The organism is Micromonospora sp. NPDC047548, from assembly GCF_040642975.1.
Taxonomy (GTDB): domain Bacteria; phylum Actinomycetota; class Actinomycetes; order Mycobacteriales; family Micromonosporaceae; genus Micromonospora.
The window spans coordinates 226,057-283,727 of sequence record NZ_JBEYTI010000002.1 but is presented as its reverse complement, the minus strand read 5'-3'; the positions used below and the strand labels follow the sequence as shown (position 1 = coordinate 283,727).

Annotated in this window: 48 protein-coding genes (2 of these 48 only partly in view); 22 read left to right on the top strand and 26 right to left on the bottom strand. The window is 71.6% G+C overall.

Translation table 11 applies throughout. The annotated features are described in order from the left end of the window. Window positions 1–518 carry the start of a glycogen synthase gene (glgA, locus tag ABZ807_RS03135; RefSeq protein ID WP_357152036.1) on the bottom strand. 685 nt of this gene lie to the left of the window's left edge, so 518 of the gene's 1,203 nt are visible here — the first part of the coding sequence; its start codon is at window positions 516–518; its stop codon lies beyond the left edge, outside the window. A 72-nt stretch (window positions 519–590) separates the two neighbouring features. Between glgA and glgC the strand changes: the two genes are divergently transcribed. Beyond that, window positions 591–1,823 (top strand): glucose-1-phosphate adenylyltransferase, encoded by a 1,233-nt coding sequence (gene glgC / locus ABZ807_RS03130; RefSeq protein ID WP_357152034.1) that lies wholly within the window; start codon window positions 591–593, stop codon window positions 1,821–1,823. 67 nt (window positions 1,824–1,890) lie between these two features. Next, entirely contained in the window at window positions 1,891–3,552 is a 1,662-nt protein-coding gene (gene pgm / locus ABZ807_RS03125) for a phosphoglucomutase (alpha-D-glucose-1,6-bisphosphate-dependent) (protein WP_357152031.1), read from the top strand. On the opposite strand, the gene ABZ807_RS03120 is transcribed toward pgm, so the two are convergent. Then, window positions 3,521–4,450: an NAD(+)/NADH kinase gene (locus tag ABZ807_RS03120; RefSeq protein ID WP_357152028.1), complete on the bottom strand. Its 930-nt coding sequence runs from the start codon at window positions 4,448–4,450 to the stop codon at window positions 3,521–3,523. The genes pgm and ABZ807_RS03120 overlap by 32 nt on opposite strands. 112 nt (window positions 4,451–4,562) lie before the next feature. Further along, window positions 4,563–6,074 carry a hypothetical protein gene (locus ABZ807_RS03115; protein WP_357152026.1) on the bottom strand — a complete coding sequence of 504 codons (1,512 nt, stop codon included), beginning with the start codon at window positions 6,072–6,074 and terminating at the stop codon, window positions 4,563–4,565. Window positions 6,075–6,266: 192 nt separating this feature from the next. Between ABZ807_RS03115 and ABZ807_RS03110 the strand changes: the two genes are divergently transcribed. Continuing rightward, complete coding sequence (locus ABZ807_RS03110) at window positions 6,267–7,661, top strand: oligosaccharide flippase family protein (protein ID WP_357152247.1); 1,395 nt, start codon at window positions 6,267–6,269, stop codon at window positions 7,659–7,661. Window positions 7,662–7,887: 226 nt separating this feature from the next. After that, complete coding sequence (locus ABZ807_RS03105) at window positions 7,888–8,904, top strand: NAD-dependent epimerase/dehydratase family protein (RefSeq protein WP_357152024.1); 1,017 nt, start codon at window positions 7,888–7,890, stop codon at window positions 8,902–8,904. An 84-nt stretch (window positions 8,905–8,988) separates the two neighbouring features. On the opposite strand, the gene ABZ807_RS03100 is transcribed toward ABZ807_RS03105, so the two are convergent. The 7 genes from ABZ807_RS03100 to ABZ807_RS03070 form a co-directional block, all read right to left on the bottom strand. Further along, on the bottom strand, window positions 8,989–10,191 hold the full coding sequence (locus ABZ807_RS03100; protein WP_357152022.1) for a glycosyltransferase: 1,203 nt from the start codon (window positions 10,189–10,191) through the stop codon (window positions 8,989–8,991). After that, the gene (locus tag ABZ807_RS03095) at window positions 10,188–11,567 is read right to left on the bottom strand and encodes a glycosyltransferase family 4 protein (protein ID WP_357152019.1); all 1,380 of its coding nucleotides are present in this window, start codon (window positions 11,565–11,567) and stop codon (window positions 10,188–10,190) included. Before ABZ807_RS03095 ends, ABZ807_RS03100 begins: the two co-directional genes overlap by 4 nt. A 14-nt stretch (window positions 11,568–11,581) precedes the next feature. Beyond that, entirely contained in the window at window positions 11,582–13,423 is a 1,842-nt protein-coding gene (locus tag ABZ807_RS03090) for a polysaccharide biosynthesis protein (RefSeq protein WP_357152017.1), read from the bottom strand. A gap of 343 nt (window positions 13,424–13,766) precedes the next feature. Further along, on the bottom strand, window positions 13,767–14,435 hold the full coding sequence (locus ABZ807_RS03085; RefSeq protein WP_357152014.1) for a sugar transferase: 669 nt from the start codon (window positions 14,433–14,435) through the stop codon (window positions 13,767–13,769). A gap of 179 nt (window positions 14,436–14,614) precedes the next feature. Beyond that, a complete protein-coding gene (locus ABZ807_RS03080) occupies window positions 14,615–15,877 on the bottom strand; it encodes a nucleotide sugar dehydrogenase (RefSeq protein WP_357152011.1) in 1,263 nt (420 codons plus the stop codon). A gap of 263 nt (window positions 15,878–16,140) precedes the next feature. Then, window positions 16,141–17,238, bottom strand: a complete 1,098-nt coding sequence (locus ABZ807_RS03075; protein WP_357152008.1) for a GNAT family N-acetyltransferase — start codon at window positions 17,236–17,238, stop codon at window positions 16,141–16,143. Window positions 17,239–17,260: 22 nt separating this feature from the next. After that, the gene (locus ABZ807_RS03070; RefSeq protein ID WP_357152005.1) at window positions 17,261–18,391 is read right to left on the bottom strand and encodes an aminotransferase class I/II-fold pyridoxal phosphate-dependent enzyme; all 1,131 of its coding nucleotides are present in this window, start codon (window positions 18,389–18,391) and stop codon (window positions 17,261–17,263) included. A 490-nt stretch (window positions 18,392–18,881) separates the two neighbouring features. Here ABZ807_RS03070 and ABZ807_RS03065 point away from each other — a divergent pair, with 490 nt between their 5' ends. Both ABZ807_RS03065 and ABZ807_RS03060 read left to right on the top strand, forming a co-directional pair. After that, entirely contained in the window at window positions 18,882–19,745 is an 864-nt protein-coding gene (locus ABZ807_RS03065) for an LCP family protein (protein WP_357152002.1), read from the top strand. Between the two features lie 107 nt (window positions 19,746–19,852). Continuing rightward, the gene (locus ABZ807_RS03060) at window positions 19,853–20,818 is read left to right on the top strand and encodes a DUF389 domain-containing protein (protein WP_357151999.1); all 966 of its coding nucleotides are present in this window, start codon (window positions 19,853–19,855) and stop codon (window positions 20,816–20,818) included. A 79-nt stretch (window positions 20,819–20,897) separates the two neighbouring features. Here the strand turns inward: ABZ807_RS03060 and ABZ807_RS03055 are convergent, their stop codons facing one another. Continuing rightward, complete coding sequence (locus ABZ807_RS03055) at window positions 20,898–23,276, bottom strand: Tex family protein (protein WP_357151997.1); 2,379 nt, start codon at window positions 23,274–23,276, stop codon at window positions 20,898–20,900. Window positions 23,277–23,379: 103 nt separating this feature from the next. Here ABZ807_RS03055 and dgt point away from each other — a divergent pair, with 103 nt between their 5' ends. Further along, entirely contained in the window at window positions 23,380–24,891 is a 1,512-nt protein-coding gene (gene dgt / locus ABZ807_RS03050; protein WP_357151994.1) for a dGTP triphosphohydrolase, read from the top strand. Between the two features lie 66 nt (window positions 24,892–24,957). Here the strand turns inward: dgt and ABZ807_RS03045 are convergent, their stop codons facing one another. The 4 genes from ABZ807_RS03045 to ABZ807_RS03030 form a co-directional block, all read right to left on the bottom strand. Next, window positions 24,958–26,118 (bottom strand): MBL fold metallo-hydrolase, encoded by a 1,161-nt coding sequence (locus ABZ807_RS03045; protein WP_357151991.1) that lies wholly within the window; start codon window positions 26,116–26,118, stop codon window positions 24,958–24,960. A gap of 150 nt (window positions 26,119–26,268) precedes the next feature. Further along, on the bottom strand, window positions 26,269–27,030 hold the full coding sequence (locus tag ABZ807_RS03040) for a succinate dehydrogenase/fumarate reductase iron-sulfur subunit (RefSeq protein WP_357151988.1): 762 nt from the start codon (window positions 27,028–27,030) through the stop codon (window positions 26,269–26,271). Beyond that, window positions 27,027–28,964 carry a fumarate reductase/succinate dehydrogenase flavoprotein subunit gene (locus ABZ807_RS03035; RefSeq protein ID WP_357151986.1) on the bottom strand — a complete coding sequence of 646 codons (1,938 nt, stop codon included), beginning with the start codon at window positions 28,962–28,964 and terminating at the stop codon, window positions 27,027–27,029. The genes ABZ807_RS03040 and ABZ807_RS03035 overlap by 4 nt, the downstream gene beginning before the upstream one ends. Window positions 28,965–28,966: 2 nt before the next feature. Continuing rightward, a complete protein-coding gene (locus tag ABZ807_RS03030) occupies window positions 28,967–29,698 on the bottom strand; it encodes a succinate dehydrogenase cytochrome b subunit (RefSeq protein ID WP_357151983.1) in 732 nt (243 codons plus the stop codon). A gap of 29 nt (window positions 29,699–29,727) precedes the next feature. On the opposite strand from ABZ807_RS03030, the gene ABZ807_RS03025 reads away from it, so the two are divergent. Continuing rightward, window positions 29,728–30,663, top strand: a complete 936-nt coding sequence (locus ABZ807_RS03025) for a LysR family transcriptional regulator (protein WP_357151981.1) — start codon at window positions 29,728–29,730, stop codon at window positions 30,661–30,663. Window positions 30,664–30,811: 148 nt separating this feature from the next. Continuing rightward, window positions 30,812–32,065 (top strand): MFS transporter, encoded by a 1,254-nt coding sequence (locus tag ABZ807_RS03020; protein WP_357152244.1) that lies wholly within the window; start codon window positions 30,812–30,814, stop codon window positions 32,063–32,065. On the opposite strand, the gene hrpA is transcribed toward ABZ807_RS03020, so the two are convergent. After that, window positions 32,032–36,093: an ATP-dependent RNA helicase HrpA gene (gene hrpA, locus ABZ807_RS03015; RefSeq protein WP_357151978.1), complete on the bottom strand. Its 4,062-nt coding sequence runs from the start codon at window positions 36,091–36,093 to the stop codon at window positions 32,032–32,034. The genes ABZ807_RS03020 and hrpA overlap by 34 nt on opposite strands. A gap of 173 nt (window positions 36,094–36,266) precedes the next feature. Between hrpA and ABZ807_RS03010 the strand changes: the two genes are divergently transcribed. Together ABZ807_RS03010 and ABZ807_RS03005 are read left to right on the top strand one after the other, a co-directional pair. Continuing rightward, window positions 36,267–37,685, top strand: a complete 1,419-nt coding sequence (locus ABZ807_RS03010; protein WP_357151975.1) for a transposase — start codon at window positions 36,267–36,269, stop codon at window positions 37,683–37,685. Window positions 37,686–37,741: 56 nt separating this feature from the next. Then, window positions 37,742–38,215, top strand: coding sequence for a cytidine deaminase (locus ABZ807_RS03005; protein ID WP_357151972.1), 474 nt, complete (start codon window positions 37,742–37,744; stop codon window positions 38,213–38,215). Between the two features lie 18 nt (window positions 38,216–38,233). On the opposite strand, the gene ABZ807_RS03000 is transcribed toward ABZ807_RS03005, so the two are convergent. Next, complete coding sequence (locus tag ABZ807_RS03000; RefSeq protein WP_357151969.1) at window positions 38,234–38,593, bottom strand: YciI family protein; 360 nt, start codon at window positions 38,591–38,593, stop codon at window positions 38,234–38,236. A 146-nt stretch (window positions 38,594–38,739) separates the two neighbouring features. Here ABZ807_RS03000 and ABZ807_RS02995 point away from each other — a divergent pair, with 146 nt between their 5' ends. From ABZ807_RS02995 to ABZ807_RS02980, 4 genes are read left to right on the top strand one after another with little or no spacing between them, the layout of a single operon-like run. Further along, complete coding sequence (locus ABZ807_RS02995) at window positions 38,740–39,786, top strand: iron ABC transporter permease (protein WP_357151965.1); 1,047 nt, start codon at window positions 38,740–38,742, stop codon at window positions 39,784–39,786. After that, complete coding sequence (locus ABZ807_RS02990) at window positions 39,783–40,889, top strand: iron ABC transporter permease (RefSeq protein ID WP_357151962.1); 1,107 nt, start codon at window positions 39,783–39,785, stop codon at window positions 40,887–40,889. Before ABZ807_RS02995 ends, ABZ807_RS02990 begins: the two co-directional genes overlap by 4 nt. Before the next feature lie 26 nt (window positions 40,890–40,915). Next, window positions 40,916–41,809: an ABC transporter ATP-binding protein gene (locus tag ABZ807_RS02985; RefSeq protein WP_357151960.1), complete on the top strand. Its 894-nt coding sequence runs from the start codon at window positions 40,916–40,918 to the stop codon at window positions 41,807–41,809. Further along, entirely contained in the window at window positions 41,809–42,753 is a 945-nt protein-coding gene (locus ABZ807_RS02980; RefSeq protein ID WP_357151957.1) for an iron-siderophore ABC transporter substrate-binding protein, read from the top strand. The genes ABZ807_RS02985 and ABZ807_RS02980 overlap by 1 nt, the downstream gene beginning before the upstream one ends. Before the next feature lie 153 nt (window positions 42,754–42,906). Here ABZ807_RS02980 and ABZ807_RS02975 read toward each other — a convergent pair whose 3' ends face one another. From ABZ807_RS02975 to ABZ807_RS02965, 3 genes are all read right to left on the bottom strand, one after another. Continuing rightward, window positions 42,907–43,800, bottom strand: coding sequence for a hypothetical protein (locus ABZ807_RS02975; protein ID WP_357151954.1), 894 nt, complete (start codon window positions 43,798–43,800; stop codon window positions 42,907–42,909). A 176-nt stretch (window positions 43,801–43,976) separates the two neighbouring features. Then, a complete protein-coding gene (locus tag ABZ807_RS02970) occupies window positions 43,977–44,624 on the bottom strand; it encodes a hypothetical protein (RefSeq protein WP_357151951.1) in 648 nt (215 codons plus the stop codon). Between the two features lie 120 nt (window positions 44,625–44,744). After that, on the bottom strand, window positions 44,745–47,249 hold the full coding sequence (locus ABZ807_RS02965; RefSeq protein WP_357151948.1) for a DUF3516 domain-containing protein: 2,505 nt from the start codon (window positions 47,247–47,249) through the stop codon (window positions 44,745–44,747). Window positions 47,250–47,542: 293 nt separating this feature from the next. Here ABZ807_RS02965 and ABZ807_RS02960 point away from each other — a divergent pair, with 293 nt between their 5' ends. Continuing rightward, complete coding sequence (locus ABZ807_RS02960) at window positions 47,543–48,115, top strand: IS607 family transposase (protein WP_357151945.1); 573 nt, start codon at window positions 47,543–47,545, stop codon at window positions 48,113–48,115. Continuing rightward, window positions 48,112–49,614, top strand: a complete 1,503-nt coding sequence (tnpB, locus tag ABZ807_RS02955; protein WP_357151942.1) for an IS607 family element RNA-guided endonuclease TnpB — start codon at window positions 48,112–48,114, stop codon at window positions 49,612–49,614. Before ABZ807_RS02960 ends, tnpB begins: the two co-directional genes overlap by 4 nt. Window positions 49,615–49,628: 14 nt before the next feature. On the opposite strand, the gene trmB is transcribed toward tnpB, so the two are convergent. After that, the gene (gene trmB, locus ABZ807_RS02950) at window positions 49,629–50,258 is read right to left on the bottom strand and encodes a tRNA (guanosine(46)-N7)-methyltransferase TrmB (RefSeq protein ID WP_357152241.1); all 630 of its coding nucleotides are present in this window, start codon (window positions 50,256–50,258) and stop codon (window positions 49,629–49,631) included. 319 nt (window positions 50,259–50,577) lie between these two features. On the opposite strand from trmB, the gene ABZ807_RS02945 reads away from it, so the two are divergent. Next, the gene (locus tag ABZ807_RS02945) at window positions 50,578–51,063 is read left to right on the top strand and encodes a hypothetical protein (RefSeq protein ID WP_357152238.1); all 486 of its coding nucleotides are present in this window, start codon (window positions 50,578–50,580) and stop codon (window positions 51,061–51,063) included. Between the two features lie 8 nt (window positions 51,064–51,071). Further along, window positions 51,072–51,755: a class F sortase gene (locus ABZ807_RS02940; RefSeq protein ID WP_357151940.1), complete on the top strand. Its 684-nt coding sequence runs from the start codon at window positions 51,072–51,074 to the stop codon at window positions 51,753–51,755. Window positions 51,756–51,777: 22 nt separating this feature from the next. Here ABZ807_RS02940 and ABZ807_RS02935 read toward each other — a convergent pair whose 3' ends face one another. The 3 genes from ABZ807_RS02935 to ABZ807_RS02925 all read right to left on the bottom strand — a co-directional run bounded on the left by ABZ807_RS02935 (window position 51,778) and on the right by ABZ807_RS02925 (window position 54,162). After that, a complete protein-coding gene (locus ABZ807_RS02935; protein ID WP_357151938.1) occupies window positions 51,778–52,098 on the bottom strand; it encodes an antibiotic biosynthesis monooxygenase in 321 nt (106 codons plus the stop codon). A gap of 104 nt (window positions 52,099–52,202) precedes the next feature. Beyond that, window positions 52,203–53,000: an exodeoxyribonuclease III gene (locus ABZ807_RS02930; RefSeq protein ID WP_357151934.1), complete on the bottom strand. Its 798-nt coding sequence runs from the start codon at window positions 52,998–53,000 to the stop codon at window positions 52,203–52,205. A 241-nt stretch (window positions 53,001–53,241) separates the two neighbouring features. Next, a complete protein-coding gene (locus tag ABZ807_RS02925; RefSeq protein ID WP_357151931.1) occupies window positions 53,242–54,162 on the bottom strand; it encodes a PAC2 family protein in 921 nt (306 codons plus the stop codon). Window positions 54,163–54,581: 419 nt separating this feature from the next. On the opposite strand from ABZ807_RS02925, the gene ABZ807_RS02920 reads away from it, so the two are divergent. The 3 genes from ABZ807_RS02920 to ABZ807_RS02910 all read left to right on the top strand — a co-directional run bounded on the left by ABZ807_RS02920 (window position 54,582) and on the right by ABZ807_RS02910 (window position 56,492). After that, a complete protein-coding gene (locus ABZ807_RS02920) occupies window positions 54,582–55,457 on the top strand; it encodes a peptidase M23 (protein ID WP_357151928.1) in 876 nt (291 codons plus the stop codon). 73 nt (window positions 55,458–55,530) lie between these two features. Next, entirely contained in the window at window positions 55,531–55,677 is a 147-nt protein-coding gene (locus ABZ807_RS02915) for a hypothetical protein (protein WP_357151926.1), read from the top strand. A gap of 35 nt (window positions 55,678–55,712) precedes the next feature. Beyond that, window positions 55,713–56,492: an EcsC family protein gene (locus tag ABZ807_RS02910; RefSeq protein WP_357151924.1), complete on the top strand. Its 780-nt coding sequence runs from the start codon at window positions 55,713–55,715 to the stop codon at window positions 56,490–56,492. A 149-nt stretch (window positions 56,493–56,641) separates the two neighbouring features. Here the strand turns inward: ABZ807_RS02910 and ABZ807_RS02905 are convergent, their stop codons facing one another. Both ABZ807_RS02905 and ABZ807_RS02900 read right to left on the bottom strand, forming a co-directional pair. Then, a complete protein-coding gene (locus ABZ807_RS02905) occupies window positions 56,642–57,493 on the bottom strand; it encodes a GDSL-type esterase/lipase family protein (protein ID WP_357151921.1) in 852 nt (283 codons plus the stop codon). A 130-nt stretch (window positions 57,494–57,623) separates the two neighbouring features. Next, on the bottom strand, window positions 57,624–57,671 hold the 3' portion of the coding sequence (locus tag ABZ807_RS02900; protein WP_357151919.1) for an antibiotic biosynthesis monooxygenase. Its footprint extends 564 nt past the window's final position; the window shows 48 of its 612 coding nt (coding positions 565–612); its start codon lies beyond the right edge, outside the window; it ends in the stop codon at window positions 57,624–57,626.

Here is a 57,671-nt window from a genome sequence, read left to right as displayed (position 1 = left end):
CGGTCCGGGTCGACCGCCGGGTAGGCGGTCAGCACGTCCCGCCGCATCCCCTCGCTGACCGCGACGACCGCGTCGGCCGCCTCCACAGCTGTCCGCTCACACCAGGAGGAGAGGGCGTATCCGCCGCCGAGCTGCTCGGCCTTCCACGGCCGCAACGGCTCCAGGCTGTGCGCGGTCACCACGTGCGGCACGCCGTGCAGCAGCTTCGCGGTGTGCCCGGCGAGGTTGGCGTACCAGGTGTGGCTGTGCACCACGTCGGTGCCGGCGCAGCCCGCGGCCATCTCCAGGTCGACGCCCATGGTGCGCAGCGCGGCGTTCGCGCCGGCCAGGCCGGCCGGTTCGGCGTACGCGGTGACGCCCGGCTCGGTGCGCGGCGCGCCGAAGCAGTGCACCCGCACGTCGGCGAGTCGGCGCAGCTCCCGGGCGAGGTACTCGACGTGCACCCCGGCGCCGCCGTACACCTCCGGCGGATACTCCCGGGTCAGCAGATCCACGCGCAGCCGTGCCGATTCCGTCATGCCCCCGCACCCTAGTGCAGAACTGTGCCCGTACGAGTGGTGAAGTCGCAGCGGGATGGATAGCGTCGGTACATGGCTGCCAAGGTGCTCGCGATCGTCCTGGCCGGCGGAGAGGGCAAGCGCCTGATGCCGCTCACCACGGACCGGGCCAAGCCGGGCGTTCCGTTCGGCGGGATGTACCGCATGGTCGACTTCGTCCTGTCCAACCTGGCGAATGCCGGCTTTCTCAAGATCGTCGTGCTGACCCAGTACAAGTCCCACTCGCTGGACCGGCACATCACCCAGACCTGGCGGATGTCGACGATGCTCGGCAACTACGTCACGCCGGTGCCGGCGCAGCAGCGCCGTGGCCCGTGGTGGTTCGCCGGTTCCGCCGACGCGATTTACCAGAGCTTCAACCTGATCAACGACGAGCAGCCGGACCACGTGATCGTCTTCGGCGCCGACCACATCTACCGGATGGACCCCCGGCAGATGGTGGACGACCACATCGCCTCCGGCGCCGGGGTGACCGTGGCCGGCATCCGGCAGCCGCTGTCGATGGCCGACCAGTTCGGGGTGATCGAGGTCGGCGAGGACGGCCGGCGGATCCGGGCGTTCCGCGAGAAGCCCACCGACGCGATCGGCCTCCCCGACGCCCCCGACCAGATCTACGCCTCGATGGGCAACTACGTCTTCAACACCGGGGCGCTCTGCGAGGCGGTCGAGCGGGACGCGGAGGACAAGACCAGCAAGCACGACATGGGTGGCAGCATCATCCCGATGCTGGTCGAGCGGGGCGAGGCCAACGTCTACGACTTCAAGGACAACGAGGTGCCGGGCAGCACCGACCGGGACCGCGGCTACTGGCGGGACGTGGGGACCCTGGACTCGTTCTACGACGCCCACATGGATCTGATCAACGTGCACCCGGTGTTCAACCTCTACAACTTCGACTGGCCGATCTACAGCAACCAGCCGCCGTACCCGCCGGCGAAGTTCGTCCACCAGTGGGGCGAGCGGGTCGGCCGGGCGGTCGGCTCGATGGTCTCACCCGGCGCGGTGGTCTCCGGCTCGCTGGTGGAGAACTCGGTCGTCTCGCCGAAGGTGAAGGTCCACTCCTGGGCGCACGTCGACGGCGCGGTGCTGATGGAGGGCGTCGAGATCGGCCGGCACGCGGTCGTGCGCAGGGCCATCCTGGACAAGAACGTCTTCGTGCCCGAGGGTGCGGAGATCGGCGTCGACCTGGAGAAGGACCGGCAGCGCTACACCGTCTCCGACAACGGCATCGTGGTGGTCGGCAAGGGGCAGCGCGTCGAGCCGTGAACCAGGTGTGATCCCGGCCGCGGCCGGGAAGCAATGAGCGTCCGTACCGCCCTTGGAGGTTGCAGCCGTGGCCCATCCCCGTGCCGGACAGCCCGCCGAGCCCGCCGACCTGGTGGACGTGCCGCGGCTGGTGACCGCCTACTACGCCGAGCACCCGGATCCCGACGACCCGGCGCAGCAGGTCTCCTTCGGCACGTCCGGGCACCGCGGCTCCAGCCTGCGCAACGCCTTCAACTCCGACCACATCCTCGCGGTCACCCAGGCGCTCTGCGACCACCGCCGGGAGCAGGGCCTGGACGGGCCGCTCTTCCTCGCCCGGGACACCCACGCGCTGTCCGCCCCCGCCGCGGTGGACGCGCTGGAGGTGCTCGCCGCCAACGGCGTCACCGTGCTGCTGGACAGCCGCGACGGCTACACCCCCACGCCGGCGCTCTCGCACGCCGTGCTCACCCACAACCGGGGGCGCACCAGCGGCCTGGCCGACGGCATCGTCATCACCCCGTCGCACAACCCGCCCGACGACGGCGGGTTCAAGTACAACCCCACCCACGGCGGGCCCGCCGACGCCGACGTCACGAAGTGGATCCAGGACCGGGCCAACGCGATCCTCGCCGCCGGCCTCAAGGAGGTCCGGCGGATCCCGTACGCCCGGGCCCGCGCCGCCGACACCACCGGGGAGTACGACTTCCTCGCCGGCTACGTCGACGACCTGCCCGCCGCGATCGACGTCGACGCCATCCGCGCCGCGGGGGTGCGCATCGGCGCCGACCCGCTCGGCGGGGCCAGCGTCGCGTACTGGGGGGAGATCGCCGAGCGGCACCGCCTGGACCTGACCGTGATCAACCCGACGGTCGACCCGACCTGGCGCTTCATGACCCTGGACGGCGACGGCAAGATCCGGATGGACTGCTCCTCGCCGAACGCGATGGCCTCGCTGATCGCCGCCCGCGCCGACTACCAGGTCTCCACCGGCAACGACGCCGACGCCGACCGGCACGGCATCGTCACCCCCGACGGCGGCCTGATGAACCCCAACCACTACCTGGCGGTGGCGATCGGCCACCTGTTCCGCACCCGGTCGCAGTGGGGCCCGGCGGCGGCGGTCGGCAAGACGCTGGTCTCCTCCTCGATGATCGACCGGATCGCGGCCGACCTGGGGCGTCCGTTGCTGGAGGTGCCGGTGGGCTTCAAGTGGTTCGTGCCCGGGCTGCTCGACGGCGCGGTCGGCTTCGGCGGCGAGGAGAGCGCCGGCGCATCCTTCCTGCGCCGCGACGGGAGCACCTGGACCACCGACAAGGACGGCATCCTGCTCTGCCTGCTCGCCTCGGAGATCATCGCCACCACCGGGCGGACGCCCAGCCAGCACTACACCGAGCTCACCGAGCGCTTCGGCGCCCCCGCCTACGCCCGGATCGACGCCCCGGCCACCCGGGAGCAGAAGGCCGTGCTGGGCAAGCTCTCCCCGGATCAGGTGGGCGCCACCGAACTGGCCGGCGAGCCGATCACCGCGACGCTCACCACCGCGCCCGGCAACGGCGCCGCCATCGGCGGGCTGAAGGTGACCACGGAGTCGGGCTGGTTCGCCGCGCGGCCGTCGGGCACCGAGGACGTCTACAAGATCTACGCCGAGTCGTTCAGGGGCCCGGAGCACCTGGCCCGGATCCAGCAGGAGGCCAAGGCGCTGGTCGACGGGGTGCTCAACGGGGTGGGGGTAGCTCGTGGCGACTGACCTTCTCGCGCAGGCCGTCGGGGAGCAGTTCGCGGAGCTGCTCGGGGAGCAGCGGCAGGTCCAGCAGGGTCAGCTTGAGCTGGTTGCGCTCCTGGTAGCGGTGCGGGTCCAGGCGGACGACCAGGCCGGCGTCGCGGCGGTAGCGCACCTGCACCGCGCCCTCGGTCGCGGCGTTCCGGATGATCAGGCCGTCCATCTCCACGGCGACCGGCGCGGACCCCGGGCTGAGTTCCAGCCGGATCGTCTCGTCGGGGGAGAGCACCACCGCGCGGGAGATGCCGGCCATCGGCGCGGAGGGGGTCACCACCACCGCGTCGGTGGCGGGGGAGACCAGCGGCCCGCCGGCCGCATAGCTGTACGCGGTCGATCCGGTCGGGGTGCTGACCACCAGCGCGTCGCAGCGGTAGTAGCCGTACCGCTGGCCGTCCACGGCGAGGGTGGCGGAGACGAAGCCGGACCCGGGCTGCCGGACCAGGGCCATGTCGTTGAACGCCACCACGTCGTCCCCGCAGACGTCGCAGGCCAGGCAGGCGTGCGACTCGACGGTGAACTCGTGGGCGGCGAGCCGGTCCAGCGCGGCCGGCAGGTCGGGGGGTTCCACCTCGATCAGGAAGCCGAACCGGCCCAGGTGCACCCCCAGCACCGGCTTCGGGGTGCGCACGGCCGAGCGCAGCGCGCCCAGCATGGTGCCGTCCCCGCCGATGCTGATCAGGGCATCGGAGCGGGTGACAAGATCGTCCGCCGGCACCGGCTCGACGGCGGTCGGCACCCGGTGCCGGTCCTCGGCGCGCACCGCCAAGGCGCTGGGGTGCCAGGTGGCCCAGTCGACGATGGTGTCCACCACCGGAGACACGTCCCGGGTGGGATGCAGCACCAGCCCGAGCCGGATCGGGTCCATGCCTACAGCTCACCACATCGGGGGCGGCCGCACGGCCGTACCCGAAGGGTGCGCCGGCGGTCCGGAACCGCCGACCTACGCTCGCTCCCGACTATCGGTGCGGCCACCGCCGTTACCGGTTCTCGCCAGGCCACCTGTACGGGTCGAACCGGGCGGGTGGTCTGCCGCGTTGTCGCCCCGCGAGGACCACCACGGTCGTCAGCGGCAGGGCCGTCTTCACCAGGAACCAGGCGATGTTGCCCAGGTCGCTGCCAACGGCGAGGATCAGACAGACACCGGTGATGCCGCACAGCACCGCCGCGCCGGGGTCGCTTTCGGTCAGGGCGCGGGCGTACCGGCGCCGGGCCGCGCGGACGATGAACCCGAGGACTGCGAATGAGGCGACCGCCCCGGCTGGGCCGAAGTTCAGCACCGCCTCCCCGGCAAGTCCGTAGATCCGTGACGAGTGGGCACCAGCGGCATAGCTCCCCTGCCCGCCCAGCATGTCGGTTCCGACTTCCACCTTGTCCCGCATCCACGCAGGCCGCACCTTGTCGGGGATGACGAACGCGGCGGCGGACACGTAGGTGATGCCGTGGGCTAGCGGGGCGTACCCGGCCTGCTGGTGGTTGAGCACGACCGCCTGCACGTCCGAGCGGCCGAGATCACCGAGGAGCATCGCGGGGAAGGTGCGGCCGGTCTCGTCGCCAAGGTCAGTGACGGAGGACCCGCCCTCGGCGGTGCTGAGGATCTCACTGCCGGTGCTCTTGTAGACCCCGTATCCGTACATGAAGGCCAGGAACACCGCGGCCAATGCGGCCAACGCCCGCCGGGACACGGGCCGGACCGCCAGGTGCACGACGATCAGCCCGATGAGCAGCGGCCAGATGGTGTTGCTGCGGGACCCCCGCAGCCCTCCGACGATGAACTGCACGATCGCGAAGACCGCGAAGGTCGCCGTCAATGACATCGGCCGGGACGCCAGCGTATTCCGGAACCGGATCACCGCCACCACGAACCCTACCAGCGGAAACGATTCTCCGATGAGCAGCAGCCACCCATAGCCGTCGAACGCGTCCCGGTCGTCGGCGGCGGCGGCGAGGTAGCCGGTGAGCCCTCCGAAATGGGCGATCAAGGCCAGGAACCCGGCCAGGCTGACGACGAACGCCAGCACGCCGAGATGGGCGAACCAGCGCACGTTGAGCAACCACGAAACCGCCTTCCTCGGCGCGGTCCTGTCCGGTAGGCCGAGGGTGAAGCGATAGACACACAAGCCGATCACGTTCAGCGTGGCCATGGCGCCGAGACCGGCCCGCCAGTCGTCCAGGGGTTCGATGTATGCCGGCCAGTAGTCGAGCATGACATGCAGGATCGGCGCCAGATAGAAGAAGTGGAGCCCGAAGAGGCCGACGAGGGCCCGGGGGTCGAACGCGTCGAGGCGGCCCGCCGCCCAGTCGACCACGTCGTTGGCCAGGAGCATCCCGCACAGAGTGACCGGGATGAGGTACCAGTGCCAGAGCCGGCCGTCCACGGCCGACAGTACGGTGCTGGTGAGCGCCGGTAGCACGACGGCCGGGAACCATGCGTCAGCGCCCCCGCCGCCAAGGCGCGGCGGATGTTCGCCGGCCAGTACGGACGATGCCATCGTGCCCCCCGGTGTCCCTGCGTCGGTCGCACCCGCGACACGTCATCGCCGGCACGGGCCTGTCCTAGACGTAACGCCTGCCACCTGTGCAGGTTGCGTCGGCCGGGGGCGTCGTCCATCGAGGTGGGGGAGGCCGACTATTGGCGAAATCGTTAATTATCATGCTTAAGAGTGGTAGAACACCATCTGGTGATGTCGTCGCGTTGTGCGGTTCGGTTCGAACGAACGGAGAGGCAGGTGGAACGCGTGGCGGGATCCACCTCCCGGATTCGCCCGGGCTTTCGACGGGCGGAGTCGGTTCGGGCGGCTGCGGCGCCCGTCGGCATGCCACACGCCGCCAGCGGGATCACCTGGAGCATGCTCGGCCTTCTCGTCGTCGCGTTGTCCCAGTGGGCGGTGATCGTGCTGCTGTCCCGTCTCGGCACGCCGGAGATGGTCGGCCAGTACGCCTTCGGGTTGGCCGTCAGCGCGCCGATCGTCCTGCTCGCCAGCCTGGCCCTGCGGACGGTGCAGGTGACGGACACGGGTCGCGGTTTCGATTTCGGCGACTACCTGCGGCTGCGCGTGTCCGGCATGCTCGTCGCGCTGCTGCTCATCGGTGTTGTTACGGCGTTCGTAGGCTCGGCCCACGCGATCGTGGTAATGCTGGTCGGTGTCGCGAAGGCCCTCGACGCGATCGGAGACATCTTCTTCGGGTTGTTCCAGCGGTACGAGCAGATGCGTCCCATCGGAATCTCCATGATGTGCAACGGGCTGCTCACTGTGGTGGCGATGGTCTGCCTGCTGGCACTGACCCGGAGCATCGGGTGGGCGGTGGTGGGATCGGTCATCGGTTCGCTGGCGGCCTCGATCGGCTACTGCGGCTGGGCGGCGAGGCCGCTCCGTGCCGCCGAGCCGACAGACGCCGCCGCGGCGGGGGCGGGGATGAGCAAGGCATCATCGCCTCATGACCGGCGCGCCGCGCTCCGCCGGATGGGTCGACTGGCCATGGTCGCCGCGCCGCTCGGCCTCGCCTCCGGACTGGTGTCGCTCTCGGGGAACCTGCCCCGATACTTCATCGAGCACATACTCGGTGCCGCGGCTCTGGGTATCTTCGCCGCCCTGGCCTACATCGTGCTTGCCGCCAACATCCTCTTCGCGGCGATCAGCCAGATGTTGCTGCCCCGGCTCACCCGGCTGCACGCGGCGGGCGATTTCACGCTCTTCACCAAGCTGACCCTGCGGCTCGTCGTGGGAACACTGGCTCTCGGCGCCGTTGGCGTCGCCGTCGTCATCGCCGTCGGCCCGGCCGTTGTCCGCCTCGTCTACGGTGCGCCGTACGCGGCGCACGCGGAGGTGCTGACCCTGCTGACCGTGGCAGCGGTGTTCAGCGGGGCGGTCTTCTTCCTCGGCACCGCTCTCTCCGCATTACGGAGGTTCGGCAACCAACTGGCGGCCAGCCTGGTCATGGTCGCCGTGACCGCGGCCGCCGGATACCTACTGGTTCCCCGGTTCGGACTGGTCGGCGCTGCCTGGTCCGTGGTCATCACGATCGGCGGTGACTGCATCCTCAAGACCCTGATGCTTCGCCGAGCGCTTGCCGGCTGAACCTGGACCTGAACAGCGTCACGGTCATCTGGTGGACGATCGCCGGCGCGGTCGGCATCATCGGCCCGACCTTCCTGTCCTGCACTCGTAGCCCAGGCACCGCAGCGCCAACATTACTTTGCGCAAGGTGGGCGCTACTGACCGTTGCCTTCTCCGGTTGCCGCGCGTTGCACCAGTAGGCGTAACGACGTGCGGATGCCCGATCGAAAGCGGGGGCCCTGATCCAATGCGGCTACTGATCACCGGCGGTGCCGGCTTCGTTGGCAGCAATCTCGTCCGAGTGGTGCTGCGAGAGGTGCCCAACGCGGACGTCCGCGTGATTGACGACTTCTCCACCGGCCTGGAGCGCAACCTCGCCGGCATCGAGGCGGAGATCGTACGCGGCTCCATCCTCGACGATTGGGCACTCACCCGGGCGATGGCAGGGCGGGACGCCGTCGTGCATCTCGCGGCGCTTCCGAGCGTTCCCCGCTCGGTCGCGGACCCGGTGTCGTCGCATGCCGCCAACGCCACAGGGACGGTGAACGTCCTGGAGGCGGCCCGGCGAGCGGACGTGTCCCATGTCGTGGTGGCGTCGTCGTCCTCCGTCTACGGCGCGAATCCGGCCCTGCCGAAGAATGAGTTGACCTGGACCAGGCCGCTCAGTCCGTACGCGGCAAGCAAGCTCGCGACCGAGGCGTACGCCCTCGCCTACCAGGCGTCGTACGGCCTACCAACTCTCGCCTTCAGATTCTTCAATATCTACGGCCCTGGGCAGCGACACGACCACGCGTATGCGGCGGTGATTCCGCGATTCGTGCACGCGGTGCTGACCGGGGAGCCGGTGGTGGTCCACGGAGACGGGCTTCAGACCCGGGACTTCACCTACGTGGAAACGGTCTGCCAGGTGCTGCTGGACGCCGTCACCCGCTCCGTGTGCCATGACCAGCCGGTGAACCTTGCCTTCGGGACGCGGACCGACCTGCGCACCGTGCTGGCTGAGTTGGAGCAGATCACCGGGCGGCGGATCGACCCGGAGTTCCTCCCTCCACGCTCAGGTGACGTGCGGCACTCTCAGGCCGAGAACACCTGCCTTCGCCAGCTGTTCCCCGACGTCGCCAACACCCCCGTCGCCGACGGACTCCGCGCCACCGTGGAGTGGTTCCAGGAATGGCTCTCGGGCCCGGAGTCGCGGGCGGCCCGACACCTCTCCACTGTCCAACGGGCGGGCGAGCGGCCGTACCGCGTCACCACGACGCAGTAGTTTCCGAAAGCCCCGCTCAGACAACCCGGCGCTTCGTCGCCGCCACGGGCTTCTCCGACCGGAGTGCCCAACGGGCTGGATCCGTCACATCGGAATGCTCGTCGGCGTGCGTCGTTCGGTGACCTGCCTGACCTGGCCGTAGAAGGCGTCGCGTCGGGCGGCGAGGGTATCGGCCGAGTAGTGGCGGGCGCGGGCGAGGTTGCGAGCAGACGCCTCCGTCATCCTTGCCGGATCGGCGAGCATGCGCGTAATCGCCATGGCCAACCCGGTGGGATCGTCCGGCTCGACCAGATCCTCGTCGGACAACAGCTCCGGCACACCGCCGACTCGGGCCCCGATTGCCGGCAGCCCCCGGGCCATCGCTTCGATCATCGCCCGCGGCAGTCCCTCCGTTCGGGACGGCATGACGAACAGGTGCGCCGCGTCGAGTCGCCGCCGCACAGCGTCTCCGCTGGGCACCGCCCCCAGGAATTCCACGCGGTCGGTCATTCGGAGCCGGGCTGTGAGCTGCTCGAGCTGCGGCCGAAACCGACCCTCCCCGAGGTGCACCAGTCGCACGCTGATGCCGGCTGCCGCCAACTGGGCCAACGCCTCGATCAGCGTGTCGATGCCCTTGTACAGCTGGTCCAACGAACCGATCGAGACCAGGGTCGACGTGTCCCCTGCCGAGACTGGTCGCCTCGGCTGCGCCACGTAGGCGGCGGGTGGGAGGTCGACGCTGGAGTAGATGCCGGTGACGGCGTCGCGCCGAGCCGGATAGCGGCTCTGCAACCACCGCTCGGTGACGTAGGACACCGCGTCCGCGTACGCGCACTGGTGTCGTAGCCTCCGGGCGAACCACTGCCGCAGCAGAGGGCGCAGGGGATGGCCAACCACCCCGGGTGCGAACACGTCATAGGGGTCGCCCACCACCTCCAGCCCGTACGGCAGCCGTAGCCGCTCCCGCAAGCTGGACAGGTGCCCGCCAATGGGCGAGGGCACCCGGAGGATCACCGCGTCCACGTCGTCGGCCGCGCCGCGCACCGCTCGGCCGATCGACGAACGCGATCGCAGGTACTGGCGCGGCCCTACGTAGTACGGCACCGGCCAGACCTCGACCTGGCTGCCGTCGACGCGCACCGCGCCGTCCTCGGGCTCTGGGACGTCCAGCACCCGTGCCACCACCCGGACCTGGTCGAAGGCGGAGAGGTACCGGGTCCAGAACCGATGGCCCGCGCTGCCGGTGGTCCACACCGCGCCGTCCGCGGTGCGGGAGAGACGCGCCTCCGCCGTCACCACGACCCTCATCGGCGCGCGACCTGGCGGGCGGTGCGTTCGATGACGTCGACCACCTCGATTGCGGCCGCGCGGTTGTCGAACAGCTCCACCGCGCGCCGGCGGGCCTGCTCACCGCGCGCGACGAGCTGCCCCGCCTCGAACTCCCGGTAGGCGCTCTCAAGTGCCGAGACGAGAGCGGTCACAACACCGCGCGGAGCCACCCACCCGCTGCGCTCGTCGACGGTTTCGGGCAGTCCGCCGGCGTCGCTGACGATGCTCGGTACGCCCATCGCGCTCGCCTCGGTCGCGGCGCCGTGCCCCTCCGAGAGCGACGGGCTCACGCTGACGTCCGCGACGTCGTAGCACGGGCGGACGTCCTCCACCGAGGCGAGCCACGTGACGTTCGGATCCGCCGCGATCCGGTAACGGGCGATGAGGTTCTCACGGTGGGCTTCACCAGTGGGTCCGTAACCGCTACCTACCAGCAGCAGATGAGCTCGGGGGTGGTGGGCCCGGAAGTGCCGCCACGCTTCCAGCAGCACGTCGTGGCCCTTGATACCGCGACCCTGGTGGACGAGACGTCTGGGCGGGTAGACCCATGCGACCATGACGGCCACGAAGGCATCCTGCGCGATTCCCCACTCGGCGCGTCTCTTGGCGCGTCGGTCGGCCACATTCCGCTGGTCGTGCCGGGAGGGGACGGAGTCGCCGTGCCGGGCCGGAGCGAAATGATCAGTGTTGACGCCGTACGTCGCCACCGGCCTGCGATCAGCCGGGCATCCGAGGTCGCCGTAGAGCTTCGACGTGAACTCTGTCCCGCAAATGGTCACGTGGTCGAGGCGCCACAACAGCCGTTCCACCACGCGGATCAGCGGCGATTCCAGATAGAGCGGACCGGCCACCGTGTGCACGCGACGGGCCGGCAGCCCCAGGGCGCTCAACCGTGCCGCGAGCGCCGACGCGTACAGGTGGTACTGCACGACGTCCGGTCCTAGCCGGCGGAGGAGCGCCCGCAGTCCCAGCAGGCCACGAAGGGTCGAGAGGGTCGGCCGGAAGGTGAAGGCAAACGGCGACGCGATCACCTCGTATCCGCGCTGCTGCATCTCGACGGTCAACCGGCCGGCGCCGGCCGGGAGAATGAGGATCACCTGGTGGCCGCGGCGGCGAAGTTCCTCCACCTGCGGCAGGATCCACAATCCGCCGCTGTTGGTCTTCAACAGGACGGCCACGCGCAGCGGCCGTTCGCGAGCTGCCGAGCCGGACTGAACCAGTCCTGCCGTGTTCCGACCCTCTTGAGCCTCGGCCGAGGCCCTCACCTCGGTGGAAGGAAGAAAAGCGCGGCCAGTCATGTGGTCTCCGATCTCGATCGAGTGAGCGCCGTCGTTGTTGTCGGGCAGAGCCGCCAACTCTCTGGTTCGGCTTAGTCGGCGAGTGGTGGTTGGAGCGTGGAGAGCCAGGCGAGTTGTTCGATGACTTTTCCTGGGTCGTCGTAGGGGTCGAGTGTGGTGAGGTCGGTGGGGTTGAGTGGGGGGACTGGGACGTGGCTGATGAGGGGGTGGACGGGGCGCACGTCTCGTTCGTCCTGAGCGAAGAGGGCTTCGTGGAGTTTTTCGCCAGGGCGCAGGCCGGTGTAGGTGATTCGGGTGGGTCCGGGTGCTTGGGCGGCGAGTTGGCGGGCGAGGTCGTCGATGCGGACGGGCTGGCCCATGTCGAGGACGAGGGCTTCGCCGTCCCGGCCGATGGCTGCGGCTTGTAGGACGAGGTGGACGGCTTCTTGGACGGTCATGAGGTAGCGGGTGACGTCGGGGTGGGTGACGGTGATGGGTAGTCCAGCGTCGATCTGACTGCGGAAGGCGGTGATGACGGAGCCGCGGCTGCTGAGCACGTTGCCGAAGCGGACGCTGAGGAAGGTGCCGGGGTGCGTCTGCGCGGCGTGGGCGGTGAGGCGTTCGGTGATTCGTTTGGAGTAGCCGAGGACGCTGACTGGGTCGGCGGCCTTGTCGGTGGAGATGTTGACGAATTTGGAGACGTCGTGGCAGGCGCCGAGGAGGGTTTCGGTTCCCCAGACGTTGGTTTTGATCGCCTCGCCGGGGTTGCGTTGCAGGAGGGGAAGGTGTTTGAGGGCGGCGGCGTGAAAGATGATGTCGGGTTGCCGGTGGTGGATGATGCGTTGGATGCCTTCGTGGTCGCGCAGGTCGGCGAGGATCAGTTCGGGGCCGTCGAGCAGGGCCCGGCCGGAGAGGGAGAGTTGCAGGCTGTGCAGGGCTGATTCGTCCCGGTCGAGCATCATGAGTTCGCCGGGACCGGCGCGCATGATCTGCCGGCACAGTTCGGAGCCGATGGATCCGCCGGCTCCGGTGACGAGGATCCGCCGGCCGGCGAGGCCGCGTTCGTTGGTGACGGGGTCGGCGACGACCTGTCGCCGGCCGAGCAGGTCGGCGATGTTGGGGCTGCGTACATCGGTGACGGTGATGCGGTGGTCGACGAGTTCGCGGACCGGGGGTAGGACTTTGAAATCGGCGCCAGCGGTGCAGGTCAGGGTGCGTAAGTGGCGGATCAGTTCGGCGTCGGCGTTGGCGACGGAGAAGATCAGTGTCGTTGCCCCGGTGCGGCGGACCGCGCTGGCGATGTCGTCCCGGCCGCCGAGGACGGGTACGCCGTTGACGCGTAGGTGTCGTTTGTCGGGGTCGTCGTCGAGCAGGCCGACCGGCAGGTAGCGGCCGCGGGGGTCGCTGAGCAGCGCCCGCAGTAGTGCCTGTCCGGCGGCGCCGAGGCCGAACACCAGTACCCGGGTCGCGGAGCGGGCGTCGGGACGCAGTGCCTGGTCGCCGCGGTGGCGGTAGACAGCGCGGATCGTCAGCATGCACAGCAGCGCGATCGCGCCGCCGACCAGTGGGGAACTGGCGGGCACGGGCCGGTTCATCAGCCAGGTGACGGCGACGAGCATGGCCAGGCCGGTGCAGGCGGTCGTCGCCGCCAGGGCCTGGGCCTCGTGCACGCTGCCCAGCGGGTGTCGGCCCCAGCGCCGGCTTTGCGCCCAGGAGACAGCCGTGTGCAGCGCGGCGGCGGTCAACCCCACGCCGACGGCCCGGATCAGCTGCCCGGGTGTGAGATCGAATTCGAACCTGGTCCACGCCGCTGCGGTCAGACCGCTGACCCAGGCCGCACTGTCGGCGGCGAGTAGAACACCCGCCGTCGGGCGCTGGGTCTTCCGTCGCACCACAGTGTCCGACGCGGGCTGTTCGGTGGCGGTGATGTGCATGCTGCTCCCCGTTACTCGAGCTTCGAAGTCCCGTTCGGCACCAACCACGCGGCGAACCCCTACCCGCCACAACGGAACGTATCTGGACAATAAGTATTTGTCTGTTCAAGTCGGGTCTTACTCCCGAGCCCGCCAACGGGCGTGGCGAGGTGCCGTCAATGGCGAACAGGTCTTCGGGGCAGCCGCCATCGCCGCACGAGCCTCGGGCGGATCGGCTCGGGAAGCGGTCGACGCGTCGTGGGGGAGGGCCGATCCTGGAGACTGGCGCGCTACATCTGTCGATATCGGTGGCCCGGCGGCTCACCCGTGACGGCCGGCCGATGCGGGAATAGGCGAGCAACATTCACCTCTGCCTGCTCGCTTCCCGTGACCTCCGGGCATGCTGGCCGTCCGGGGGCGACGCTCCGGTGCCAAGAAACTCAGGAGCGGTCGCGTGGCCATCTGCCGAGATGCCCTGACGGCGGAGTACCTTGACCACCGTCTCCAGCAGAATTCGTAGGTCCAGCCGGAGACACTGCGTGTCGACGTACCGCACGTCGTAGGCGAACTTCTCTTCCCAGCTCAGCATGTTGCGGCCGCGCACCTGGGCGAGTCCCGTGATGCCCGGCCGCACCTCGTGACGGCGTGCCTGCTCCGGCGTGTACCGATCGAGGTACTCCACCAACAGAGGGCGCGGTCCCACCAGACTCATGTCGCCGCGCAGGACGTTCCACAGCGTCGGCAGCTCGTCCAGACTGGTCGAGCGCAACCACCGACCGAAGCCGGTCAGCCGATCGCCGTCGCTGACCCGGCCCGCACGGATCGGATCCATCGTCCGGAACTTTCGCAGCTCGAACAGCCTGCCGTGCAGGCCCGGCCGGATCTGGCGGAAGAGCACGGGGCGGCCCATCAGCAGTGCGACCGCAACGCTCACCACCAGCAGGACCGGCGAGAGAACCAGCAGGGCGAGGCTTGCGAGGAGAATGTCGAGTGCCCGCTTCATCCGGTCGTACGGGTCACGATGGGCGATCACGGCGTGTGCTCCAGCGGGTCGGTCAAGCGTTGTGCAGGGTCGGGTGTGTCTGGACGTCGTCGCGGATGGGGCAGCCCTGGGACGGCCGGCACCGCGCCGGCGATGCCGAAGGAGCGCCAGTGGCGGGGCCATTGGGGCAGGGGCGTGCGGACCGCGAGGTGTGGTGGGTCGACGGGCGGTCAGAGCCGCTCTACGTTGTCGCCGTGGCAGCGATTGCGGGCGTCGAAGATGTATCCCGCGGTGCGTGCGACGAGGCCGTAGTCGAGGCCGTCGTGGTCGGTGACCACCACCACCGCGTCGGCGGCGCGCAGTTCGCGTTCGGTGAGATCCACTATGGCCACGCCGTCGGGGACGTGGTGCGGCTCGGCGTAGGGCTCGACCGCGCGGACCTCGGCGCCGAGGAGCTGGAGCCGGCGGGCGATGTCGATGGCGGGAGAGTCGCGCATGTCGCCCGTGTTCTTCTTGTACGCCAGACCGAGCAGCAGCAGCCGGGATTTGTTGACCGGGCGGCTGCGGCGGTTGAGCCCCGCCATGATGCGTTGCACCACGTGCTCGGGCATCTCGTGGTTGACGTCGTTGGCCAACTCCACGAACCGGAACTGCCGGCCGAGCGTCCGTTTCACCTGCCAGGACAGGTAGCAGGGGTCGATCGGTAGACAGTGACCGCCGACGCCCGGACCGGGCCGGAACGACATGAAGCCGAACGGCTTGGTGGCGGCGGCGTCGATCGCCTGCCACACGTCGATGCCGAGTTCGTGCGACAGCACCGCCAGCTCGTTGATCAGAGCGATGTTGACCTGCCGGAACGTGTTCTCGATCAGCTTGGTCAGCTCCGCAACGCGGGTGGAGTCGACGGGGACGGTTCGCTCGACGATCCGTCGGTAGAAACCGTCGACCCGGGCCAACGCCGCCGCGTCCACGCCGGACACCACCTTCGGCGTGTTCTCCAGCCGCCAGGTCGGGTTTCCCGGATCGATGCGTTCCGGGCTGTATCCCAGGTGGAAATCTCCCGGGCTCTGCAGCCCGCTGGCCGACTCGAGCCGCCCGCGGAGCAGTTCCTCGGTCGTGCCGGGGTAGGTGGTCGACTCGAGAATCACCGTGCAACCCGACCGGACGTAAGGGCCGACGGCGACGCCGGCCTGTTCGATGTAGCTCAGGTCCGGGGTGCCGTCGCGCAGCGGTGTGGGGACGGTGATGACGCAGAAGTCGAACCCGGCGGCATCGGCGTACTCGGTGGTGAGGTGGTAGCGACCCGTGCTCAGGGCCCGGGAGAGGCGGGCGGCGGAGATGTCCTCGACGAACGACTCGCCTGCCGCGAGCTGCTTGACCCGGCTCTCGTCGAGGTCGAGGCCGACCACGTCGAACCCCGCCTCTACCGCCCGCATCGCCAGTGGGAGTCCCACATACCCCTGGCCGATGACCACCAGCTTTTCAACGCCCACCAATGCCCCCAAATCCGGCGAGTCCCATGAAAGGTAACCCTACTCGCAAACGGTGCAACGAACCTGAAGATGGGTAAACAGGACGTCCGGCGCGACCTGGACCGCGCAGTCGTGCTGCTGACTGCCTCGGCTCGTCGTCAGGGAGGGTGACGAGCCCAGCGGCTGTCTTCACAGATTCGACCAGCTCCATGACCGGCGGACGACCAGCTGAATCCGGCAGGACACCATCGGGGCAGGCCCTGGATGCGCCAGCGCCGACACCCTCATGAAGCCATTGACTCCGGCAGTGGCGGTAGCTCCTGCCGGTAGCCGGGGAAGAATCCGGGGTCCGGATGCCATCCGGCGAGTCGACGCCGCCCTTCTGCCTGGTGCGCGTCGAGCAGCCGGGCGAAGGTGGGTCCGTCGAAGACCCGGGTGCCGACCGAGTAGGGGACCAGGCCGTCTGGCGCAAAGGCCCGCTTGTAGCGGAAGATGCCGTCATCAGGTGCGTAGCCGCCGCCGAGTACGAATCGCGCCTTCCCGTGTTCCTGCCCCCACCGGATGACCTCGACCTTCAGCAGGTCGTTCGGGCGCAGGTCGAACGCGGACCGCTCGGTCCCGCCGAGGTAGGAGTACAGCGTGTCGGCCGAGACGAGAACGAGTTCCGTGGAGACGACGCGCTCCTCGTACAGGGCGTGGAAGAACACGAAATGTCCGGCCAGCTCGTGGAGGATCGTCTCGAAGAACTTCCGCGGGAAGTAGAAGTTCGTCCGGGCATGCCGGCGCTGCATCGTGCCCTCGTAGATCCGCAGGAAGTCGTCGAGGCGTGCCCCGGTCTCGTCGACCTCGATCCGGACACCCAGTCGCCTGGCCTTGTTCACGTTCTTGCGGACCTTGTGGTCGAATTCGCGCCATATCTCGTCCTGTGGCGTCTGCAGGTCACGCACCACGTTGACGAGCTTCTGCTCGGTACGGCCCGGGTACGGCAGGCGCCGGTCCTCGAGCAGCATGAGGCGGGTGAACTCCGAGACGACGTTACGGAGCCGACAGAATCCGTCGAAGGCCGACCAGAACTCCTTTGCCTCCACCTCGTCAGCACCGGTGTGGAACGCGCCGCCGTAGCCGTAAGGACTGATGATGTCGCAGACCGGGGGCTCCGAGCCGATCAGGTGCGGTGCGGTGACCGGCCGAAGCACGAACGGGTACAGGATGAACCCGGAGGCCGTCTCGGCGTACGCCGCCAGCGGCTCGTCCTGCTCACCGGCGCAGAGGCGCACATAGGCGGGGTGGGCGAAGACGTCCCGGCGGGCCCAGGCCTGATGCACCGCCAGCCAGCGGCTCGCATCGGCGTTCTTTCGCGCGTTCAGGAGCTCGAGATTCATCACACCGCCGCCTGTCGTCCGGTCATCGGCCTTGGAGAAACCGTTCTATCTCGGCGAGGACCCGGGCAACCTGGACCTCGGTCATCGCGGAGCCGCTGGGCAGGGTGAGGCCGTCGGTGAAGAGCCGCTCGGCGGTGCCGCTGAGCAGCGCACGCCGCCCGGCGAAGACCGGCTGGAGGTGCATCGGCTTCCATACCGGGCGGGTTTCGATGTCCTGTGCGCCGAGGTGAGCGCCGAGTTCGGCAGCCCGCCAACCGGCTGCGGCGGGATCGACGACGATGGTGGTGAGCCAGCAGTTGGCCGTCGCATCCTCGTCGGCGAGCACGCGCACGCCGGGGATCGCGGCGAAGAGCTTCGCATACAGTTCCCGCAACTGTCGGCGCCGCGCCATCATGTCGTCCAAGCGGCGCAGTTGTGCCCTACCGACTGCGGCAAGGAGATTGCTCAGCCGGTAGTTGTAGCCCACGTCGGTGTGTTCGTAGTGGGGGACCGGCTGGCGGGCCTGGGTGGACAGGTACCGGCAGAGGGCGACCAGGTCGGCGTCGTCCGAGACGAGCATGCCGCCGCCGGAGGTGGTGATGATCTTGTTGCCGTTGAAGGAGAAGACCCCGGCCCGGCCGAACGATCCGGCGGCTCGGCCCACGTGGCTCGCACCCAGCGACTCGGCGGCATCTGCCACGATCGGTACCTCGGCCTCCGCGCAGAGTGGCAGGATCCGGGTGTAGTCGGCGCACGCTCCAAACATGTCCACCGGAAGCACGGCGGCGACCCGCCGGCCTCCGGCGCGGAGGTCGCGGAGCAGCTCCGCCAGGAGGTCGGGGTCGAGATTGCCGGTGGCGGGCTCGCAGTCGACGAAGACCGGTTCCGCCCCGGTGTAGACCACGGCGTTGGCCGTCGCCACGAAGGTCAGGGTGGGCACCACGACGACGTCGCCGGGGCGGACGCCGATGGCGAGCAGGGCCAGGTGCAGGCCCGCGGTGCCCGAGGACAGCGCCACGGCGTGGCCGCAGCCGACGCGCTCGGCGACTTCGCGTTCGAACGCCTCCACGTCGGGACCGACCGGCGCCACCCAACCGGACCGGAGCGCGTCCACGATGTACGACTCCTCGAGAATGCCGACATCAGGGGGCGACAGGAGGATGCGACCGGTCACCGGGCCGGAGCCTCTCCGGGTGCGCTCAGCCGGATCACTTGTCGACCGCACGGTCGGTCTGAGACGTCCATCATGGCCTCCGACGCTTCTGGTCAGGCTCGGGCTGCCGGTCCGGCCCGCTGAACTGGTTCCTTCGGCATAACGAGGGACGCCGCCAGCGGTGGCGATTTGTCGCCCTTCAGATGATTCATCCCGACACGTTCAGCTGCCCGCGCCGATTCGGTTTAATCCCGCTTGCGGCCAACGTTCTGCGGTCGCCGCTAGTATGGGCGATATGCCGCAGTCAACGCCTTCTGTCACTTATGACCTCGTTGGCGAGCCCCCGCCTCGCCGCCGTCATGACCCGCGGCGAGCGCGGCGTGGACGACGGCTGAGGCATCTGATCCGGTTGCCGAGGAATCGGTGGGGTCGGCTCGCCGCGGTCGTCACGGTCCTCGTCGTCCTGGTGGTGCTCGGCGGGGGTGCCGCCGGCTGGCTCTACCTCCGTTCCGTGCAGAACCAGGTCGAGCGGGTGGATGCCTTCGACGGGCTACCGGAGTCAGAACGGCCCGCGCAGGCAGCGGAGGCGCAGACGGCGCTCAACCTACTCGTGGTCGGCGCCGACGCGCCGGAGGGCGGCGTCTCGCGCACCGACACGATCATGCTGGTGCACCTGCCTGCGAACCGCGAGCATGCCCAGATCATCTCGGTTCCTCGCGACACCTGGACCAGGATCCCCGGATCGCCGGACGGGTCCCGTGGTGCAACCCAGGCCAAGATCAATGCCGCCTACGCGTGGGGTGGTTTCCCGCTGCTGATCCGTACGGTCGAGAACTTCACGGGGGTGCGCATCGACCACGTCCTGCGAATCGATCTCGCCGGATTCGGGAAGATCATCGACGCGCTTGAGGGCGTCGATGTCAGCGTCGACCGTCCCTTCACCACGCGGGGTCGCACCTACCCTCCCGGGTTGCACCACATGGACAGCGCCGTGGCGCTCGACTTCGCGCGGGAGCGCAAGCAGTTCATCGACGGCGACTTCAGTCGGATGCGGCACCAGCAGGCCATCGTCGTCGCCGTCCTGCAGAAGGCGTCCCGAATCGACGTGCTGAGCAACCCGACGCGACTCGACGACTTCCTGCGGGCGACCGCCGGCGCCGTACAGGCGGACCGGAAGCTTTCCGTGTTCGACCTCGCCTGGGGGCTGCGGCAGATGGACAGTGCCGATCTGACCATGCTGACCAGCCCCTCGAAGGGGACGGGAATGGTTGGCGACCAGAGCGTCGTCTTTCCCGATCTGACCGCCGCCGCCGGCCTCTACACGGCAGTCAGAACCGACTCCATGGACAACTGGCTGTCGGAGAACCCGCAGTAGACGCTGGAGCAAACTGGCCGGGGCCGGCGTGACAGCAGCTTTCCGGGGACCGGTGACAGATCCACTAGAGTGCTTCCCGCAAGACTCGCGGCGTCGATCGGGGAGCGGTGCTACATCTCAGAATCATCTCGCCGAGCGACCGGTCGGCGGCCGTCACCGACCTGCTCACCGCCGAGCCCGGGGTCACCCACGTGGCGGTGCTGCCCGGTGCCGCCCGGCAGCCGCGGGGCGATCTGATCCTCTGCGATGTGGTGCGGGAGAGCGCGGACAGCGTCCTGGACAGCCTGCGGCGGCTCGACATCGAGGCGCGGGGTGGCATCGCCGCCGATGACGTGGAGCTGACCCTCTCCACCGCCGCCTCCCGGGCCGCCCGCAGGGCGCCCGGAACCGGCGCCGATGCCGTCGTATGGGATGAGATCGCTGCCAAGACCGGCGAGCAGACGGAACTTTCGGCGACCTACCTGGTGCTGATCACCGTCGCCACGATGATCGCCGGGATCGGCGTGCTGCTCGACCAGCCCATCCTCGTCGTCGGTGCGATGGTGGTCGGCCCGGAGTTCGGTCCCCTGGCGGCGCTCTGCGTCGCACTGTTGCGTCATCGGCGGGACGTCATCGGCCGGTCGGTGGTCGCCCTGGTGGTCGGGTTCCTGGTCGCCATGGTGGTGACCGTGGCGAGCACGTGGGCGCTCACCCTCACCGGACTGGTCAGCCGGGAGATGCTCCTGGCCGAGCGGCCGCTGACCGACTTCATCTGGCGTCCCGACGCGCTCTCCTGGGTCGTCGGCCTGCTGGCCGGGGTCGCCGGCATGCTCTCGCTGACCTCGAAGAAGTCCGGTTCCCTGGTCGGCGTGCTGATCTCGGTGACCACCGTGCCGGCCGCCGCCAACGTGGCGGTCGCGGCGGCGTACGGGGTCTGGCACGAGGCGGCCGGCTCGGCGCTGCAACTGCTGGTCAACCTGTGCGCGATCGTCCTCGCCGGCCTGGCGACCCTCGCCGTGCAGCAGCTGTGGTGGTGGAATCTGGCCCGCCGGTCGGCCCGGCCGGCGCCGGTGCTGGGCGACGTCGGCCCCTGACCGCCGTCGCGGCGAGGCCGACGGAACCGGGCCGGCGGTCCCCGTCAGCTCGGGAGACAGCCGACCCGGGCTCCCGCGCTCAGGTCAGACCGGCGCGGCGCAGCGCGTCCGCCATCGCCCCGCCGGCGGTCGTCGCACCCGAACCGGGCCGGCCCTTCCGCTGCGATCCGCCCGGGTCGCCCTGCGCCCGGCCGCGCTCCCCGCCCCGGTCACCGCGCGAACCGCCCCGCTCGCGCCGCCCGCCCTCCGGGGTGCCCCGACCGGCGCCGTCCTGCGCCTCGTCCTCAAGCCGAAGGGTCAGCGAGATCCGCTTGCGCGGCACGTCCACGTCGAGCACCTTGACCCGGACCACATCACCGGACTTCACCACGTCGCGCGGGTCCTTGACGAAGGTGTGCGACATCGCCGAGACGTGCACCAGGCCGTCCTGGTGCACGCCGACGTCGACGAACGCGCCGAACGCGGCGACGTTGGTGACCACGCCCTCCAGCAGCATCCCCGGGGTCAGGTCGCTGATCTTCTCCACCCCCTCCGCGAAGGTGGCGGTGCGGAACTCCGGCCGCGGGTCCCGGCCCGGCTTCTCCAGCTCGGCGAGGATGTCGGTGACCGTGGGCAGGCCGAACGTGTCATCGACGAAGTCGGTGGCCCGCAGCCCACGCAGGATGGCCGACTTCCCGATCAGCGAGCGCAGGTCCTGCCCGGTGCTGGCGAGGATCCGCCGCACCACCGGGTACGCCTCGGGGTGCACGCTGGAGGAGTCCAGCGGGTCGTCGCCACCGGGAATGCGCAGGAAGCCGGCGCACTGCTCGAACGCCTTCGGGCCGAGCCGGGGCACCTTCCTCAGCTCGGCGCGGGACCGGAACGGGCCGTTGGCGTCCCGGTGCAGCACGATGTTCTCCGCCAGGCCGGCGCCGATGCCGGAGACGCGGGTCAGCAGCGGCGCGGAGGCGGTGTTGACGTCCACCCCGACCGCGTTCACGCAGTCCTCCACCACCGTGTCCAGCGAGCGGGAGAGCTTCACCTCGGACAGGTCGTGCTGGTACTGCCCCACGCCGATCGAGCGCGGGTCGATCTTGACCAGCTCGGCCAGCGGGTCCTGGAGGCGGCGGGCGATGGAGACCGCGCCGCGCAGCGACACGTCCAGCCCGGGCAGCTCCTGCGAGGCGTACGCGGAGGCGGAGTAGACCGAGGCGCCGGCCTCGGAGACCACCACCTTGGTCAGGTTGAGCTGCGGGTGCCGCTTGATCAGGTCACCCGCGAGCTTGTCCGTCTCCCGGCTGGCGGTGCCGTTGCCGATGGCCACCAGGTCGACGCCGTGCGCCCCGGCCAGCCGGGCCAGGGTCTCGATGGAGGCGTCCCACTGCCGGCGCGGCTCGTGCGGGTAGATCGTGTCGGTGGCGACCACCTTGCCGGTGGCGTCGACCACGGCGACCTTGACGCCGGTGCGCAGGCCCGGGTCCAGGCCCATCGTCGCCCGGGTGCCGGCGGGCGCGGCGAGCAGCAGGTCACGCAGGTTGGTGGCGAAGACCCGGACGGCCTCCTCCTCGGCCGCCTGCCACAGCCGCATCCGCAGGTCCGCGCCGAGGTGGATGAGGATCCGGGTACGCCAGGCCCAGCGCACGGTGTCGGCCAGCCATTTGTCGGCGGGGCGGCCGGCGTCGGTGATGCCGAACCGGCCGGCGATCGCCGCCTCGTACCGGGTCGGGCCGGTGATCGCGTCGGCGTCGCCGTCGGCCTCCGGGGCCATGGTCAGGTCGAGCACGCCCTCCTTCTCGCCCCGGAACATCGCCAGGATCCGGTGTGAGGGCAGCTTGGTGTACGGCTCAGCGAAGTCGAAATAGTCAGCGAACTTGGCGCCGGCGGCCTCCTGGCCCTCGCGTACCCGGGAGGTTAGCCGGCCGCGCGACCACATCTGCTCGCGCAGCGTGCCGATCAGGTCGGCGTCCTCGCCGAAGCGCTCGATCAGGATGGCCCGGGCGCCGTCCAGCGCGCCGGCGGCGTCGGCGACGCCCTTGTCGGCGTCGACGTAGCCGGCGGCCGTCGCGCGCGGGTCCTGCGACGGGTCGGCGAGCAGCGTGTCGGCGAGGGGCTCCAGCCCGGCCTCGCGGGCGATCTGCGCCCGGGTCCGCCGCTTGGGCTTGTACGGCAGGTAGATGTCCTCCAGGCGGGACTTCGAGTCGGCCGCCATGATCTGCGCTTCCAGCGCCTCGTCGAGCTTTCCCTGGCTGCGGATCGACTCCAGCACCGCCGCCCGCCGCTCGTCCAGCTCGCGCAGGTACCGCAGGCGCTCCTCGAGGGTGCGCAGCTGCGCGTCGTCGAGGAGGCCGGTGGCCTCCTTGCGGTAGCGGGCGATGAACGGCACGGTGGCGCCGCCGTCGAGCAGCTCCACGGCCGCCCGCACCTGACGCTCCGCGACGCCGAGCTCGTCGGCGATCCGCTGATGAACAGACTGGGTCACGATCTTGATCCGCCTTCGCTGTGGGTTCCGTGGTGCATTCTGCCGCCCGCCCCCGACGGCGCTCGCCACACCCGCCCGACGCGCCTGCGCTAGCGTTGCGATCATGGAACAACCTGCGGATCCGCGGGCCCGCCGGCTCTTCGGCGGCAGCGCCCGGGCGCTCGGCGACCTCGCCGCCAGCCCGTTCCGGGCCGACCGGGACCGGATCGTCGCCTCGCCGTTCTTCGCCCGGCTGAACGGCGTCACCCAGGTGATCAGCCCGGGTGGTTCCGGCCTGCTGGTGCACAACCGGCTCACCCACAGCCTCAAGGTCGCCCAGGTGGCCCGGGCGATCGCCGAGCGGCTGACCGCCGACCCGGCGCACCGCCGGCTCCTCGACGAGCTGGGCGGCTGCGACCCGGACGTGGTGGAGGCCGCCGCGCTCGCCCACGACCTCGGTCACCCGCCGTTCGGGCACCTGGGGGAGCGGGTGCTGGACCGGCTGGCCCGGCAGCGGCTCGGCCTGTCCGACGGCTTCGAGGGCAACGCCCAGTCGTACCGGATCGTCACCAGCACCGAGATTCGGGGCGCGGCCACCACCGGGCTCGACCTCACCGCCGCGGTCCGCGCGGCCCTGCTGAAGTACCCGTGGACCCGGCTGGACCACCCGGACCCGCACCCGCGGCACCTCACCCCGGCACCCCGGGGCGCGGCCGCCCCGCCGGACGATCCGGAGAGCGGGTCGGTGAAGTTCGGCGCGTACCGGACGGAGCTGGCCGACCTGCGGCAGGCCCGCGAGCCGTTCGCCGGCCGGATCGCCGACTGGCAGCAGACCGTCGAGGCCTCGGTGATGGACACCGCCGACGACATCGCGTACGCCATCCACGACGTGGAGGACTTCTACCGGGTCGGGGTGCTCCAGCAGGGGGCGGTGGCCGCCGAACTGATGGCCTGGCAGCGGGAGGGCGGTCACCTGCGGGCGATCACCGACGCGGCGCTCACCGGCGCGGCCCGCCGTCCCGGCTCGGCCATCGAGCGGCTGCGCCGCCAGCTGCACCGCAAGGACGGCTGGATCGCCGACGACGAGGCGTTCGCCGCCGCCGTCGAGCACGTCCGCCAGGAGCTGGTCGAGGGGTTGCTGGCCATGCCCTTCGACGGCTCGATCGAGGCCGAGCAGTACGTCGCCCGCTTCTCCGCCCGCTGGACCACCCGGTTCGTGGACGCGATCACCGTGGTCCGGGAGCCGTCGGTGCGCTCCGGGCACGTGCTGCTCGCCCCGGCCCAGTGGCACGAGGTGCAGGTGCTCAAGTTCGTCCACCACCGGTTCGTGCTGGCCCGCCCCGACCTGGCCCTGCACCAGCGCGGGCAGGCCCGGCTGCTGGGCGCCCTGGTCGAGGCGCTCTGGGAGTGGCTGCTCGACCCGGAGGAGGAGTCCCGGCTGCCGCGCCGGCTGCACGACCTGGTCGAGCTGGCCGAGGCGGAGCTGCATCCGCGCACCCCGGACCGGATCGGCAAGGCCCGGGGCCGGGCCATCGTCGACTTCGTCGCCCAGCTCACCGACGGGCAGGCGGTCGCGATGCTGGACGCGCTCTCCGGCCGCTCCGGCGCACTGTGGACCGACGCCTTCGTCCTTTGACCGGCTCTCACGTGCCGTCGGGGCGCCGGCCGGGCTGGATCGACGCCTTCGTCCTCTGACCGGCGGTCACCCGCCATCGGTCCGGCAGGCGACCGCCTGCCACCAGCCGTCCACCGGCGGCGGGTCGTCCACCACCACCCGCTCACCGGGACGGGGCACCGCCAGCCGTACGTCGCGCGCCTTGGCCTCGGCCCAGAGCCGGTCCACCGGCTCGGACCAGTCGTGCAGGGCCAGGTTGAACGTGGCCCAGTGCACCGGGACGAACAGCCCGCCGCGCAGGTCGAGGTGGGCGGAGACGGCCTCCTCGGGGAACATGTGGATGGCTGGCCACGCCCGGTCGTACGCGCCGATCTGCATCAGCGTCACGTCGAACGGCCCGTGCTCCGCGCCGATCTCGGCGTACCCGTCGAAGTAGCCGGAGTCGCCGGTGTAGAAGACCTTCCGGTGCGCCCCGGCGACCACCCAGGAGCTCCACAGCGTGCCGTCGCGGCGCAGCCCCCGGCCGGAGAAGTGCTGGGCGGCGGTGGCGGTGATCTCCAGCCCGCGCACCCGGTGGCCCTCCGACCAGTCCAGCTCGACGATCCGCTCCGCCGGCACGCCCCACCGGTCGAGGTGGGCGCCGACCCCGAGCGGCACCAGGAACGGCGCGGACTGCCGCCGGGTCAGCTCCTGCACGGTGACCATGTCCAGATGGTCGTAGTGGTCGTGGGAGATCAGGATCGCGTCCACGGCGGGCAGGTCGTCCAGGCGTACCGGCGGCTCGTGCAGCCGCTTGGGGCCGACCGCGCCGGAGGGGGAGCAGCGATCGCTCCAGACCGGGTCGACCAGCACCCGGTGCCCCTCGATCTCGATCAGCGCGGAGGCGTGGCCGTACCAGACGACGTTGAGCTCGCGCTCGCCGCCGGCCGGCGCGGCGTCCGGACGCAGCAGCGGCACCGGCGCGCCGGGGCGGCGGCGCTGCTTGCCGAAGAGCAGCTCCCAGAGCAGGTTGCGACCCGGCTCGGCGCTGGTCATCGTGCGGGTTTGGGCGCGGTTGTGGAAGGTGCCGTCGCGGAACTGGGGGGAGCGGGCCGCCCGTTCCGCCCGGGCCCCGGTCAGCCGCCCGCCCATCGCCGCCGGTACGTCGCGCGCCGCCCACGCCAGACCGGCCACCGCGGCCAGCCCCGCCATCCGCCGCAGCCGCCCGCCGAGTGCCCGGTCGAGTGCCCGGTCCGCTGGTGCCCGCATCGCCACGTCCCCTCCGCCGTCTCCCGCAGTACACGGTAGTCACCGGGTCGCCCCCGTGCCGGGGCGAGCCCGCCCGCGAAACGCCGACCGCCGCACCCGGGTGGGGGTACGGCGGTCGGTGCGGTGGCGGCGGGCGGACCCGCCGCCCGGTCACGCGCCGGGGGTGTCCCCGCGCGTGGCCGTGGCCTTGAGGTAGTCCCGGTTGAGCCGGCCGATGGTGTTCAGCGGGATGCCCTTCGGGCAGACCGCCGTGCACTCACCGGCGTTGGTGCAGCCGCCGAAGCCGGCCTCGTCGTGCGCGTCAACCATGCCGATCACCCGGGTGTAGCGCTCCGGCTGGCCCTGCGGCAGCAGCGAGAGTTGGGTGACCTTGGCGGCGGTGAAGAGCATGCCGGACCCGTTGGGGCAGGCCGCCACGCAGGCGCCGCAGCCGATGCAGGCGGCCGACTCGAAGGCGGCGTCCGCGTTGGCCTTGGACACCGGGCTGGCGTGCGCCTCGGGGGCGCTGCCGGTCGGGGCGGTGATGTACCCGCCGGCGGCGATGATCTTGTCGAAGGCGTTCCGGTTGACCACCAGGTCCTTGATCACCGGGAAGGCGCGAGCCCGCCACGGCTCGATGTCGATCGTCTCGCCGTCGGAGAACTGCCGCATGTGCAGCTGGCACGCGGTGGTGCCCCGCTGTGGCCCGTGCGCGTCGCCGTTGATCATCAGCCCGCACATGCCGCAGATGCCCTCACGGCAGTCGTGGTCGAACGCGATCGGCTCCTCGCCCTGAAGGATGAGCCGTTCGTTGAGCACGTCGAGCATCTCCAGGAACGACATGTCCGGGGAGACGTCGTCGACCTGGTAGGTCACCATCCGACCCTTGTCCTGAGGGCCATTCTGGCGCCAGATGCGCAGGGTCAGGTTCACTTGTAGCTCCGCTGCGTGGGGTGGACGTATTCGAAGTTCAGGTCTTCCTTGTGCAGCACGGCCGGCTCGCCGGTGGCGGTGTACTCCCAGGCCGCCACATAGGCGAACCGGTCGTCGTCGCGCTGCGCCTCGCCGTCCGAGGTCTGGTACTCGGCCCGGAAGTGGCCGCCGCAGGACTCCTCGCGGTGCAGGGCGTCGATGCACATCAGCTCGGCCAGCTCGAAGAAGTCGGCCACCCGGCCGGCCTTCTCCAGCGACTGGTTGAGCCCCTCGCCGTCGCCCGGCACCCGCACCCGCTGCCAGAACTGCTCCCGCAGCGCGCGGATCTCGTCGATCGCCTTGCGCAGCCCGGCCTCGCTGCGCTCCATGCCGCAGTGCTCCCACATGATCTGGCCGAGCTCCCGGTGGAACGAGTCCACGGTCCGGTCGCCGTTGACCGCCAGCAGCCGGGTGACCCGCTCCTCCACGTCGCGCCGCGCCGCGATCGCCTCGGGGTGGCTGGCGTCGACCTTCTCCAGCGGGCCGCTGGCCAGGTAGTTGGCGATCGTGCTGGGCAGCACGAAGTAGCCGTCGGCCAGGCCCTGCATCAGCGCGGACGCGCCGAGCCGGTTCGCGCCGTGGTCGGAGAAGTTCGCCTCACCGATCACGAAGAGACCCGGGATGGTCGACTGGAGGTCGTAGTCGACCCAGAGGCCGCCCATCGTGTAGTGCACGGCGGGGTAGATCCGCATCGGGACCTCGTACGGGTCCTCGCCGGTGATCCGCTCGTACATCTCGAAGAGGTTGCCGTACTTGGCCTCGATCGCCTTGCGGCCGAGCCGGTCGATGGCGGCGGCGAAGTCGAGGTACACGCCGAGCTTGGTCGGGCCGACGCCCCGGCCCTCGTCGCAGACGTTCTTCGCGGCGCGGGAGGCGATGTCCCGGGGGACCAGGTTGCCGAAGGAGGGGTAGATCCGCTCCAGGTAGTAGTCCCGCTCGTCCTCGGGGATGTCCCTCGGGTTGCGGTCGTCGCCCGTGGCCTTCGGCACCCAGACCCGGCCGTCGTTGCGCAGCGACTCGCTCATCAGGGTCAGCTTCGACTGGTGGTCGCCGGAGACCGGGATGCAGGTCGGGTGGATCTGCGTGTAGCAGGGGTTGGCGAAGTACGCGCCCTTGCGGTGCGCCCGCCAGGTGGCGGTGACGTTGCAGCCCTTGGCGTTGGTGGAAAGGTAGAAGACGTTGCCGTAGCCGCCGGAGGCGAGCACGACCGCGTCGGCCATCTCGGTGCTGATCTCGCCGGTGACCAGGTCCCGGACGACGATGCCCCGGGCCCTGCCGTCGACGAGGACCAGCTCCAGCATCTCGTGCCGGGCGTTCATCTCCACGTTGCCCAGGCCGATCTGCCGCTCCAGCGCCTGGTACGCCCCGAGCAGCAGCTGCTGGCCCGTCTGGCCCCGCGCGTAGAAGGTCCGCTGCACCTGCGCGCCGCCGAAGGAGCGGGTGTCCAGCAGGCCGCCGTACTCGCGGGCGAACGGCACGCCCTGCGCCACGCACTGGTCGATGATGTTGACCGAAACCTCGGCCAGGCGGTGCACGTTCGACTCCCGGGAGCGGAAGTCGCCGCCCTTGACGGTGTCGTAGAAGAGCCGGTGCACCGAGTCGCCGTCGTTGCGGTAGTTCTTGGCGGCGTTGATGCCGCCCTGGGCGGCGATCGAGTGGGCCCGGCGCGGGCTGTCCTGGTAGCAGTAGGACCTGACCTGGTAGCCCTGCTCGGCGAGCGTGGCGGCGGCGGAGCCGCCGGCCAGGCCGGTGCCCACCACGATCACGGTCATCTTCCGGCGGTTGGCCGGGTTGACCAGCTTGGCCTCGAAGCGGCGGCGGTCCCAGCGGGTCTCGATCGGGCCCTCGGGAGCCCTGGTGTCGGCGATCGGGTCGCCCTCGGTGAAGAGATCCATGGTCAGGACACCAATCCGGTGAGTACGGCGAACGGGACCACCAGGTAGCCGGCGGTCAGCACGACGGCGAAGACCAGGGCCGCGCTGCGGGCCCGGCGCTCACCCGTCGGGCTCTGCTGGCCCAGGCTGCGGAACGCGCTGAAGGCGCCGTGCCGCAGGTGGAAGCCGAGCGCGACCACCGCGAGGGTGTAGAAGAGGGTCACGTACCAGCGGTCCGGGGCGAAGTCCGCCACTACGTTGGCCTGGGGCCGGGTCGGGTCGCCGACCGGGTTCAGGTGACCGGTGGTCAGGTCCAGGATGTGGTAGATCACGAAGAGCAGGATGATCACCCCACCCCAGCGCATGGTGCGGGCCGCGTAGCTGCCCCGGACCTTCTTGCGGTGGGCGTACTTGACCGGGCGCGCGGCGTGGGCGCGCATGGACAGCATGGTCGCGGCCGTGATGTGGGCGACCAGGGCGACCAGGAGCGCACCCCGCTGCAACCACAGGTACCAGCCCGGGGCCAGCAGCGGCGTGCCGAGGTCGCGCAGCCAGTGCGCGTAGTGGTTGAAGGCCTCGGCGCCCGTGAAGATCTTCAGGTTGCCGAGCATGTGCGCGATGAGGAAGAGCACCAGGATAATGCCCGTCACCGCCATGACGGCCTTCAGGCCGACGTTGGAGCGGATGGGCGACCGAGTTTTCGTGATTACCACCCGACCGACGCTAGGAGCACTTTGATCAGTCGTCCAATGCATCGACCTCGCAGTCTTGATAGCTGTAAGCTATGCAGATGCAGCTTCATCAGCTGAAGTACTTCGTCGCGGTCGCCGAAGTGCGACATTTCACCCAAGCCGCCGACATCGTCGGCATTACCCAGCCCTCGTTGAGTAAGCAAATTCACGCCCTGGAGAGCTACCTCGGGGCCCCGCTCTTCGAACGGGTAAGAGGCAACATCACCCTCACCGCGGCCGGTGAGGTGCTGCTGCCGTTGGCCAAGCGGATCCTCGCCGACGTCGACACCGCCACCCGCGAGGTGCAGGAGTTGGTCGGCCTGCGCCGGGGTCGGGTCCGCCTCGGCGCCACCCCCAGCCTGGCCACCTCGCTCGCCGCACCGGTGCTGCGCCGGTTCCGCGACGCCCACCCCACGGTGGACCTGCGGGTGGAGGAGGGCGGCTCGCAGGACCTGGTCCGTGACCTGCTCCGCGGCGACCTCGACCTGGCGCTGATCATCATGCCGGCCCACGGCACCGACCCGGGGCTGCGCGCCGACCCGATCCTGCGGGAGAGCCTGGTGGTCGCCTCGGTCGAGCCGCTGCCCGCCACGCCGGAGACCGGTCAGCTGCGCATCACCGACCTGCGCGACCAGCCGCTGGTGATGTTCCGCGAGGGCTACGACCTGCGCGACGCCACCATCCAGGCCTGCCGGGACGCCGGCTTCGAGCCGACCATCTCAGTTGACGGCGGCGAGATGGACGCCGTGCTCAGCTTCGTCGAGGCGGGACTGGGCATCGCCCTGGTGCCCGGCATAGTGGTCGCCCGCCGGGCCGGCGTCCGGGTCACCCGGCTCGCCCCGCCCGGCGTACGGCGGACCATCGCGGTGGCCCGCCGTCGGGACGTGGTGCCCACCCACGCCGGCCGGGAGCTGCGCCGGATACTGCTGGAGTACGTGCACGACGCCACCGCCAGCGACGACCTGCCCCCGGGGGTGGAGCCGCTCTAGCCCCGAGCAGGGTTGACGCCCCGGTCAGCGGCGCGGTACTCCGCCGGCCGACAGTGTCGCCTGTGGATCGTCGCCGAACGGCGGCTACAGTCGCACGGCCACCGGGGGTCGGTGGAACCACCGCCCGACAGGAAGGCCCTGCGTGGGTATGGAGCAGAAGGCCCGAAAGTCCACCCTGCGGGCCGGCGGCGACGCCTTCGTACGGGACGGACTGACGCTGCTGACCTACAGCGCGCTCGGTGCCTACACGTTCTGGCTGTACGCCTTTGGACCGGCACTGGCGCTGCTTCGCCAGGAACTCGACTTCTCCTACACGGTGCTCAGCCTCTACTCGGCGCTCTGGGCAGCCGGTTCCGTGCTGTCAGGAGCCGTCTTCGCCCGGTTGGCGGCCAGGATGGGCCGCCGTTCCCTGCTGTGGCAGTCGGCACTGTTGACCATGGCAGGCGCCGTCCTGTTTGCCCTTACCCACAGCATCCAGCTCACCATGCTGGGTGCCGTTGTCATGGGATTCGCCGGCACCACCGTGCAGACCACCACCCAGTCGGTGGTCGCCGACCACCACGGCCCACGACGAGACCAGGCACTGGTCGAGATGAACGTCGGGGCCGGCCTCTGCGCCGTCGTCGCTCCGCTGGCCCTCGGCGTGAGCCACGCGCTCACCGGCACCTGGCGGGTCGCCATGGCTGTCCCCGCCGTCATCCTGGTCGCCCTGGCCGTCCGCTACCGGCGCCAGCCGTTCCCGTCAGTGCCGCGCCCACGCGCCGCGCAGAGGGCCGGACACCGCGGCGGGCTCTCCGTGGCCTGTCGGTTGCTGGCGCTCCTGGTGGCGGTCGGCATCGGGGTCGAGTTCTGTGTCGTGTACTTCGGCGCGGAGCTGTTGAGCGCCGCAAGGGGGATGTCCACCTCTACCGCGGCGACAGCCATGACGGTGTTCTACGCGGGCATCCTGCTCGGTCGGCTCGCCGGGGCCCGGCTCACCCGCCGTCCCGGCCGCGCGGCCCGGCTGATGGGGATTTCCCTGGCGGTCACGCTTGCCGGTCTGGCCGCCCTGTGGCTTCCCGGCGGCGTCGTCCCCGCCCTGGTCGGCCTCTTCGTCACCGGTCTGGGCATCGCCAACCAGTTCCCACTGGCCCTCGCCCTGACCCTGGCCGCGGCCCCGGACGAGATCGACGCCGCCAACGCGCTCGTCCAGCTGCTCGGCGGGGTGCTGGTCCTCGGCGCCCCGTTCCTGCTGGGTCTTCTCGCCGACCACGTCGGACTGGCCACCGGTTTCGCCGTGGCACCTGTCCTGACCGCCCTCTCCGCCCTGCTGCTGTACGTGGCGCTCCGCGCGGAGGGCTCAGCTGATCCGGGCGGCGCGGCCCCCGGTCACCGCCCCTCCGCGTCGTCCATCGCCCGGTAGATCCGCTGCTCCGACACCGGGTACGGGGTGCCGAGCGCCTGGGCGAAGACGTTCACCCGCAGCTCCTCGATCATCCAGCGGATCTGCCGTACCGCGGCGGACTGCCGGCGCGAGGGCGGGAGTGCGGCGAGCATGTCCGCGTACTCCTTCTGCACCACCGCGATCCGGTCCTGCTGCTGCTTGTCCCGCTGCGGATTGCCGGGCAACCGGTCCAGGCGCCGCTCGATCGCGGTCAGGTAGCGCAGCAGGTCGGGCAGGCGCGGGTACCCGGTCTCGGTGACGAATCCCTTGTGCACCAGACCGGAGAGCTGGTTGCGGATGTCCGCCAGGGCGGCCACCACCGCCAGGTTCCGGGTCGCGCCGAGCCGCTGCTCCACCGCGTAAGCGGCGGCGAGGACCCGACGGACCCGGTCCATCACCTCGACCACGGTGTCGACCAGGTCGGCGCGGACCCGCTCGCGCAGCGCGGCGAAGCCCTCGGCGTCCCAGGCCGGCCCGCCCGCGTCGGCGACCAGCTTGTCGATCGCCGCGCCGGCGGCGTCGGAGATCAGCTCCTGCACCCCGCCGTGCGGGTTGCGGCTCAGCGCCAGCTTCGCCTCGTTGGACAGCCGCCCCTGGAGGAACTTCGCCGGCGACGGCGCGGTCAGCCGCAGCAGCCGCCGGGTGCCGGCCCAGTGCGCGGCGGCCTGTTCGGCCTCGGAGTCGAAGACCTTCACCCCGACCGTCGCGCCCTCGTCGACCAGCGCCGGGTACGCGGTCACCGCGTAGCCCGCGCGGACCTGCTCGATGGTGCGGGGCACCGTGCCGATGCTCCACTGGCTCAGCCCGGTACGGGCCACGTCCGGCGCGGCGGCCGCCACGACCTGGCGTACCTCCTGGCGAAGCTGGCGTTGCAGGGCCGGCAGATCCTTGCCCTCGGCGACCGGTTTGTTCTCCTCGTCGAGCACCCGGAAGCTGACCCGCAGGTGGGCCGGGAGCCGGTCGAGGTCCCAGGCGTCGCGCGGCACGGTGACGCCGGTCATCCGGCGCAGCTGCCGGCTCAGCGCGTCGAGCAGCGGCTCCTCGCCTGCCGGCATCGCCGCCAGCGCGGCCCGGGCGTAGTCCGGCACCGGGACGAAGTTGCGCCGGATCGCCTTGGGCAGCGACCGGATCAGTGCGATCACCAGTTCCTCGCGCAGCCCCGGCACCTGCCAGTCGAAGCTCTCCGCCGGCACCTGGTTGAGCAGGGGCAGCGGGATGTCCACGGTCACGCCGTCGGTCGGGGTGCCCGGGTCGAAGGTGTAGGCCAGCGGCAGGGTGACCCCGTTGGCCTGCCACTCGTCCGGGTAGTCGGCCTCGTCCACCCCGCCGCGCCCGGCGTTGACCAGCAGCTCCCGGGTGAAGGTGAGCAGCTCCGGCTGCTCCCGGCGGGTCTTGCGCCACCACGAGTCGAAGTGCTGGCCGGAGACCACGTCGGCGGGAATGCGCTGGTCGTAGAAGGCGAAGATCGCCTCGTCGTCGACCAGGATGTCCCGGCGGCGGGCCCGGTTCTCCAACTCCTCGATCTCGGTGAGCAGCCGCTGGTTGTCCCGCCAGAACTGGTGGTGGGCCTGCCAGTCGCCCTCCACCAGGGCGTGCCGGATGAACAGCTCCCGCGACAGCGCCGGGTCGATCCGGCCGAAGTTGACCTTGCGCGAGGTGACCAGCGGGATGCCGTACAGGGTGACCTTCTCGTAGGCCATCACCGCGGCCTGCTTCTTCTCCCAGTGCGGCTCGCTGTAGCTGCGCTTGACCAGGTGCTGCGCGAGCGGCTCGACCCACTCCGGCTCGACCCGCCCGGCGACCCGGCCCCAGAGCCGGGAGGTCTCCACCAGCTCGGCGGCCATCACCCAGCGCGGCGGTTTCTTGAACAGCGACGAGCCGGGGAAGAGGGCGAACTTCGCCCCGCGCGCCCCCAGGTACTCGTGTTTCTGGGCGTCCTTCAGCCCGATGTGGGAGAGCAGGCCGGGCAGCAGCGACTGGTGCACCTTCGGGGTGTCGATCTCCTCCGGCAGGTCCGCGCCGGACCCGCGCCGTCCGCCGCCGTCCGTGCCCGCGTCGCGTGCCGGTCGCCCGCCGCGGCCCCCGCCGGCCTGGTCCGGGGTGCGCAGCACCTGGCGCAGCTGGCTGACGATGTCCTGCCACTCGCGCACCCGCAGGTAGTTCAGGTATTCCGCCTTGCACATCCGGCGGAACGCGCTGGACGACAGGGCCCGCTGTTGCTCGCGCAGGTAGCGCCAGAGATTGAGGAAGGCGACGAAGTCCGACTCGGAGTCGGCGAACCGGGCATGTGCCTGGTCGGCCTGGGCCTGCTTGTCGGCGGGCCGCTCGCGCGGGTCCTGGATGGAGAGCGCGGCGGCGATCACCATCACCTCGGTGGCGCTGCCGTTGCGTTCGCCCTCCAGCACCATCCGGGCCAGCCGGGGGTCGACCGGGAGCTGGGCCAGCCGCCGGCCCAGCGGGGTGAGCCGCTTCGCCGGGTCGGTCTCGGCCGGGTCGAGCGCGCCCAGTTCATACAGCAGGTTGACGCCGTCGGTGACGTTGCGTCGGTCCGGCGGGTCGATGAACGGGAAGGCGGCGATGTCGCCGAGCCCGATCGAGGTCATCTGGAGGATGACCGAGGCGAGGTTGGTGCGCAGGATCTCCGGGTCGGTGAACTCGGGCCGGGATCCGAAGTCCTGTTCGTCGTAGAGGCGGATGCAGATGCCGTCCGAGGTGCGACCGCAGCGGCCCTTGCGCTGGTTGGCCGACGCCTGGGAGACCGGCTCGATGGGCAGCCGCTGCACCTTGAGCCGGCTGCTGTAGCGGGAGATCCGGGCCGTGCCCGGGTCCACCACGTACTTGATGCCGGGAACGGTCAGCGACGTCTCGGCGACGTTGGTGGCCAGCACCACCCGCCGCCCGGCGTGCGGGGCGAAGACCCGGTGCTGTTCGGCGGTCGACAGCCGGGCGTACAGGGGGAGGATCTCGGTGCCGAGCAGCGACCGTCTCTTCTCCACCAGCCTGCCCAGGGCGTCGGCGGTGTCCCGGATCTCCCGCTCGCCGCTGAGGAAGACCAGGATGTCGCCGGGTCCCTCGGCGGCCAGCTCCTCGACCGCGTCGCCGATGGCCTGGATCTGGTCGCGGACGTTCTCCTCGTCGTCGCCCTCGTCCTGCTCGGCCTCGTTCACCTCGACCAGTGGGCGGTACCGCACCTCGACCGGGTACGTCCGCCCGGACACCTCGACGATCGGGGCCGGGACGCCCTCGGGCGCGTCCTCGGTGGGCGGGCCGGCGAAGTGCCGGGCGAACCGGTCGGTCTCGATGGTCGCCGAGGTGATGATCACCTTGAGGTCGGGGCGGCGGGGGAGGAGCTGCTTCAGGTACCCGAGGATGAAGTCGATGTTGAGGCTGCGCTCGTGCGCCTCGTCGATGATCAGCGTGTCGTACTGGCGCAGCATCCGGTCGGTCTGCAACTCGGCCAGCAGGATGCCGTCGGTCATCAGCTTGACCAGGCTGCGGTCGCCGACCTGGTCGGTGAAGCGCACCTTGTAGCCGACCACGTCGCCCAGCTCGGTGCCGAGCTCCTCGGCGATCCGGTCGGCGACCGTCCGGGCGGCGAGCCGGCGGGGCTGGGTGTGTCCGATCAGCCCGTGCACCCCGCGCCCCAGCTCCAGGCAGATCTTGGGCAGCTGGGTGGTCTTGCCGGAGCCGGTCTCGCCGGCCACGATCACCACCTGGTGGTCGCGGATCGCGGCGGCGATGTCGTCCCGGCGCTCGCTGACCGGCAGCTGCGGCGGATAGCTGATCACCGGTACGGCGGCCCGCCGGCCCGCCAGCCGGGCCTCCGCCCGGGCCACGTCCGCGGCGATCTCGGCGAGCGCGCCGTCGCGCCGCTGCGGGTCCCGGAGCTTGCGTACGCCGTCCAGCCGCCGCTGCAGGACGCGCTGGTCGCGGAACATCAGCGGGGAGAGGCGGCGGTGCAGCTCGCGGACGGTGACGGCCTCGGCGGGTACGGCTGGATTCTGCATGTCGTCGCCAAGGATAGGCAGCCCGCCGCCGGAGCGCTCCCGGGTTACCCCCGGTCGCGCCACCCTGCGGCGGCGTCGCTGCCCAGGGAGGGGGCTGGCTAGTGCGGTGTCCACTGACGTTCGGCGGGTTGTCGTGCGGGGAATTGTCGTAGGGGTGGTGTTGGGTTGGGTTCGTGCCTCGTCGTCGTGATCCTGCCGCGCCACTGGTGGTGCATCGCACCGCTCGTGTGGGGTTGCGGGTGACGGTGGGGCAGCGGCGGCGGTGTTTCGGGTTGCTGCGTTCGGCTGGTGATGTGTGGGCGTGTGTGTTGGAGGTCAATGCGTGGCGGCGCCGCCGCAGGGATGTGCCGCTGGCCGGTTATCAGGGGTTGTGTCGGGAGTTGGCGGCGTCGGGGCCGGGCACGTTCGCGGAACTGGACTCGACTGGCGCCCGGTCGGTGTTGCGCCGGTTCTCCGAGGCGTGGTTCGCGGCGGCGAAACGCCGCCGTGACGGTGACCTGTCGGCGCGGTTTCCGCGTCGCCGTCGCGGGTTGGTGCCGGTGCGCTGGTATCACGGCACGTTCACCCTGGACGGGCGCAGGGTAAGGGTCCCCACCGCGAGAGGCACGTCGCCGTTGTGGGTGCGCCTGGCGCGGGAGGTGCCGTATCCGGCCGAGCAAATCCGGTCGATCACCCTGCTGTGTGAGGGCGGCCGGCTGTTCCTCGACGTCACCGCCGAAGTGCCGGTCACGACCTACCCGCCGGGTGAGCAGCCGGATCCGGGCCGGGTGGCCGGGGTGGATCTGGGGATCATCCATCCGTATGCGGTGGCCGGCCCTGACGGTGAGGGGTTGTTGGTGTCCGGGCGGGCGATCCGCGCCGAGCACCGTATGCACCTCGCGGACACGAAAGCCCGCCGCCGTGGCGTGGCCCGTCGGGCGCCGAAACGGGGTGAGCGGGGGTCGCGGCGGTGGCGGCAGTACCGCCGCCGGGCCCGGGCGGTGGAGGGCCGGCATCGACGGCGGGTCCGTCAGGCCCAGCACGAGGCCGCCCGCACGGTGGTTTCCTGGGCGGTGCGGCAGCGGGTCGGGGTGCTGCATGTGGGTGATCCCCGGGGTGTGTTGGACCTGTCGGCGGGGCGGAGGCACAACCTGCGGCTACGACAGTGGCAGATCGGCCGGCTCATCCAGATCCTCACCGACAAGGCCACCCTGGCCGGCATCACCGTCCGGCTCGTCGACGAACGCGGTACCTCGTCGACCTGCCCCGCCTGCCACAAGCGGGTACCCAAACCCCGCGGCAGGACCCTGTCCTGCCCACACTGTGAATTCTCCGGGCACCGCGACCTGACTGCGGCTGCCAGCATCGCCACCCGGGCACCGGGCGGCGGACCCGTCACCATGGCAGCCGTTGTGCTGCCGCAGGTGATCACGCACCGTCGAGCCGGCCGACACCTCCCCGGTGCTGGCCGGTCCCGACGTGACCCCCGCCGCCCACCGCACCACCGGGCGGCGCGAGGATCGGTTGGCCCGCGGAGGCCCGCCCCACCACCCCGGTGGGGAGTCGCTCGCCCACCCGGCGAGGATCCACAACACCCACCGGAAACCCGGTGAACGTCAGTGGGCACCGCACTAGAGTTTCGGCTGACCGACACATCCGGGGGCGCGACATGACGATGCTGGACACCGACCGCGCGCTGGTGCAGGCGGCGACCGCGGTCGCCAAGCTGCGCTGCCGCAGCGACAACCACACCATCGCCGCCGCGGCCCGGACCGCCGACGGCCGGGTCTTCACCGGCGTGAACGTCTACCACTTCACCGGCGGCCCGTGCGCCGAGGTGGTCGCGATCGGCGCCGCCGCCACCCAGGGGGCGGGCGAGCTGGAGACCATCGTCGCGGTGGGTGACCGGGGGAGGGGCGTCATCCCGCCCTGCGGCCGGTGCCGCCAGGTGCTGCTGGACTACTTCCCGTCGATCAAGGTGATCGTCGGGCCGATGGACGCGCTGCGGCCGGTGCCGATCGCGGACCTGCTGCCGGAGACGTACGTCTGGCGGGACCACCAGCTCGACGCGCCGATGGCGGTGCGTACCGGGCCGTGGCCGATGCCCACCGTGCCGAGCAGCCGGCCGGCCTCCGAGGACTGACCGCCCGGTCCCGGCGGCTCAGTCGCCGGCGGCGGCCTCCAGCATCGACCGGGGCACCCCGACGCTCCCGTAGCGCACGTTGCCCTCCGGCACCATCCAGCTCGCCACCCGCACGACGAGCTGCCCGGCACGGACCGCCGGATCGTTGGCGTAGAGCTCGCGGGCCTCCTCCGGGGCGATCGGCACCACCGCGAGGCCGCGCAGCGTCGGGTCGTCCGGGTGCAGGAACGGCCCGGCGGCGAGCACCAGCCCCTGCTCCACCAGCCCCGCCTGGTGGGCCAGGTGGGTGTCGCGCAGCCGGTCCGCCGCGTCCCGGGGCAGCTCCGGCGCGTCCGCCGGGCGGCTGAGGAGGACGAGGGTGTGCTGGTCGAATCGCATGGACCCAGGGTAGGGGCGGAATCGCCCGGATTTCCCCCGTTGGTTCCGGTGTGCACGGGCCGGCGGCCTGCCGATGGCCCCCGGTTAGGTCACCCTCACCATCTCCGCTAAGGTTAGCCGAACCTTACTTCCAGCTCGGGAGCGTCGTGACCACCCTCGCCGCACGTCCGGTCGGCGCCGCCCGCCGCGCCGGCGGACAGCGGGGCCGCCGCACCGCCGTCGCGCTCGCCGCCGCCCTCGCGCTGCTCCTCGCCGTGCTGGCCAGCCTCGCGCTGGGCAGCCGGCCGCTGGGCGTGGGCCAGGTCTGGCACGCGCTGGTCGCTCCCGACGGGGGAACGGCGAGCACCATCGTGCGCGAGTTGCGGATGCCGCGTACCGCCCTGGGCCTGGTCGTCGGCCTCGCCCTCGCCGTCGCCGGGGTGCTCTTCCAGGCGCTCACCCGCAACCCGCTCGCCGAACCCCGGATCCTCGGCATCAGCGCCGGCGCCTCCTTCGGCGTGGTGCTGGCCATCGCCGTCCTCGGCGTCGGCAGCCTCGCCGGGTACGTCTGGTTCGGCATCGCCGGCGCGCTCGGCGCCGGCCTGCTGGTCTTCGCCGTCGCCAACCGGACCCGCGAGGGCGCCAGCCCGGTCACCCTCGCGCTGATCGGCGCGGCCCTCGACGCCAGCCTCGCCTCCGTCGTGTACGCGCTGCTCAGCATCGACGCGCGCACCTTCGAGGAGTACCGGTTCTGGGTCGTCGGCGGGCTGACCGGGCGGGACCTCGGCGTTGCCGCCCAGGTGCTGCCGTTCGTCCTCGCCGGGCTGGCCCTGGCCGCGGTGGTCGCCCGGGGCCTCGACGCGCTCGCCCTCGGCGACGACGTCGCCCGCGGCCTCGGCCACCGGATCGGCCTGGTACGCCTCGGCGGTGGCGCGGCCGCGGTGCTGCTCACCGGCGCCGCGGTCGCCTCCGCCGGGCCGATCGCCTTCGTCGGGCTCGCCGTGCCGCACCTGGCCCGGGCCCTGGTCGGCGCCGACCACCGCTGGACGCTGGGCGTCTCCGCCCTGCTCGGCCCCACCCTGCTGCTCGGTGCGGACATCGTCGGCCGGCTGGTCGCGCCGCCCGGCGAGGTGCCGGCCGGGATCATCACCGCGCTGATCGGCGCGCCGCTGTTGGCGTACCTGGTCCGGCGGGCGAAGGTGGTGACCGCGTGAGCGCTGGCGACCTGACCGGCGTCGCGCCGGCTGCCGAGCGGGACGCCGACGGGCGCGGCGGAACCGGTCAGGCCGGGCTGCCCGGCCGGTCGCTGCTGCGGATCGGGCCGGTCAGCCTCCAGGTCCGCCGCCGCGCGGTGCTCGTCGCGCTCGCCTCGGCCGTGCTGCTCGCCCTCGCCGTGCTGCTCAGCCTCTGCCTCGGCAACCCGTACGTCGCCCCGGCCGACGTGCTCCGCGCGTTGTCCGGCGCCGGCACCCCGTACGACCTGGTCGTGCTCGATCTGCGGCTGCCCCGGATCGTGCTGGCCGGGACGGCCGGCGCGGCCTTCGGGATCGCCGGCACGCTCATCCAGAGCGTGGCCCGCAACCCCCTGGCCAGCCCCGACGTCATCGGCATCACCCAGGGGGCGGGGCTGGCCGCCACCGTCGCCATCACCACCGGCGCCGCCGCGATCCTGGTCGCCCCCGCGGCGCTGGTCGGCGGGCTGGCGGCCGCGCTGCTGCTGCTCGCGCTGGGTTCCCGGCACGGCCTGGCCGCGCAGCGGTTCGTGCTGGCCGGCGTCGCCGTCGCGTTCGCGCTGCGGGCGCTGACCGAGGTGGTCATGCTCTCCGCCGACCCGATCGACGGGCTGCGGGCGCAGATCTGGCTGATCGGCACCCTCGCCGGCAAGGGCTGGACCGAGACGGTCTGGGTCGCGCTCACCCTGGCCGTGCTGCTTCCGGTGCTGGCCTGGGCCGGCTGGGCGCTCAACGGCTCCGCGCTGGACGACGACACCGCCCGGGGAATCGGGCTGCGGCCGGTGGCCCGCCGGATCGGCCTGGCCGCCACCGGCGTCGTCGTGGCGGCCACCGTGACAGCCCAGGTCGGCGCGGTCGACTTCGTCGCCCTGGTCGCCCCGCAGGTGGCCCGCCGGCTGGTCCGGGCCGAGCGACCGCCGCTGCTGTGCGCCGCGCTGCTCGGCGCGCTGCTGCTGGTGCTGGCCGACCTCGCCGGCCGGCGGCTGTTCGCCCCCACCCAACTGCCGGCGGGCGTGCTCACCGCCGCCATCGGCGGGCCGTACCTGATGTTCCTACTGGTCCGCGGCCGTCGGCGGTCGTCGTGACGTCCACCCCTGGCACAGGAGGCACGATGCTCTCCACCCGCGACCTGGTCGCCGGCTACGACGAACGGACCGTGCTGGACGGGCTCGACCTGGCGCTGCCCGCCGACGCGTTCACCGTCATCGTCGGGCCGAACGCCTGCGGCAAGTCCACCCTGCTGCGCACCATGGCCCGGCTGCTCACGCCCCGGCGGGGCGCCGTGCTGCTGGACGGCACCGCCATCCGCGACCTGCCCACCCGGGAGGTGGCCCGCCGGCTGGGCGTGCTGCCGCAGAGCCCGCTGGTGCCGGAGGGCGTCACCGTGGCCGACCTCGTCGGGCGGGGCCGGCAGCCGTACCAGCGGTGGTGGCGGCAGTGGTCGGAGCAGGACGCCGCCGCGGTGGACCGGGCGATGGCGCTCGCCGACGTGGCCGGGCTCGCCGACCGGCCGGTGGACACCCTCTCCGGCGGCCAGCGGCAGCGGGTCTGGATCGCGATGACCCTCGCCCAGGACACCGAGGCGCTGCTGCTGGACGAGCCGACCACCTTCCTCGACCTGGCCCACCAGGTGGAGGTGCTGGACCTGCTGCACCGGCTGCGCGCCGAGCGGGGCCGCACGGTGGTCGCCGTGCTGCACGACCTCAACCAGGCCGCCCGGTACGCCGACCACCTCGTCGCCATGCGGTCCGGTGCCGTGGTCGCCGCCGGGCCACCGCGCGACATCCTCACCGCGGAGCTGGTCCGGGAGGTCTTCGGGCTCGACTGCGTGGTGGTGCCCTGCCCGGTCACCGGCGCCCCGCTGGTGGTGCCCGGGCTCACCAGCCCGTCGCTGGCCCCGCTGCCCGGCACCGGCCCGGCGGGCCCGACCGCTCCGGCGGCCCGCCCCTGCGTCGACGACGCGGACCACCCGCGCGTCGGCCCGTACCCCTCGAAAGGACTCTGATGCGTCGTCTCGCCGCCACCCTCACCGCGGCCCTCGCCCTCGGCGTCGGCCTCGCCGCCTGCGGAAAGAGCGATCCGGTCGCCGGCACCGCCACCGGGGAGACCCGGGAGATCACCCACGCCATGGGCAGCACCAAGGTTCCGGTCGAGCCGAAGCGCGTGGTGGTGCTCGACACCGACAAGATCGACACTGCGCTCTCGCTCGGCGTCACACCGGTCGGCGCCGCCACCGCCGGTGAGGCGAAGAGCTGGCCGACCTATTTCGGCGAGGAGAAGCTCGCCGGCATCAAGGAGGTCGGGGTGCTCACCGAGCCCGACCTGGAAGCGATCACCGCGCTGAAGCCGGACCTGATCCTCGGCAGCAAGTTCCGGCAGGAGAAGTTCTACGACGAGCTGAGCGCCATCGCGCCCACCGTCTTCACCGAGAAGGTCGGCGTCACCTGGAAGGAGAACCTGCTCCTCGACGGCACGGCGCTCGGCAAGGAGCAGCAGGCCCGCGACCTGCTCGCCGCGTACGAGAAGCGGGCGACAGAACTCGGCGCGAAGCTGGGCGACGCCGCCTCCCGCGAGATCTCCATCGTGCGCTTCCTCCCCGGCAACATCCGGGTGTACGGCCCGGAGTCGTTCTCCGGCATCGTCGTCGGCGACACCGGGCTCGGCCGCCCCGAGCGGCAACGCCTCGACGGCAAGGAAGACAAGCGCTTCGACCTGGTCAGCCCCGAACGGGTCAACGAGGTCGACGGAGACGTCATCTTCGTGACCGCGTACGGCGAGAAGGCCGCCGCCGAGCAGGCCAAGGTCACCGCCGGCTCCCTCTGGCAGGGCCTGGCCGCCGTCAAGGCCGGCAAGGCGCACGTCGTCTCCGACGAGGTCTGGATGACCGGCATCGGCGTCGGCGCCGCCAACAAGATCCTCGACGACCTGGAGAAGCACCTCCCCGCCTGACCCCCACCCGCCTTCCCCCGCTGCCCTCCCCCTCCCCAAGATCCGCGCAACTTCGCCGAAGATGCTGCCTCACGCCACATGGAGGCATCACTTTCCATGAAGTTGCGCGGGTGGGGAGGGGTGGGGAAAGGGGGTGGGAGGGGGAGGGGGCGGTCAGCGGGTGCGGGAGCGGAGGGCGCGGCGGAGTTCCGCGAGGAAGCCGTCGAAATCCTCGCGGAAGCGCTTGGCGGTGAGGTGCAGGACGATCCAGTCCTCGGTCAGCAGACGGTTGAGGCGTTGCCGGTCGCGATGGAACTGCGCCGGGTCGTGATGCCAGAGACCGTCGTACTCGACCGCGACCTTCAGTTCGGGCCAGGCGAGATCGAGTCGGGCGACGAAGTCGCCGTCGCGCTCCACCACGAACTGGGTCACGGGTGCCGGAAGACCAGCGAGCACAATACGGACCCGTAGCCGCGACTCCTGGGGCGACTCCGCTCCTGGGTCGGTCAGGTCGGCGACGCGGAGCATGCGCTTCCACCCTCGCGTCCCGAGCCGGGCCTGCGCCAGCTCCCGCAGTTCGTCGACCCGGACCAGTCGGTGCCGGAGGAACGCGTCGACGAGTGCGACCGCCTCCTCCACCGCCAGCCACTGCGACAGGTCCCAACAGGTGCGCCGTGGGGTGGTCGCCCGGATCCCCAGGCGCGTCAGCAGGTCGCCGTCCGCTATCTCGGCGGTATGCACGATGAGGCCGGCCACCGGCCCGAGGCGCTCGCCGACCGGGACCAGTACGTCGATGGGTTCACGCGTGCCGGCCGTGCCGGCGCCGAAGAGGGCTGCCGCACTCCGGCCGGCGATCGCGGCCCCCGCCGGCAGCAGCCAGTGAGCTGCCGCCGCGCATCGGACGGCGTGCGAGATGGTCAGGCGCGCGTCGGCGTAGACGTCCTTGAACAGTGGCCGCCAGGCGGTGCCGCGCAGTTCCGCGCGGGTCAGCAGCCCTCGGGCCACGACGTGCGACCCACGGAAGACGCGCCGCTCCAACTGGGCGGGCCGTCGAGGAGAAACAGGCATCCCTCCACCCTGGACACCCGTGATCGCCCCCGCCACCCCCTGTGGATAACCCTCCCCGCACGCCGCCAGAAGCAAGATCCGCACAACTTCGGGGAAAGTGTCGCCTCAACCCTTGGTCGAGGCAGCAGTCTCACCGAAGTTGCGCGGATCTTGATCAGGCGTGGGGTAGGGGTGGGTCAGGCGGCGGTGGACCAGATGGCGCGGAAGGCGGCGGCCTCGCCCGCCAGCCACTGCTCGACCTGCTCGGGCTTGATCGTGTCGGGCATGCGGTGGGTCTCGCCGCGCCGCACGTCGACCAGGACCGGCTCGCCGTGCGGGAGGACGGCGTCCATGTGCCGGGCCATCAGGTGCAGGGTGGCGAGGGCCGCCTCCTCGCTCGGCGGGGCCTCGTCGAAGTGCAGGCGGACCGCCTCGGCGCGGCCGTCGGCGTACCGGACGCCGAAGTGGGGGTTGATCTTGACGGGCAGGTCGCCCAGCATGGCGAGCGCGTCGCGGGTCTGGGCCAGGTCGACCCCGGCCGGCTCGCCGAGCGACTGGAGCCAGGCCGTCGCCCCCGGGACCAGGGCCTGGTAGAGCGGGCGCCAGCGGGGCTTGACCAGATCGGCCACCCCGGCGAGGTGGGTGCCGCCGGTGTGGAAGGCGACGTCGGCCTTGAGGGCCTTGACGAACTGACCGTGCGGGTTGAAGCCGTGCCGGCTGGCCCGCTGCTTACGCAGGCCACCGACGAAGGTGGCCTTGGTCGGCCCGGTGCGGTCGACATACCGGGTGAAGCCGAGGAGCGTGGCGTAGGGGGTGAGCGGGGCGGCGGAGGTGGGCGCGGTCACGGGCGTCCTCCCAGGTCAGGAACTCGATTAGTACACACATTCTAATCGACGGGCCTGACATCGCCCAGGGGACGAAAGGGGCCGTCCGAACATCCCGGACGGCCCCTCGGAGACAAATCTTCAGAGCTGCCCGACGTCGGTGATCCGGACGACCGCCGCCCCCGCCTCGTCGGACGCGGCCAGGTCCACCTCGGCGCTGATCCCCCAGTCGTGGTCGCCCTCGGGGTCGTCGAGGATCTGCCGCACCGTCCAGCGGTCCCGGCCCTGCTCGATCATCAGCAGCGCCGGCCCGCGCGCGTCGGGGCCCACCCCGATCGAGTCGTACGCCTCGAAGTACGGCTCCAGCGCCTCCGCCCAGGCGTCGGCGTTCCAGCCCGACGCCGAGTCCAGTTCGCCGAGGTCGTACCAGCGGCGCAGCGCGGCCAGCTCGACCCGGCGGAACAGCGCGTTGCGCACCAGCACCCGGAAGGCGCGGGCGTTGCGGGTCACCGCCGGCGGCCGGTCTTCCAGGGAGGACGCGACATCCGCGACGTCCGACGGGTTGCGCAGCCGCTCCCACTCGTCGATCAGGCTGGAGTCGACCTGGCGTACCAGCTCGCCCAGCCACTCGATGAGGTCGACCAGCTCCTCGGTCTTGGCGTCCTCGGGCACGGTCTGCCGCAGCGTCTTGTACGCGTCGGCCAGGTACCGCAGCACCAGGCCCTCCGAGCGGGACAGCCCGTAGAACTGGACGAACTCGGTGAAGGTCATCGCCCGCTCGTACATGTCCCGGACCACGGACTTGGGGGAGAGCTGGTGGTCGGCGACCCAGGGGTGGCCCTGCCGGTACATCTCGTACGCGGCCTCCAGCAGCTCCGCGAGCGGCTTGGGCCAGGTCACCTCGTCGAGCAGTTCGAGGCGGGCCTCGTACTCGATGCCCTCGGCCTTCATCGCGGCCACCGCCTCGCCGCGCGCCTTGAACTGCTGGGCGGAGAGCACCTGGCGCGGGTCGTCGAGGATCGACTCGATGACCGAGAGCACGTCGAGGGCGTACGAGGGGGACTCGACGTCGAGCAGCTCGATCGCGGCGAGCGCCAGCGGCGACAGCGGCTGGTTGAGCGCGAAGTCGAGCTGGAGGTCGACGGTGAGGCGGACCCGGCGGCCGGCCTCGTCGGGCTCGTCGAGCTGTTCGACCACCCCGCCGGCGCGCAGCGCCCGGTAGATGGCGATGGCGCGGCGGATGTGCCGGCGCTGCGCGGCCCGGTCCTCGTGGTTGTCGGTGAGCAGGTGCCGCATCGAGGCGAACGCGTCGCCGGGGCGGCCGATGACGTTGAGCAGCATCGAGTGGCTGACCTGGAAGCTGGAGGTCAAGGGCTCCGGCTCGGCCTCGACCAGGCGCTCGAAGGTGGGCTGGCCCCAGCCGACCGAGCCCTCCGGCGGCTTCTTCTTGACCACCTTGCGCCGCTTCTTCGGGTCGTCGCCGGCCTTGGCGAGGGCCTTCTCATTCTCGATGACGTGCTCGGGCGCCTGCACCACCACCCGGCCGAGGGTGTCGAAGCCGGCCCGCCCGGCCCGCCCGGCGATCTGGTGGAACTCGCGCGCCTTGAGCAGCCGGGTGCGTACCCCGTCGTACTTGGACAGGCCGGTGAAGAGCACGGTGCGGATGGGCACGTTGATGCCGACGCCCAGGGTGTCGGTGCCGCAGATGACCTTGAGCAGGCCGGCCTGGGCCAGGGTCTCCACCAAGCGGCGGTACTTGGGCAGCATGCCGGCGTGGTGTACGCCGATGCCGTGCCGGACCAGCCGGGACAGCGTCTTGCCGAAGCCGGAGGTGAACCGGAAGTTGCCGATCGCGCTCGCGATCATGTCCTTCTCGGCCCGGGTGCAGACGTTGACGCTCATCAGCGCCTGGGCGCGTTCCAGCGCGGCGGCCTGGGTGAAGTGCACGACGTAGACCGGGGCCTGCTTGGTCTGCAGCAGCTCCTCGAGGGTCTCGTGCATCGGGGTCATCGCGTACGAGAAGAGCAGTGGGACCGGCCGCTCGACCGAGCGGACGACGGCGGTGGACCGCCCGGTGCGCCGGGTGAGGTCGTCGACGAACCGGGTGGTGTCGCCGAGCGTGGCGGACATCAGGACGAACTGCGCCTGCGGCAGCTCGATCAGCGGCACCTGCCAGGCCCAGCCCCGGTCGGGCTCGGCGTAGAAGTGGAACTCGTCCATGATCACCTGGCCGACATCCGCCCGGGTCCCCTCCCGCAGCGCGAGGTTGGCCAGGATTTCGGCGGTGCAGCAGATGATCGGGGCGTCGGCGTTGACGCTGGCGTCGCCGGTGAGCATGCCGACGTTCTCGGCGCCGAAGACCTCGCAGAGCGCGAAGAACTTTTCCGACACCAGCGCCTTGATCGGTGCGGTGTAGAAGGTGGTCCGATCGTCGGCCAGGGCCGCGAAGTGCGCCGCGACGGCGACCAGGCTCTTGCCGGAGCCGGTCGGCGTGTTCATGATCACGTTCGCGCCGGAGACGATCTCGATGACCGCCTCCTCCTGGTGGGGGTAGAGGTCGAGGCCGCGCTCCTTCGCCCAGCCGGCGAACGCGTCGTAAAGGGTGTCGGGGTCGGCGCTTCTCGGGAGCGCGGCGGTGAGCGTCATAGCCGCTCCATCGTGCCTGGGACGCGGCCCCGTCCGCCAGCCGGGTGCGCCGCGCACCCCGCTCCGCGCTCGCGCACTTTCCGAGAAAGAGTGGCTATTCCCGGCCGGACAGGCACTCTTTCTCGGGTGCGCGGCCGGGCGGCCGGGCGGCCGGGCGGCCGGGCGGCGGGGTGGCCGGGCGGCGGGGTGGGCGGGTGGGCGGGCTGCCGGGCGGCGGGGTGGGGATGGGGCTAAAAACTGCTCGTCATTCTGTGGTCGGACGTAGTCATGCTTGGTCATGTATCTTTGGCGGTGTGAAGCTTTCGGTGTGGGCCCGCCGGCAGGGGGTGAGCTATCAGACCGCTTGGCGGTGGGTGAAGGACGGGAAGATGCCCGTCCCCGTTCGCCAGGCGCCCTCCGGGACGTGGATCGTGACCGAGCCCGCGAGTGTCGAAGGCCGGGTAGTCGCGTACTGCCGTGTCTCCTCCGCCGACCAGGGAGATGACCTGGACCGTCAGGCCATGCGGGTTGTGGAGGGCGCCAATGCGCAGGGTCTCGCGATTAGCGAGGTCGTCAAGGAGGTCGGTTTCGGATTTGACGGCAAGCGGCGCAAGCTGCATCGGGTCCTGGCTGATCCGACCGTTGCGGTGATCGTGGTCGAGCACCGGGATCGGCTTGCCCGCTTCGGTGTCGAACACCTGGAATCCGTGTTGTCGGCGACCGGGCGGCGGTTGGTTGTTCTGAACTCGCAGGAGAACAGCAGCGATCTGGTTCGGGACATGACCGAGGTGCTGACCTCGATGTGTGCCCGGCTGTACGGGCAGCGTGCGGCGAAGGACCGTGCGGCCCGTGCCGTGGCCGCGGCGACCGGTGAGGTCGCCGAGTGAAGAGGTTTCAGCCGCGGCCCGGTTTTGTCGTGCAGGCTTACCGGTTCGCGCTCGACCCGGGTGCGGCACAGGAGGAGGCCCTTCGGTCGCACTGCGGCGCCGCGCGGGCGGCCTACAACTGGGCGGTGTCGTGGGTGTCGGCGTCCTGGTGGCAGCGCCGGGCAGAGGCCTCCTACGGCGTCGGGGAGAAGGAGCTGACGCCGTGGCGGCCGTGGTCGCTGCCCGCGCTGCGTAAGGAGTTCAACCAGGCCAAGAAGACCGACTCGCGTTTTGCCGACTGGTGGCAGGAGAACTCCAAAGAGGCATACAACACCGGCCTGACGGGGGCGGCAGCCGCGTTCGACAACTACGCCAAGTCCAAGCGCGGGCAGCGCAAAGGCCAGCGGATGGGCGTTCCTCGCCGCAAGTCGAAGCACCGGGCGCGCATGTCGTGCCGGTTCACCACCGGCACCATCCGTGTCGAGGCTGACCGCCGCCATGTGACCCTGCCCCGGCTCGGGGCGATCCGCACTCACGAGTCCACGCGCAAGCTTGAGCGCCGCGTGGCCAACGGTACCGCCCGCATCCTGTCGGCCACCGTGCGGTTCGAGCGGAGTCGGTGGTTCTGCTCGTTGCAGGTCGAGGTCAGCAAGAACGAGCGCACTGCTGCCCGGTCTGGCGTTGTCGTAGGCGTGGACCTCGGCGTCACGTGCCTCGCCGTGATGGCCGACTCGGCGGGTGAGGTCCGGTACGTGCCGAACCCGGCGAACTACGACATTGCGCTGGCGACACTCAAGCAAATGTCTCGCAGGGTCTCCCGCCGTCAGGGGCCGGATCGCCGCACCGGGCAGAAGCCGTCGAAGCGGTGGCTGATCGCGAACGCCGAACGGAACCGCGCCCACCACCGGGTGGCGAACCTGCGGCAAAACGGCCTGCACAAGCTCACCACCGCCATAACCGCCGAGTACGCCACGGTGGTGGTGGAAGATCTCAACGTCGCCGGGATGCTGCGTAACCGCCGGCTGGCCCGCAAAGTCGCGGACGCCGGGTTCGGCGAGATTCGGCGGCAGATCACCTACAAGACCGGCTGGGCCGGCGGCGTGACTGTCGTGGCTGACCGCTGGTATCCGTCCTCGAAGACCTGTTCGGACTGCGGCGCGGTGAAAGCCAAGCTGCCGCTGCAGGTCCGAACCTACCGCTGCGAAGCCTGCGGCCTCATCCTCGACCGGGATGCCAACGCCGCTCGTAACCTCGCCGCACTCGCGACAGCCGTAACGACTGGTACCGGAGTGGCCGGAGACCAGGACGCGCAAGCGTCGAAACCGCGTGGAGCCGACCAGAAGACCCGCGCCACCCGCCCCAGCCGTAAGGCCGGGGCGGGGCGGGCAGGTGGCGCAACCCTGCCGCCAACGGCAGGAAGAAACGCGAGACCGTCATCAGGACACCGAAGCCCTCACGCTTCGGTGACACCGTCACGGACCTTCCGAGTGGAAACACCCGGAATGCTGACATCCGACTAGAAGATCAGCAACGGTCAGGAGTGGCGGTGGTGGATGAGGTCGAAGATCGGGCGGCCGGCGGTCAGCGCCCGCCGCTCGAACTTGGTCACCGGCCGGTGCGCCGGTCGGGGCGCGAAGCCCCCGTGCGCGTCCACCAGCCCGGGGTCGGCGGCCAGTGTCTGGCGCATCGACTCGGCGTACTCGGCCCAGTCGGTGGCGCAGTGCAGCGTCCCGCCCGGTCGCAGGCGGGAGCGGAGTAGCGCGGCGTGGTCCGGCTGGATGATCCGCCGCTTGTGGTGCCGGGTCTTGGGCCAGGGGTCGGGGAAGAAGACGTGCACCGCGTCCAGGGCGTCGGCCGGCATGGCCCGGACCAGGTCCAGCGCGTCGCCCTTCGCCACCCGGACGTTGGTCAGCCCGTGCCGTTCCACCAGCTCCAGCAGGTTTCCGATGCCGGGCGTGTGCACCTCGACCGCCAGGTAGTCCCGGGCCGGGTCGGCGGCGGCCATCGCGGCTGTGGCGTCGCCCATGCCGGAGCCGATCTCCAGCACCACGGGGGCGCCCCGACCGAAGAGCGCGGCCGGGTCGAATGGCCCGTCGAGGTCGGCGATGTCGATGCCATACCCGGGCCAGAGCCGTTCCAGCGCGTCCGTCTGGCGGTCGCTCATCCGGCCGCGGCGGGGGTGGAAGGTGCGGATCCGGGCGGCCGGCGGGGCCGCCGGGACGGCGGGGTTCTGGTCGGTGGTGGTCACAGCGACCCGAGCGTACGCGACGGTTCCGGAGTATCGGATGTGATGTACGCCCGGGGGTGAGACGATTCATCCCGTACGGCAGGCCGGTGCCCCGCTGCCCCGGGTCTGCCCGAGGACGCCGGAAGGGGGCAGGGTGTCGGTTTCGCTCCAGCGCACCGCGTTGGCGATCACCTTCGGTGCCCTCGGTCCGGCGCTGCTCGGGGCGGGCCCGGCGCTCGCCGCCCCGCCACCCGCGGTGGCCCCGGGCCCCGGTGAGCCGAGCCCGGACTGGCCGGAGCAGCCGGGCGATCGGCAGCCACGCCCCGGCGACGTCGTCTTCGTCGAGGTGCACCCGAGCCCCGTGCAGCCCGGCTACCTGGTCGGCATCCGGGCCAACTGCCGAGACAACTCCGTCCCGGCGACCGTCGTCTCCGACGCTTTCGGCCGGGTGCAGGTGCACCCCCAGCGTGGTGAGCTGACTGCGTCCGCGATGGTCAACGAGCGCACCCGGCCCGGCAACTACCGGGTGAAGCTGGAGTGCCGGGACGGCGTCACCGCCTCGACCATGCTCCAGGTGGTCAGGTCGGCGAGGCCCAGCCCCGGCCCGCACACCGGCTTCGGCGGCGCCGCCGGCAACGGCCTGAACGGCCTGCTGGTCCCCGGCGGCCTGGCCCTGACCATCGCCGGGGCGGCCGTCGGCATCGTCGCGGCCCGCCGCCCCCGTGGCGCCGCCCGAGGCTGAGCGCCGCGATGACCTCGCCACCCGCCTCCACACCGGCCGCCCGCCGCGATCGGATCCCGGCCCGCAGCCCCTGGTCGGTGCCGGTCGCGGTGGCGCTGGTGCTGCTCGGCGTCTTCGCCACCGGCGCCGGTCTCGGGCGTACGGTCGGGCCGCTGGACTGGGCCGCCGGCCAACAGCGCCCGGTGAGCGCGCAGGAGCGCCCCGCCGCCGCCGGGCGCGGCGGGTTGCCGGCCAGCCGCCCGGTGAGCCTGGCGGTGCCGGCGATCCGGGTGACCGCCCCGGTGGCCCCGGTGGGCCAGGCGAAGGACGGTTCGATCGACGTGCCGCCGCTGAGCCGGCACCAGGAGACCGGCTGGTACGACCGCAGTCCCACCCCAGGTGAGCCGGGCCGGGCCATCATCGTCGGGCACGTCGACTCCAAGAGCGGCCCGGCCGTCTTCTACGACCTGCGCAAGCTCAAGCCCGGCGACCGGATCGAGGTGACCCGCCAGGACCGCGCAGTCGTCGTGTTCACGGTCGACTCGGTCGAACACTTCGACAAGTCGAACCTGCCCGCCGACCGCGTCTACGGCAGCGACGGCCCGTCCGCGCTGCGGCTGATCACCTGCGGTGGAGCGTGGGTCGGCGGCCGGACCGGCTACGAGGACAACGTCATCGCCTTCGCGTCGCTGGCCGACACCCACGAGCCCTGACCGGCCGGGCCGCCCCGGGTGGTCAGCCCTTGCCGGCGACCTGCTGGACGACCTCGAACTCCAGCAGCGTCGCGCCGGAGGCGACCGGCCGCCGCTGCTCGCCGCCCTCGCCACCGGCGTGCGCGGCGCGGGACGGGCCGGCCGCCCACGCCTGGTACGCCTCCTCGTTCTCCCAGCGGGTGTAGACGAAGTAGCGGCTCTCCCCGGCGACCGGGCGGAGCAGCTCGAAGCCGAGGAAGCCGGGGGAGTTCTCCACCGCGCCGGCCCGGGCGGCGAACCGCTTCTCCAGCTCCTCGCCGGCGCCGGACGGGACGTCGATCGCGTTGATCTTCACGATTGCCATGGCTTCACCCTAACCAGCCGCCGACCACCCGGCCGGGCGGTCCGCTCGCGCCACACGCCGGCTGACCGGCCCGCGCCCGCCGGACCGGCCGCGTCGGCCTCGGCTCAGAATGACTCGACCGCCGGCACCAGGTCGGCGTCGACCACGATCGGGGCGTGGTCGGAGGGGCCCTTGCCCTTGCGGGCCTCCCGGTCGACGTACGCCGAGCGGACCGCCCGGGCGAACGGCGCGGAGGCGTACACGAGGTCGATCCGCATGCCCTTGTTCTGGTGGAACATCCCGGCCCGGTAGTCCCAGTACGTGTAGGGGTGTGGGCCCTTCAGCGGGGTGGGCACCACGTCGACGAGCCCGAGGTCGCGCAGCGCCGCGAGGGCCGCCCGCTCGGCCGGCGTGACGTGGGTGGAGGTGACGAAGAGCGCCGGATCCCAGACGTCGGCGTCGGTGGGGGCGACGTTGAAGTCGCCGCAGACCGCCACCGGCGCACCGCCCGCCAGCTCCGGCTCCAGGGCGTCCCGCAGCGCGACGAGCCAGGCCAGCTTGTACGCGTAGTGCGGGTCGTCGGGGGCACGCCCGTTGGGCACGTACACCGACCAGACCCGGACTCCGTCGCAGCTGGCCGAGATGGCCCGCGCCTCCGGCTCGGGGAACCCGGGCTCGCCGGGAAACCCGACCGCCACGTCGGCCAGGCCGACCCGGGACAGGATCGCCACCCCGTTCCACCGGCCGTCGCTGTGGCTGGCCACCTCGTAGCCCAGCTCGCCCACCTCGGCGACCGGGAAGGAGCCGTCAGGGCACTTCGTTTCCTGCAGGCAGACCACGTCGGGGCCGGTGGTGGCCAGCCAGTCGAGCAGCCGGGGCAGGCGGGCCTTCACCGAGTTCACGTTCCAGGTCGCCAGGCGCATGTCTCCAGCCTGCCGTATCCCGCCCCGACGCGCCGGTTGAGCCGCGTCGGCGCGTCGCATGATCGACTGTGCTGGGCCCGCGTGGTCGGCGCTGCGGGTATGGCGGTTGGCCGCATCCCGGCTCAGTCGGTGAGCCGGTTGAGCCGCGTCGGCGCGTCGCATGTTCGACTGTGCTGGGCCCGCGTGGTCGGCGCTGCGGGTATGGCGGTTGGCCGCATCCCGGCTCAGTCGGGCAGCCGGGTCAGCCGTTCGGGGTGTCGCCGGGTCGGGTCTGCTCGGCCAGGAACCGCTCCAGCTCGGCGCCGAGCTCGTCGGCCGTGGGCAGCGGCCCGGCCTCGGCGGCCAGCAGGTTCTTTTCGCCACGCCCGCGGGCGAACGCGTCGTACTGTTCCTCCAGGGCCTGCACCAGCGTGGCGGCCTCGTCGGTCTGCGCGACCTGCCGGTCGATCTCGACCCGCACCACCTCGGCGGCCGCCCGCAGGCCGTCGCTGGGCAGCAGCAGCCCGGTGCTGCGGGAGACCGAGGAGAGCAGCACCTCGGCGGCGGCCGGGTACTCGGTCTGGGCGACGTAGTGCGGCACGTGTGCGGCGAAGCCGATCGCGTCCCGGCCCGCCTCGCCGAGCCGGTACTCCAGCAGGTGCCCGACGCTGCCCGGCACCTGCACCCGCTGCAGCCAGGGCTCGTGGCCGACGATCAGCTCGCGCCGGGTGGCGTGGGCGGTCACCCCGGTGGGGCGGGTGTGCGGCACGGCCATCGGGATCGAGTTCAGCCCGGCGGTGAGCCGGACGTCGAGCCGGGTGGCCAGGGCGGCCACCGCGGCCACGAACCGCTCCCACTGCAGGTCCGGCTCCGGGCCGGTGAGCAGCAGGAAGGGGGTCTCGTCGTCGTCGTGCAGCACGTGCAGCGCCAGCTCCGGCGCGTCGTAGTGCTCCCAGTGGTCCTCGACGAAGGTCATCACCGGGCGGCGGGAGCGGTAGTCGAAGAGTTGGTCGACGTCGAAGGTGGCGATCTGACGCGACTCCAGCGAGGTGAGCAGCTGCTCGCGGGCCAGGCGGCTCGCGCTGCCGGCGTCGACGAAGCCGGTCAGCGCCTGGATCAGCACCGGCTGTCCAAGGTCGGGCAGATCGTCGGTGAGCTGGTAGAGCTCGTGTGGGTCGAGCACCGGTCGGACCTCCTGAGGAAACGCGCGTACGGGCCGCCGTGCGCGCACGGCTCCCGGTTCGCCGAACGTACCCGCCGTCGGTATCCATTCCGTCAACGGGCGGTCCGCCGCGACCCCGGTGATCAAAGGTGGATGAAGTCCCGCATTTCGGCGATCATCCGATGTGCGCCTGCCCGTTCGCCGCCACGCGCTCATACCAACGGTGGATGTGGTGGATCATGTGCACGGCGACGGCGGTGTCGGCCCGGCTGCTCCGGGTCTCCCGACCCCCGGCGGCGCTTCCGAGATGCCGGTTCTGCGGCGTTACACACCGCGGGCGCGTCGCACCACCAGCCCGTCCGGGTCGGCGGTGCCGGAATGTGGTCAGGGCCACTTCCTGGCGCTGGGTGGCCGGCGGATCGCCTGCCTAGCCTCGTCAGATGCGTGACGACGACACCATCGACGACCAGCACGCCCACGAGGGCACGACTGGCCGTTCGGACGATACCCCCTCGTCCGTTCAGGTCGGCGTTCTCCGTGGCATCGCGGCGACCCCCTCTCTCCGTACCCGCCTCGGCGCCCTCGCTAACCCCCTGGCCCGCCGCGGGCGGGTCGCGCTCGCCACCGGCGTGGTCACCTGCCTCGGCGTGGCGGCCTTCGCCGGCGTGCAGGCCCTGCCGGGCGACCGGCTCGACCCGGTCGCCGCCCAGCCGGTGCTCGCCGAGCGGGCGCAGGAGGCCGCCGCCTCCCGGGGCCAGGCGCGTACCCCGGTCACCGCGACCCCCACCCCCGCCGTGGCCAGCCCGACCGCCCCCCCGTCGCCGACCGCGACGGCGAAGCCCAAGCCCAAGCCCAAGCCCAAGCCCAAGCCGAAGCGGATTGCCCCGGTTGCCGGCCTGGACGAGACCCAGATGGACAACGCCAAGGCCATCGTCAAGGCCGGCCGGAAGATGGGCGTGCCCCGGCAGGCCCTGATCATCGCCGTGGCCACCGCCATGCAGGAGAGCAACCTCTACAACTACGCCAGCGGCGTGCTGCCCGAGTCGCAGAACTACCCGCACCAGGCCATCGGGTGGGACCACGACTCGGTCGGGCTGTTCCAGCAGCGGCCCAGCAGCGGCTGGGGCGAGGTCCGCGACCTGATGGTCCCGGAGTACGCCACCGAGGCGTTCCTCTCCGCGCTGGTGGAGATCCCCGGCTGGCAGGATCTGCCGCTGACCGATGCCGCCCAGGCCGTGCAGGTCTCCGCGTTCCCCTGGGCGTACGCCCAGCACGAGTGGCGGGCGACCGAGGTGGTTCGGGCCATCCTGGCCTGACCCGCGCCGGTTGCCGGTTGTCGGTTGTCGCGTCGGGGTACACATGACGCAGGACCACCGAATGGAGGACGACATGTCACTGGTGCAGCGGATCAGCGCGTTCCTGCGGTCGCCGCGCGGGCGGCAGCTGGTCGACCGGGGCAGGCGCGAGTTGGCCAAGCCGGAGAACCAGGTCAGGCTCAAGCAGGTGGCCGCCCGGATCTCCAGCCGCCGCCGCTGATCGTCCCCCGCTCGCCCTCGACACCGGGAGCACCTGTGACCGACGCCGCGCCCGTCGACGACGAACCTACGGCCCCCACCCCGCCGCCGGCCGGTCCCGCCGCGGTGGTCACCCCGCCGGTCGGGCGGGCGGGGGAGCCGGACGCCCCCGAGGCGCCGCCGGGCCGGCTCTGGGACCGGATGCGGGACGACCCCCAGTACGCCCCGGAGCACCTCGCCCTGGAGGCGGTGCGCCGGCTGGGGCCGGAGGCCGCCGAGTGGGCCGCCCGGGCCCGCGCCGAGCGCCCCGACGCCTCCGCCGACGACCTTGCCGAGCAGGCGGTCCGCAAGTTCGTCAACCAGGCCCGCCTCTCGGGGGCGGTCTCCGGGGCGGCTGGCCTGCCCGGCGCGGTGATCGACGTCGGCGTGCTGGCCTGGACCCAGGCGCGGCTGGTGCTGCACATCGCCGCCGCGTACGGGGTCGACCCGGTGCACCCGGACCGGGCCACCGACCTGCTGGTGCTGCAGAAGGTGCACAAGGCCGCCGAGGGCGCCCGGCTGGCCCTGGGCGTGGCGGCGGGGCGGGAACGCGCCGGGGCCCTCTTCGGCCACGGCGCGCAGAACCCGCTCGGCAGGGTGATGCTCCACCTCGGTGTGCGGCTGGCCCAGATGGCCGGCGTCCGCGTGGCGAAGCGGATGTTCGCCAAGGTGGTGCCGGGCGCTGCCATCATCCTCGGCACCTGGGCGAACTCCTCGGCCACCAAGGACCTCGCCGAGCGCGCCCGCGCGCTCTACGGCAGCGGTCGGGGCGGCGTGCCGCAACCCCGCCGTTCCTGACCCCGCCTCGGTACGGCGGTGCCCCGGTCTCCGGGGCGCCGCCGTTTCGCGGATGCGGAGGTGTTCCGCCGCAGGGATCCGGGCCGCGACGCGCCCGATCCGCCTCGACCCCCCGCCCGGGGTCGCGCCGGCCGGTGGCCCGGCGGCGGTCAGAGCCGCCAGCCGGCGCTCGAGAAGCTGACGTCGGCGAGCCGATTCTGCCCGGCCACGTTGGGGTGGAACCAGTCCAGCGCGTTCACCTCGTCCAGGGTGAAGCGCACCCGGTGCGCCGCCCCACCGTCGTGCCGGCAGCGCGACCCGTACGCCCGGCAGGCCGCTTTCAACTCGGCGTTGTAGTCCTCGATGCGCTGCCGGAATGTGGCCCGGCGGGCCCGGTCGGCCGGCGCGGTGGAGGTCGGGTTGGCCAACAGTGACGGGCAGATGCCGGCCCGCCAGACCCGGGTGGCCCGCGACTCGGTGTGCCCGACCTCCCAGAGCCGGTACAGATCCGGGATGCTGACCACCAGCACCCGCGCCTTCGGCCGCCCCTTGCGCAGCGCCCGTAGGCCGCGGTCGACCTGGGTGCGGAACGTCGGCACCGGCGTCATCGTGTCGATGTCGTCGCGGCAGGCGTCGTTGGCGCCGATCAGCACGGTCACGTAGTCGGCCTTGTCGCGCACGGCCGCCTCGGCCTGCCCGGCCAGCGCCTCGGCCCGGGCGCCGGGCACGGCGTGGTTGTTGGCCCGGCCGCGGATGCCGGGGTTGGCGTCGAGCAGCCGGCGGTAGTGGCTCTCCACCCGGATGCCGTCCCCCGTGGACCACGAGTTGCGCTGGCACGAGGTGAGCACGAGGCAGGAGCCGAAGCCGGTGGTGATCGAGTCGCCGAGCGCGGCCATGGTGGTGGGCAGCCCGGGCTGGCTGGACTCCCGCGACGGCCGGGGCGACGCGCTGCCCCCCTCCTCACAGGCGAGGGCGACCAGCGCCAGCAGGCAGGCGACGGCGGCGACCCAGCGTCGAGGCATTGTCTTCCCCCGGTCCGGCGGCGCAGAGCGACAGCGCGGTAACCATACGGGGACGGCGGGCCGGATCGGTCCGCTCGTGTCGACTTTCAGGCAGAATAAATATTTAGAAACATGGATTTGATATGACGGTTCAGTGGCCGGCCCGCCACGGCGGCCGCTGCCCGTGCAGCCACCAGTG

Coding starts and splice junctions, on each gene's coding strand:
- glgC (WP_357152034.1), top strand. CDS start 591: ATGGCTGCCAAGGTGCTCGCGATCGTCCTGGCCGGCGGAGAGGGCAAG.
- ABZ807_RS03120 (WP_357152028.1), bottom strand. CDS start 4,450: ATGGACCCGATCCGGCTCGGGCTGGTGCTGCATCCCACCCGGGACGTG.
- ABZ807_RS03115 (WP_357152026.1), bottom strand. CDS start 6,074: ATGGCATCGTCCGTACTGGCCGGCGAACATCCGCCGCGCCTTGGCGGC.
- ABZ807_RS03110 (WP_357152247.1), top strand. CDS start 6,267: ATGTCGTCGCGTTGTGCGGTTCGGTTCGAACGAACGGAGAGGCAGGTG.
- ABZ807_RS03105 (WP_357152024.1), top strand. CDS start 7,888: ATGCGGCTACTGATCACCGGCGGTGCCGGCTTCGTTGGCAGCAATCTC.
- ABZ807_RS03100 (WP_357152022.1), bottom strand. CDS start 10,191: ATGAGGGTCGTGGTGACGGCGGAGGCGCGTCTCTCCCGCACCGCGGAC.
- ABZ807_RS03090 (WP_357152017.1), bottom strand. CDS start 13,423: ATGCACATCACCGCCACCGAACAGCCCGCGTCGGACACTGTGGTGCGA.
- ABZ807_RS03075 (WP_357152008.1), bottom strand. CDS start 17,238: ATGAATCTCGAGCTCCTGAACGCGCGAAAGAACGCCGATGCGAGCCGC.
- dgt (WP_357151994.1), top strand. CDS start 23,380: ATGGAACAACCTGCGGATCCGCGGGCCCGCCGGCTCTTCGGCGGCAGC.
- ABZ807_RS03045 (WP_357151991.1), bottom strand. CDS start 26,118: ATGCGGGCACCAGCGGACCGGGCACTCGACCGGGCACTCGGCGGGCGG.
- ABZ807_RS03035 (WP_357151986.1), bottom strand. CDS start 28,964: ATGGATCTCTTCACCGAGGGCGACCCGATCGCCGACACCAGGGCTCCC.
- ABZ807_RS03030 (WP_357151983.1), bottom strand. CDS start 29,698: ATGCATTGGACGACTGATCAAAGTGCTCCTAGCGTCGGTCGGGTGGTA.
- ABZ807_RS03025 (WP_357151981.1), top strand. CDS start 29,728: ATGCAGATGCAGCTTCATCAGCTGAAGTACTTCGTCGCGGTCGCCGAA.
- ABZ807_RS03020 (WP_357152244.1), top strand. CDS start 30,812: ATGGAGCAGAAGGCCCGAAAGTCCACCCTGCGGGCCGGCGGCGACGCC.
- hrpA (WP_357151978.1), bottom strand. CDS start 36,093: ATGCAGAATCCAGCCGTACCCGCCGAGGCCGTCACCGTCCGCGAGCTG.
- ABZ807_RS03005 (WP_357151972.1), top strand. CDS start 37,742: ATGACGATGCTGGACACCGACCGCGCGCTGGTGCAGGCGGCGACCGCG.
- ABZ807_RS03000 (WP_357151969.1), bottom strand. CDS start 38,593: ATGCGATTCGACCAGCACACCCTCGTCCTCCTCAGCCGCCCGGCGGAC.
- ABZ807_RS02985 (WP_357151960.1), top strand. CDS start 40,916: ATGCTCTCCACCCGCGACCTGGTCGCCGGCTACGACGAACGGACCGTG.
- ABZ807_RS02980 (WP_357151957.1), top strand. CDS start 41,809: ATGCGTCGTCTCGCCGCCACCCTCACCGCGGCCCTCGCCCTCGGCGTC.
- ABZ807_RS02975 (WP_357151954.1), bottom strand. CDS start 43,800: ATGCCTGTTTCTCCTCGACGGCCCGCCCAGTTGGAGCGGCGCGTCTTC.
- ABZ807_RS02965 (WP_357151948.1), bottom strand. CDS start 47,249: ATGACGCTCACCGCCGCGCTCCCGAGAAGCGCCGACCCCGACACCCTT.
- trmB (WP_357152241.1), bottom strand. CDS start 50,258: ATGAGCGACCGCCAGACGGACGCGCTGGAACGGCTCTGGCCCGGGTAT.
- ABZ807_RS02940 (WP_357151940.1), top strand. CDS start 51,072: ATGACCTCGCCACCCGCCTCCACACCGGCCGCCCGCCGCGATCGGATC.
- ABZ807_RS02935 (WP_357151938.1), bottom strand. CDS start 52,098: ATGGCAATCGTGAAGATCAACGCGATCGACGTCCCGTCCGGCGCCGGC.
- ABZ807_RS02930 (WP_357151934.1), bottom strand. CDS start 53,000: ATGCGCCTGGCGACCTGGAACGTGAACTCGGTGAAGGCCCGCCTGCCC.
- ABZ807_RS02920 (WP_357151928.1), top strand. CDS start 54,582: ATGCGTGACGACGACACCATCGACGACCAGCACGCCCACGAGGGCACG.
- ABZ807_RS02915 (WP_357151926.1), top strand. CDS start 55,531: ATGTCACTGGTGCAGCGGATCAGCGCGTTCCTGCGGTCGCCGCGCGGG.
- ABZ807_RS02905 (WP_357151921.1), bottom strand. CDS start 57,493: ATGCCTCGACGCTGGGTCGCCGCCGTCGCCTGCCTGCTGGCGCTGGTC.